General features: G+C 69.0%; 47 protein-coding genes (1 of these 47 cut by a window edge). 22 read left to right on the top strand and 25 right to left on the bottom strand.

All coding sequences use genetic code 11. The annotated features are described in order from the left end of the window. Window positions 1–1,707 carry the 5' portion of a potassium transporter Kup gene (locus ABT313_RS37315; RefSeq protein ID WP_350863985.1) on the bottom strand. 234 nt of this gene lie to the left of the window's left edge, so only the first 1,707 of its 1,941 coding nucleotides appear in the window; it begins with the start codon at window positions 1,705–1,707; its stop codon lies beyond the left edge, outside the window. A gap of 97 nt (window positions 1,708–1,804) precedes the next feature. On the opposite strand from ABT313_RS37315, the gene ABT313_RS37310 reads away from it, so the two are divergent. Then, window positions 1,805–3,052 carry an MFS transporter gene (locus tag ABT313_RS37310; protein ID WP_350863982.1) on the top strand — a complete coding sequence of 416 codons (1,248 nt, stop codon included), beginning with the start codon at window positions 1,805–1,807 and terminating at the stop codon, window positions 3,050–3,052. Beyond that, window positions 3,049–3,585 carry a chloramphenicol phosphotransferase CPT gene (cpt, locus tag ABT313_RS37305; RefSeq protein WP_350863979.1) on the top strand — a complete coding sequence of 179 codons (537 nt, stop codon included), beginning with the start codon at window positions 3,049–3,051 and terminating at the stop codon, window positions 3,583–3,585. The genes ABT313_RS37310 and cpt overlap by 4 nt, the downstream gene beginning before the upstream one ends. Here the strand turns inward: cpt and ABT313_RS37300 are convergent. After that, a complete protein-coding gene (locus tag ABT313_RS37300) occupies window positions 3,570–4,175 on the bottom strand; it encodes a TetR/AcrR family transcriptional regulator (RefSeq protein ID WP_350863976.1) in 606 nt (201 codons plus the stop codon). The genes cpt and ABT313_RS37300 overlap by 16 nt on opposite strands. 46 nt (window positions 4,176–4,221) lie before the next feature. Between ABT313_RS37300 and ABT313_RS37295 the strand changes: the two genes are divergently transcribed. Beyond that, window positions 4,222–5,232: a glycoside hydrolase family 113 protein gene (locus tag ABT313_RS37295; protein WP_350863973.1), complete on the top strand. Its 1,011-nt coding sequence runs from the start codon at window positions 4,222–4,224 to the stop codon at window positions 5,230–5,232. Window positions 5,233–5,257: 25 nt separating this feature from the next. Next, the gene (locus ABT313_RS37290; protein ID WP_350863970.1) at window positions 5,258–5,854 is read left to right on the top strand and encodes a TetR/AcrR family transcriptional regulator; all 597 of its coding nucleotides are present in this window, start codon (window positions 5,258–5,260) and stop codon (window positions 5,852–5,854) included. Here ABT313_RS37290 and ABT313_RS37285 read toward each other — a convergent pair. Further along, entirely contained in the window at window positions 5,824–6,921 is a 1,098-nt protein-coding gene (locus ABT313_RS37285; RefSeq protein WP_350863967.1) for an aldo/keto reductase, read from the bottom strand. The two genes, ABT313_RS37290 and ABT313_RS37285, sit on opposite strands and share 31 nt — an antisense overlap. Before the next feature lie 79 nt (window positions 6,922–7,000). Here ABT313_RS37285 and ABT313_RS37280 point away from each other — a divergent pair, with 79 nt between their 5' ends. After that, entirely contained in the window at window positions 7,001–8,971 is a 1,971-nt protein-coding gene (locus ABT313_RS37280) for a GMC family oxidoreductase (protein ID WP_350863964.1), read from the top strand. Between the two features lie 124 nt (window positions 8,972–9,095). Here the strand turns inward: ABT313_RS37280 and ABT313_RS37275 are convergent, their stop codons facing one another. Together ABT313_RS37275 and ABT313_RS37270 are read right to left on the bottom strand one after the other, a co-directional pair. After that, complete coding sequence (locus ABT313_RS37275; RefSeq protein WP_350863961.1) at window positions 9,096–9,614, bottom strand: VOC family protein; 519 nt, start codon at window positions 9,612–9,614, stop codon at window positions 9,096–9,098. Between the two features lie 33 nt (window positions 9,615–9,647). Next, window positions 9,648–10,352, bottom strand: a complete 705-nt coding sequence (locus tag ABT313_RS37270; protein WP_350863958.1) for a LysR family substrate-binding domain-containing protein — start codon at window positions 10,350–10,352, stop codon at window positions 9,648–9,650. Between the two features lie 33 nt (window positions 10,353–10,385). Here ABT313_RS37270 and ABT313_RS37265 point away from each other — a divergent pair, with 33 nt between their 5' ends. Beyond that, window positions 10,386–10,769, top strand: a complete 384-nt coding sequence (locus ABT313_RS37265) for a DUF5997 family protein (protein WP_350863955.1) — start codon at window positions 10,386–10,388, stop codon at window positions 10,767–10,769. A gap of 137 nt (window positions 10,770–10,906) precedes the next feature. Here the strand turns inward: ABT313_RS37265 and ABT313_RS37260 are convergent, their stop codons facing one another. From ABT313_RS37260 to ABT313_RS37250, 3 genes are all read right to left on the bottom strand, one after another. Next, window positions 10,907–12,832 carry a hypothetical protein gene (locus ABT313_RS37260; protein WP_350863952.1) on the bottom strand — a complete coding sequence of 642 codons (1,926 nt, stop codon included), beginning with the start codon at window positions 12,830–12,832 and terminating at the stop codon, window positions 10,907–10,909. Window positions 12,833–13,281: 449 nt separating this feature from the next. Beyond that, entirely contained in the window at window positions 13,282–14,022 is a 741-nt protein-coding gene (locus ABT313_RS37255) for an alanyl-tRNA editing protein (RefSeq protein ID WP_350863949.1), read from the bottom strand. Between the two features lie 46 nt (window positions 14,023–14,068). Beyond that, entirely contained in the window at window positions 14,069–15,226 is a 1,158-nt protein-coding gene (locus ABT313_RS37250) for an ROK family transcriptional regulator (protein WP_350863946.1), read from the bottom strand. Between the two features lie 85 nt (window positions 15,227–15,311). On the opposite strand from ABT313_RS37250, the gene ABT313_RS37245 reads away from it, so the two are divergent. From ABT313_RS37245 to ABT313_RS37235, 3 genes are read left to right on the top strand one after another with little or no spacing between them, the layout of a single operon-like run. Further along, the gene (locus tag ABT313_RS37245) at window positions 15,312–16,331 is read left to right on the top strand and encodes a Gfo/Idh/MocA family protein (RefSeq protein WP_350863943.1); all 1,020 of its coding nucleotides are present in this window, start codon (window positions 15,312–15,314) and stop codon (window positions 16,329–16,331) included. After that, the gene (locus ABT313_RS37240) at window positions 16,328–17,449 is read left to right on the top strand and encodes a Gfo/Idh/MocA family protein (protein ID WP_350863941.1); all 1,122 of its coding nucleotides are present in this window, start codon (window positions 16,328–16,330) and stop codon (window positions 17,447–17,449) included. Before ABT313_RS37245 ends, ABT313_RS37240 begins: the two co-directional genes overlap by 4 nt. After that, window positions 17,446–18,174, top strand: coding sequence for a sugar phosphate isomerase/epimerase family protein (locus ABT313_RS37235; RefSeq protein WP_350863938.1), 729 nt, complete (start codon window positions 17,446–17,448; stop codon window positions 18,172–18,174). Before ABT313_RS37240 ends, ABT313_RS37235 begins: the two co-directional genes overlap by 4 nt. Here the strand turns inward: ABT313_RS37235 and ABT313_RS37230 are convergent. Continuing rightward, window positions 18,161–19,324, bottom strand: coding sequence for a pyridoxal phosphate-dependent aminotransferase (locus tag ABT313_RS37230; protein ID WP_350863935.1), 1,164 nt, complete (start codon window positions 19,322–19,324; stop codon window positions 18,161–18,163). The two genes, ABT313_RS37235 and ABT313_RS37230, sit on opposite strands and share 14 nt — an antisense overlap. A 23-nt stretch (window positions 19,325–19,347) precedes the next feature. Between ABT313_RS37230 and ABT313_RS37225 the strand changes: the two genes are divergently transcribed. Beyond that, a complete protein-coding gene (locus ABT313_RS37225) occupies window positions 19,348–20,232 on the top strand; it encodes an NAD-dependent epimerase/dehydratase family protein (RefSeq protein WP_350863932.1) in 885 nt (294 codons plus the stop codon). Here ABT313_RS37225 and ABT313_RS37220 read toward each other — a convergent pair. Next, a complete protein-coding gene (locus ABT313_RS37220) occupies window positions 20,184–21,551 on the bottom strand; it encodes an FAD-binding oxidoreductase (RefSeq protein ID WP_350863930.1) in 1,368 nt (455 codons plus the stop codon). The two genes, ABT313_RS37225 and ABT313_RS37220, sit on opposite strands and share 49 nt — an antisense overlap. Before the next feature lie 189 nt (window positions 21,552–21,740). Here ABT313_RS37220 and ABT313_RS37215 point away from each other — a divergent pair, with 189 nt between their 5' ends. Then, window positions 21,741–27,251 (top strand): ATP-binding protein, encoded by a 5,511-nt coding sequence (locus tag ABT313_RS37215; protein WP_350863927.1) that lies wholly within the window; start codon window positions 21,741–21,743, stop codon window positions 27,249–27,251. Window positions 27,252–27,272: 21 nt separating this feature from the next. Next, the gene (locus ABT313_RS37210; RefSeq protein ID WP_350863925.1) at window positions 27,273–29,423 is read left to right on the top strand and encodes a transglycosylase domain-containing protein; all 2,151 of its coding nucleotides are present in this window, start codon (window positions 27,273–27,275) and stop codon (window positions 29,421–29,423) included. Window positions 29,424–29,426: 3 nt separating this feature from the next. Here ABT313_RS37210 and ABT313_RS37205 read toward each other — a convergent pair whose 3' ends face one another. Continuing rightward, the gene (locus ABT313_RS37205; RefSeq protein WP_350863922.1) at window positions 29,427–31,349 is read right to left on the bottom strand and encodes a primary-amine oxidase; all 1,923 of its coding nucleotides are present in this window, start codon (window positions 31,347–31,349) and stop codon (window positions 29,427–29,429) included. A gap of 76 nt (window positions 31,350–31,425) precedes the next feature. Here ABT313_RS37205 and ABT313_RS37200 point away from each other — a divergent pair, with 76 nt between their 5' ends. Further along, window positions 31,426–32,871 (top strand): gamma-aminobutyraldehyde dehydrogenase, encoded by a 1,446-nt coding sequence (locus ABT313_RS37200; RefSeq protein WP_350863919.1) that lies wholly within the window; start codon window positions 31,426–31,428, stop codon window positions 32,869–32,871. On the opposite strand, the gene lysA is transcribed toward ABT313_RS37200, so the two are convergent. From lysA to ABT313_RS37170, 6 genes are all read right to left on the bottom strand, one after another. After that, window positions 32,868–34,115: a diaminopimelate decarboxylase gene (lysA, locus tag ABT313_RS37195; protein WP_350863916.1), complete on the bottom strand. Its 1,248-nt coding sequence runs from the start codon at window positions 34,113–34,115 to the stop codon at window positions 32,868–32,870. The genes ABT313_RS37200 and lysA overlap by 4 nt on opposite strands. Beyond that, the gene (locus ABT313_RS37190) at window positions 34,112–35,467 is read right to left on the bottom strand and encodes a pyridoxal phosphate-dependent decarboxylase family protein (protein ID WP_350863913.1); all 1,356 of its coding nucleotides are present in this window, start codon (window positions 35,465–35,467) and stop codon (window positions 34,112–34,114) included. Before ABT313_RS37190 ends, lysA begins: the two co-directional genes overlap by 4 nt. A gap of 3 nt (window positions 35,468–35,470) precedes the next feature. After that, a complete protein-coding gene (locus ABT313_RS37185) occupies window positions 35,471–36,391 on the bottom strand; it encodes a universal stress protein (RefSeq protein WP_350863910.1) in 921 nt (306 codons plus the stop codon). Beyond that, the gene (locus tag ABT313_RS37180) at window positions 36,388–37,842 is read right to left on the bottom strand and encodes an amino acid permease (protein WP_350863908.1); all 1,455 of its coding nucleotides are present in this window, start codon (window positions 37,840–37,842) and stop codon (window positions 36,388–36,390) included. The genes ABT313_RS37185 and ABT313_RS37180 overlap by 4 nt, the downstream gene beginning before the upstream one ends. Before the next feature lie 91 nt (window positions 37,843–37,933). Further along, entirely contained in the window at window positions 37,934–38,959 is a 1,026-nt protein-coding gene (gene speB / locus ABT313_RS37175; RefSeq protein WP_350863906.1) for an agmatinase, read from the bottom strand. Window positions 38,960–38,983: 24 nt separating this feature from the next. Continuing rightward, a complete protein-coding gene (locus ABT313_RS37170) occupies window positions 38,984–40,171 on the bottom strand; it encodes a serine hydrolase domain-containing protein (protein WP_350863903.1) in 1,188 nt (395 codons plus the stop codon). 17 nt (window positions 40,172–40,188) lie between these two features. Here ABT313_RS37170 and ABT313_RS37165 point away from each other — a divergent pair, with 17 nt between their 5' ends. Together ABT313_RS37165 and ABT313_RS37160 are read left to right on the top strand one after the other, a co-directional pair. Beyond that, window positions 40,189–41,190, top strand: a complete 1,002-nt coding sequence (locus tag ABT313_RS37165; protein ID WP_350863900.1) for a serine hydrolase domain-containing protein — start codon at window positions 40,189–40,191, stop codon at window positions 41,188–41,190. Between the two features lie 55 nt (window positions 41,191–41,245). Continuing rightward, window positions 41,246–42,685 (top strand): biotin carboxylase, encoded by a 1,440-nt coding sequence (locus tag ABT313_RS37160; RefSeq protein WP_350863897.1) that lies wholly within the window; start codon window positions 41,246–41,248, stop codon window positions 42,683–42,685. Between the two features lie 4 nt (window positions 42,686–42,689). Here the strand turns inward: ABT313_RS37160 and ABT313_RS37155 are convergent, their stop codons facing one another. Further along, entirely contained in the window at window positions 42,690–43,025 is a 336-nt protein-coding gene (locus ABT313_RS37155; protein WP_350863893.1) for a hypothetical protein, read from the bottom strand. A gap of 143 nt (window positions 43,026–43,168) precedes the next feature. Between ABT313_RS37155 and ABT313_RS37150 the strand changes: the two genes are divergently transcribed. Beyond that, complete coding sequence (locus ABT313_RS37150; RefSeq protein WP_350863890.1) at window positions 43,169–43,765, top strand: TolB family protein; 597 nt, start codon at window positions 43,169–43,171, stop codon at window positions 43,763–43,765. A 54-nt stretch (window positions 43,766–43,819) separates the two neighbouring features. On the opposite strand, the gene infA is transcribed toward ABT313_RS37150, so the two are convergent. Both infA and ABT313_RS37140 read right to left on the bottom strand, forming a co-directional pair. Continuing rightward, window positions 43,820–44,044, bottom strand: coding sequence for a translation initiation factor IF-1 (gene infA, locus ABT313_RS37145; protein WP_350863887.1), 225 nt, complete (start codon window positions 44,042–44,044; stop codon window positions 43,820–43,822). 2 nt (window positions 44,045–44,046) lie between these two features. After that, window positions 44,047–44,793 carry a GNAT family N-acetyltransferase gene (locus tag ABT313_RS37140; RefSeq protein WP_350863884.1) on the bottom strand — a complete coding sequence of 249 codons (747 nt, stop codon included), beginning with the start codon at window positions 44,791–44,793 and terminating at the stop codon, window positions 44,047–44,049. Window positions 44,794–45,029: 236 nt separating this feature from the next. Between ABT313_RS37140 and ABT313_RS37135 the strand changes: the two genes are divergently transcribed. Further along, window positions 45,030–48,455 carry an error-prone DNA polymerase gene (locus ABT313_RS37135; protein WP_350863881.1) on the top strand — a complete coding sequence of 1,142 codons (3,426 nt, stop codon included), beginning with the start codon at window positions 45,030–45,032 and terminating at the stop codon, window positions 48,453–48,455. Between the two features lie 260 nt (window positions 48,456–48,715). Then, entirely contained in the window at window positions 48,716–49,486 is a 771-nt protein-coding gene (locus ABT313_RS37130; RefSeq protein WP_350863878.1) for a class I SAM-dependent methyltransferase, read from the top strand. A gap of 15 nt (window positions 49,487–49,501) precedes the next feature. Here the strand turns inward: ABT313_RS37130 and ABT313_RS37125 are convergent, their stop codons facing one another. From ABT313_RS37125 to ABT313_RS37115, 3 genes are all read right to left on the bottom strand, one after another. Further along, a complete protein-coding gene (locus ABT313_RS37125) occupies window positions 49,502–50,044 on the bottom strand; it encodes a hypothetical protein (RefSeq protein WP_350863875.1) in 543 nt (180 codons plus the stop codon). Between the two features lie 66 nt (window positions 50,045–50,110). Continuing rightward, window positions 50,111–50,890, bottom strand: coding sequence for an inositol monophosphatase family protein (locus tag ABT313_RS37120; protein ID WP_350863872.1), 780 nt, complete (start codon window positions 50,888–50,890; stop codon window positions 50,111–50,113). 37 nt (window positions 50,891–50,927) lie between these two features. Then, window positions 50,928–51,410, bottom strand: coding sequence for a MarR family winged helix-turn-helix transcriptional regulator (locus ABT313_RS37115; RefSeq protein ID WP_350863869.1), 483 nt, complete (start codon window positions 51,408–51,410; stop codon window positions 50,928–50,930). Between the two features lie 80 nt (window positions 51,411–51,490). Here ABT313_RS37115 and ABT313_RS37110 point away from each other — a divergent pair, with 80 nt between their 5' ends. Then, on the top strand, window positions 51,491–52,063 hold the full coding sequence (locus ABT313_RS37110; protein WP_350863866.1) for an NADPH-dependent F420 reductase: 573 nt from the start codon (window positions 51,491–51,493) through the stop codon (window positions 52,061–52,063). A 91-nt stretch (window positions 52,064–52,154) separates the two neighbouring features. Here ABT313_RS37110 and ABT313_RS37105 read toward each other — a convergent pair whose 3' ends face one another. After that, window positions 52,155–52,793, bottom strand: a complete 639-nt coding sequence (locus ABT313_RS37105) for a LysE family translocator (RefSeq protein ID WP_350863863.1) — start codon at window positions 52,791–52,793, stop codon at window positions 52,155–52,157. A 91-nt stretch (window positions 52,794–52,884) separates the two neighbouring features. Between ABT313_RS37105 and ABT313_RS37100 the strand changes: the two genes are divergently transcribed. Then, window positions 52,885–54,180, top strand: coding sequence for a BNR-4 repeat-containing protein (locus tag ABT313_RS37100; protein ID WP_350863860.1), 1,296 nt, complete (start codon window positions 52,885–52,887; stop codon window positions 54,178–54,180). Between the two features lie 23 nt (window positions 54,181–54,203). Continuing rightward, complete coding sequence (locus ABT313_RS37095; protein ID WP_350863857.1) at window positions 54,204–55,319, top strand: MFS transporter; 1,116 nt, start codon at window positions 54,204–54,206, stop codon at window positions 55,317–55,319. Here the strand turns inward: ABT313_RS37095 and ABT313_RS37090 are convergent. Beyond that, the gene (locus ABT313_RS37090) at window positions 55,285–55,869 is read right to left on the bottom strand and encodes a TetR/AcrR family transcriptional regulator (protein ID WP_350863854.1); all 585 of its coding nucleotides are present in this window, start codon (window positions 55,867–55,869) and stop codon (window positions 55,285–55,287) included. The genes ABT313_RS37095 and ABT313_RS37090 overlap by 35 nt on opposite strands. A 69-nt stretch (window positions 55,870–55,938) precedes the next feature. Between ABT313_RS37090 and ABT313_RS37085 the strand changes: the two genes are divergently transcribed. Then, complete coding sequence (locus ABT313_RS37085; protein ID WP_350863851.1) at window positions 55,939–56,925, top strand: serine hydrolase domain-containing protein; 987 nt, start codon at window positions 55,939–55,941, stop codon at window positions 56,923–56,925. Window positions 56,926–56,956: the final 31 nt, after the last annotated feature.

Genomic DNA, 56,956 nt, shown 5'->3' with positions numbered 1-56,956 from the left:
GTCCGACGACTCCATGTATCCGAACTTGATCGTGACGTGTGTGATCCCGTCGTTGCCGTACCCGAGATCGTTGACCATCACCCGCTGGTCCTCGGGGACGCGCGGGATCTCCTCGGTCACGATCGCGACGATCACCACGTGCTCGTGGCGCACCTGGTTGTGCTCGACGTTCGCCCGCAGCGCGAGCGGGGTGCTGACACCGCCGCGGTTCAGGAAGATCGCCGTACCGGGCACCGTCCGGACGGGCATGTCGCCGGAGCCGAGCTGGTCGATGAACTCCTGCAGCGGTCCCTCGGCCTTCTCCCGCTCGGCCGTGACGACCTGCCGGCCGCGCTGCCAGGTCGTCATGATCGTGAACGCGGTCAGCGCGATCAGCAGCGGCAGCCACGCGCCGTGGACGATCTTGGTCAGGTTGGCCGCGACGAACAGCAGGTCGATGGAGAGCAGCACGGCTGCGCCGACGCCGATCAGCCATTTCGGGATGTTCCAGCGGTAGTGCGCGACGTACAAGAACAGCGTCGTGGTGACGGTGATCGTGCCGGTGACGGCCATTCCGTACGCGTAGGCCAGCCCGGCCGAGCTGCGGAACGCGAACACCAGCGTCAGCACCGAGACCAGCAGCAGCCAGTTGATCCAGGGCACGTAGATCTGACCGACCGTGGTCGCCGAGGTGTGGGCGATCCGCAGGCGCGGCAGGTAGCCGAGCTTCGCGGCCTGCGACGCGACCGAGTACGCGCCGGTGATCACTGCCTGCGACGCGATCACGGTCGCCGCGGTCGCGAGCACGACCAGCAGTGGCCGGGCCCAGTCCGGGACCAGGAGGAAGAACGGACCGCTCAGGTTGGCCTCGTCCTTCAGCACCAGTGCGCCCTGACCCAGGTAGCTCAGCACCAGGGCGGGCAGGACGAGGAAGAACCAGCCGCGGGAGATCGGCTTCCGGCCGAAATGCCCCATGTCGGCATAGATCGCCTCCGCGCCGGTGATGGAGAGCACGACCGCGGCCAGCGCGAAGAACGCGATATGGAAGTGCCCGGCGAGGAACCCGATCGCATACGTCGGCGAGAGCGCCTTCAGGATGGCCGGGTGCTCGACGATCCCGCCGATCCCGCAGGCCCCGATCACCACGAACCAGACGATCATGACCGGTCCGAACACCCGGCCCACGGCCTCGGTGCCGCGCCGCTGGACGGCGAACAGCAAGATGATGATGACCGCGGTGATCGGTACGACGTACTCGCCCAGCGAGGGCTCGACGAGCTTCAGGCCCTCGACCGCGGAGAGTACCGAGATGGCCGGCGTGATCATACTGTCGCCGAAGAACAGCGACGCTCCGAACAGGCCGAGCCCGGCCAGCACGATCGCACCCTTGCGTTCAGGCTGCCGGCGGCCCCACCGGCGCAGCACCGTGATCAGTGCCATCAGGCCGCCCTCGCCGTCGTTGTCGGCGCGCAGCGCGAGCAGGATGTAGGTAACAGTGACCACGATCATCACCGACCAGAAGATCAGCGAGACGACGCCGAAGACGTTGTTGGCGCTGACCGGCACCGGATGCGGGTCCTCGGGGTTGAAGACGGTCTGGATCGTGTAGATCGGGCTGGTCCCGATATCACCGAACACCACGCCGAGTGCCCCGACGACCACCGCGAGTTTGACGGTGTCGTGGGCGTTCGGCGTATGGCTCGTCGCGCCGTCCTGCTGAATCGTCACGGCCCGGACGATACCCGCCGCGAGAGCTACCTGGGTGGATGTCGAGACCGTTGCGACGACTCCGACGTACCCGGTGACTACGGAGGAGGGACACACCATGACGCCGGAGCGGGTACTGCGGACCTACGTCACGCTGGTCGCGGTGTCGACAGGTGCATCGTCGATGATCTGGGGGATCAACACGTTGTTCCTGCTCGACGCCGGTTTGAGCATCGGGAAGGCCTTCGCGGCCAACGCGTTCTTCACCGCGGGCATGGTGCTGTTCGAGGTCCCGACCGGGGTGGTCGCGGACACGGTCGGCCGGCGTACGTCGTACCTACTGGGCACGGCCACTCTGTTCGGCTCCACGCTGCTCTACCTGCTGCTGTGGCAGACCCATGCGCCGTTCGTGCTGTGGGCGGTGGTGTCGGTGCTGCTCGGGCTCGGGTTCACGTTCTTCAGCGGCGCGACCGAGGCCTGGCTGGTCGACGGCCTGCACGCGACGGGGTACGACGGGTCGCTCGACGCGGCGTTCGCGAAGGGGCAGGTGGCGAGCGGGATCGCGATGATGGGCGGCTCGATCGGCGGCGGCTTCCTCGCCCAGGTGACGAATCTCGGCGTACCGTACGCCGCCCGTGCGTTGTTGCTCGCGGCCACCTTCGCGGTGGCGTGCCGGGCGATGCGCGACCTCGGATTCACGCCGAAGCCGCGGGTCCCGGTCCGCGGCGAGATGGTCGGGATCGTCCGGGCGTCGCTGCGGCACGGCCTGCTGAATCCGCCGGTGCGCTGGGTGATGCTGGCCGGTCCGTTCACCGCCGGGGTCAGTGTGTACGGCTTCTACGCCGCGCAGCCCTACCTTCTGCGGTTGTACGGGCACGCCGATTCGTACTGGATCGCGGGTCTGTCGGCCGGGATCGTGGCCGGTGCGCAGATCGCCGGCGGCGCGTCGGCGTCGTACGTCGCGCGCATCGTCCGGGACCGGATCATGATCCTGATCGCGGCGATCGCCACGTCCGCGGCTGTGATCGCGCTGATCGGTCTGGTGACGTCGTTCTGGGCCGCGCTCGGTCTGTTGATGGTGTGGGGCACGATGTTCGCCGCGATGACGCCGGTGCGGCAGGCGTACCTGAACAGCCACATCCCGTCGGCGCAGCGGGCGACGGTGCTGTCGTTCGACAACCTGCTCGGTTCAGCCGGCGGCGTCGTGATCCAGCCGGGGCTCGGCCGGTCGGCTGATCTGTGGGGATACGGGCAGGCCTACCTGCTGTCGGCCGGTCTGCAGGTGCTTGCGCTGCCGTTCCTCGGGCTGGCTCGCCGAAAAGCCGTCGAGGTAACGCCGGACCAGCCCCTAGCCTTGCAGGCGTGACGGTTCGACTGATCATCCTCAACGGCGGTTCCAGCTCCGGGAAGACCGCGATCGTGCGGGCTCTGCAGGAGGTGCTGGACGAGCCGTGGCTCGGGTTCAGCGTGGACGACTTCGTCGACGCGCTGCCGGCCAAACTGGAGGGTTCGCCGGACGGGATCGTGATCGGTGCTGACGGCGACGTGTCGGTCGGGCCGGCGTTCCGCGAACTGGAAGCGGCCTGGACCGCTGGGATCGTCGCGATGTGCCGGGCCGGCGGCCGGGTCGTGATGGACGACGTCTTCCTCGGCGGCCCGTCCTCGCAGCAGCGCTGGTGGAACGCGATCGGCGATCTCGAGACGCTGTGGGTCGGCGTTCACTGCGACCCGACGATCGCGGCGCAGCGAGAGGCCGCCCGCGGTGATCGTCCGGCCGGCATGGCCGAAGGGCAGGCGCTGATCGTGCATCAAGGCATCACGTACGACGTCGAGGTGGACACGTCGCACACGGCCTCGATCGACTGCGCCCGGACGATCGCCTCCTACGTGAAGGCCTGATCGACCACAGCGAGGGCGCTGACGATGCGCTCCCGGTGCTCCGCAGCCACGACATCAGGATCGTCGCCGGCAAAGATCCGGCGCACCGACTCGAGGTGGACGACGCGGTACGCAGCGACCGTCAGCGCGGCGGTCAGCTGCGGATCGGGTACGCCGGTCTGTGCCATCGCCGCGGCCATCGCCTGCTCGATCTGCTGGAGCAACTCGCGGGCGCGATTCTGCAGGGCCCGGGACTCGGCAACGACCTCCCAGAAGCGGCGGAACGTGCCGCGGATCGTCGACAGCGGGTGGCCCTCGTCGGCCAGCGCGACCAGCAGATCTGACAGTGCTCGGACCGCGGACATCCCGGCCGGGCGGTCGTTGATCGCGGCAACGACCAGGGCCTCCGCCTCGGGGTAGCGGTCGAAGAGCAGGTCCTCCTTGCGGGCGAAGTGCGCGAACACCGTCGGCCGCGCGACATCTGCCGCCTCGGCGACCTCTGTCACCGACACCGCGTCGAAGCCGCGCTCGAGGAAGAGCGTGGTCGCGACCTCCGAGATCCGGGTCCGGAACTCGGCCTTCTTCCGCTCCCGGCGGCCCAGGTGGTTCATAATTAAAAGATATACCGAGTATGAGTTTGTTGCTAGGCTGAAGGTCATGCGATCAATCGGGGTGAACTACGACACCGGCCTGCGGTACGACGGCCGTAGTACGCGCAGCCGTTTCGAAGCCGACGAGGTGCGCCGTGAGCTGGCGGTGATCGCGGACGAGCTTCATGCGCCCGCGGTGCGGGTGGTGGGGACCGAGCTCGACCGGCTGGTGGTGGCGGGAGAGGCGGCGCTGGCGGCCGGGCTGGACCTGTGGTTCTCGCCGATGCCGATGAACCTCGAGCCCGCCGAGTTCATCGCCTTCCTCGCCGACTGCGCCGCACAGGCCGAGGTGCTGCGGCAGTCCGCGCGCGGCGACGTCGTGCTCGTGCTGGGCTGCGAGCTGTCCGTGTTCTGCAAGGGCTTCGTGCCGGGCGAGACCTCGGGGGAGCGGCTCGCGCTGATGGGCGACCCGGCGACGTGGACCGACCCGGCCAAGCTGACCGAACTGCAGGCGGGCCTCGAGCGCTGGGGTTCGGTGCAGGAGGAGCTGGCGAGTGCTGCTCGGAGCGTCTTCGGCGGCCGGATCACGTACGCCGCCGGCCTGTGGGAGGACGTCAACTGGGACCTGTTCGACATTGTCAGCGTCGACGCGTACCGGGACGCGGCCAACGCGGCGACCTTCGCCGACGAGCTGGCGTCGCGCTCGAAATGGGGCAAGCCGGTCGTCGCCACCGAGTTCGGCTGCTGCGCGTACCGCGGCGCGGCCGCGCGCGGCGGGACCGGCTGGATGATCGTGGACCGCAGCGTCGACCCGCCGGTCCTCAACGGATCGTACGAGCGGGACGAGGAGGAACAAGTGGAGTACCTGTTCGAGCTCGTCGAGGAGTTCGACCGCATCGAGCTGGCGGCGGCGTTCTGGTTCAGTTTCGCGGGCTTCGAGCTGCCGCACCGCGAGAACGATCCGCGGCACGATCTCGACCTCTCGTCGTACGGGCTGGTGGCGGTCGGGGACGACGGGCAGTGGCGGCCGAAGCAGGTGTTCGGCAAGCTCGCGGAGCTCAACGCCGGCCGGAGCTGATGGACCGGCGGGTACATTTGACCGCGTGTTGACAGCAAAGGGTGCGGCGACTCGAGACCGGATCGTGGCAGCGGCCGCCGCCGAGATCCGCGAGCGTGGGATCAGCGCGGTGAAGCTGGACGACATCGGCCGGCGCAGCCGGACCGGGAAGAGCCAGATGTTCCACTACTTCCCCGAGGGCAAGGAGCAGTTGCTGCTCGCGGTCGCCGAGCGCGAGGCCGAGCAGGTGCTCGACGACCAGGAGCCGCACCTCGGGCAGCTGACCAGCTGGGGTGCCTGGGCCGAGTGGCGTGACGTCGTCGTCGAGCGGTACCGACGCCAGGGTGTGCATTGCCCGCTCGGCGTCCTGATCACCGAGATCGGGCGGCACACCCCGGCGGCGCAGGCCGTGACCGGGAAGCTGCTCGCGCAATGGCAGCACCGGCTGGAGCGCGGAATCGAGGAGATGAAGGCTGCGGGCGAGATCCGTGCCGACGTGGATCCCGCCCGCGCCGCGGGTGCGTTGATCGCCGCGATCCAGGGCGGCGTCGTGATCCTGATGTCCTCAGGTTCGTCGACGCATCTGGAGTACGCGCTCGATCTCTGCCTGGACTACCTCCAGTTGACGACCGGCGGCCGGTAGCCGGCCGGCTTGTCCGCGACCTTCGTTCCGGGGTTGATCTGCCAGCTCTGGTACTCCGGCGTGAACATCCGGTAGACCGACTCCGGCGGTACGGCGCTGGCCTCGTCGAGCGCGGACCGCAACTCGGCCGGCAGCTCGAAGCTGAGCGCGTCGATACTCGAGGCGAGCTGCTTCGGATTGCTCGCGCCGACGATCGCGGAGGCGATGCCAGGCTGCGTGGCCGCCCAGTTCACCGCGACCTGAGCCATCGTCACGCCCAGCTTGTCCGCGACCTCCCGGACTGTCGGCAGGATCTCCCACTGCCGGTCCGACCACGACTGTCCGGCCGCGCCGGCACCGGTGAGACGGCCTTCGCCCGCCATCTGCTTGGCGTCGTCGCGCTGGTACTTCCCGGTCAGGAAGCCCGCGGCGAGCGGGCTCCACGCGGTGATGCCGAGCCCCAGTTGCTGGGCCATCGGGACATGCTCGGTCTCGATCGTGCGCTCGGCCAGTGAGTACGGCAGCTGCAGGCTGACCATCGGGGTCAGCGAGTGCGCGTCGGCCAGCGTCTGTGCGCGAGCGGCGTACCAGGACGGTACGTCGGACAGACCGGCGTAGCGGATCTTGCCGGCCCGGGCGAGGTCGTCGAGAGTCCGCAGTACCTCGTCGATCGGGGTGATGCGGTCCCAGGTGTGCAGCAGGAACAGGTCGACGTAGTCGGTGCCGAGCCGTCGCAGGGACTCGTCGAGCGCGCGGATGAGGTGCTTGCGGCTGTTGCCGCCGGCGTTGGGGTCGCCGGAGTCCAGGCTGTTGGTCGCCTTGGTGGTGAGGACCATCCGCTCCCGGACGCCCGCCTCGGCGATCAGCCGCCCGAGGATCCGTTCGCTCTCCCCGGCGGTGTAGAAGTCGGCGGTGTCGATGAAGTTGCCGCCGGCATCGATATAGGTACGGAAGATCTCCCGCGCGTCGTCCTCGCTCTTGCCGTACGGCGCGTGGAAGCCCGCCTGCCCGAAGTTCATCGTGCCCAGTGCCAGCCGGCTGACCCGCAGTCCCGACCGCCCGAGCAAGTAGTAGTCGTCAAGTGCCATGCCCACAGCGTTGCTCGCCAAATTTGGACCGGCAAGTACAAACGATGCGAGCGTGCATGCTGCGTGAAAGGATTTGGTCGTGGCCCTTTCTGAACAGCAACGAATCGTGCTCGAGCGGCTCGCAGCGGTCGCCGTACCTGCGGACGAGTACCCCGCGGCGGTGGGAGCGGTGGGATTTGTGGAGCAGGTGCTGGCCGAGGATCGCCCGGACTGGCAACCGCGGGTCGAGCGAGCCTTGGAGATTGCCGGGCCGGCGCCGGACCTCGATGCGGTGCTGGCGGATGCGGATGGGGCCTGGCTGGTCCGTCTGGTGGCGCAGGGGTACTACGCGGACCCGGCGGCGTGGGGGATGGTCGGCTGGCAGACCGGCGACTTCTCGCCTGTGCAGACTTCGTTGACGATCACGCCGCGGTCGGAGTTGGCGGATCGGTACGACGCGATCGTGATCGGCTCCGGCGCCGGCGGGGGAGCGGCAGCGCAGGTGCTGGCGGAGTCGGGGCGGTCGGTGCTCGTCGTCGAGCTGGGGCGCTATCCGACGACGGAATCGCTCGCGCACGACCATCTGCGCAACCCGCGATCGGTGGCAGGGCTGCCGGCGCTGACGGATCCGGATCCGGCGGGACGGCCGCGGATCTCGGTCGTGGACGGGGTGCGGAGCCAGGTGCTGCCGCCCGACGGCGGGTGGGGAAACAACGCGTTCACAGTCGGCGGCGGGACGCGCGTGTACGGCGCGCAGGCGTGGCGGTTCGTCCCGCGGGACTTCCGGATGGCCACGACGTACGGCGTGCCGGAGGGGAGCGCGCTGGCCGACTGGCCGATCTCGTACGACGACCTCGAGCCGTACTACTCGCTGGCCGAGCAGCGGTTCGGGGTGAGCGGTGGCGGCGCGGATCCGTGGCACGAGCCGCGGTCGATCCCGCTGCCGATGCCGCCGATGCCGCGGACCGGGCCGGCCGAGCTGTTGGCCGCGGCTGCGGACCGGCTGGGGTGGGGGATTCTCGACGTACCGCTGCTGATCAACTCGGTCGACTACCAGGGACGCTCCGGCTGTGTCCGCTGCGGGCAGTGCGTCGGCTTCGCCTGCCCGGTCGACGCGAAGGGCGGGACGCACAACACCGCGCTCCCGGCCGCGCTCGCGACCGGCAACTGCACGCTGGTCACCGAGACGACTGCCGAGCGGCTGGTCACCTCAGGTGGCCGAGTGACCGGCGTCGCGCTGGTTGCCGACGACGGATGGCGGCGGACCATCTCCTGCAGCGAGGTGGTCGTCTCCGCGGGGGCATCGGAGACGCCGCGGCTGTTGCTGAACAGCGCGCATGACGGCGAGCCGCACGGGATCGGCAACAACCAGGACCAGGTCGGGCGGCATCTGCAGGCCCACGTGTACGCCGGTGCGGTCGGCCTGTTCGAGGACGAGGTGGTCGATCTGGTCGGGCCGGGCGCGTCGATCGCGACCTGCGACTTCCGGCATGGGAACGACGGGATCATCGGCGGCGGCATGCTCGCGAACGAGTTCGTGCCGACGCCTGCGGCGACGTACGACTATCTGACCGGGGCCGGACTCATCCCGCGCGGCGGTCTGGCGAGCAAGCAGGCGATGCGCCACGAGGTACGGCGGATGCTGCGCGTCGTCGGGCCGATCCAAGAGGTGTCGTCGGCCGAGTCGCGGGTCCGCGTGGATCCGTCGGTGGTCGACCGGTTCGGCAATCCGGTCGTGGTGACGAGCGGATCGATCCATCCGGAGGACGTACGTGCGCACGGCTTCATGAGCGCCAAGGCCAAGGCGTGGCTGGAGGAAGCCGGCGCTCTCCGTACGGCGATCGGCACCGTCAGCCTGGGCCACGCGAGCACCGGACAGCACCAGGCCGGCTCCTGTCGTATGGGCGACGACCCGGCCCGATCGGTCACGGACCCTCATGGCCGCGTCTGGGGTCACGACAACCTCTGGATCGCCGACGCCTCACTCCACGTCACCAACGGCGGCGTGAACCCCGTCCTCACCGTCCTGGCCAACGCGCTCCGCATCGCGACCGAGATAGCCCGCACTTGAGCCCCGTCCGCGGGTTCCGCGCAGTACGACGGCTGCCTCGCCCGCGGCGACCGCGCACATGCTGCGAGCCGCCAGCAGCGCGGCTACCCCGCGGGGACTCCAACCACCCTCCGCGTCGTGGGCGTTAGCCCAGGACGCGGGAGATGCCGACGCCGCTGCGGGCGTCGCGGCCGTACTTCTCGATCTCGGCGGCCAGGTTGAGGCGCGCGATGCCGGTCTTGTTCCGGTCGTCGTCGGTGAGCAGGTCGGCCGGGATGATCCAGACGATCTCGAACTCGAGCCCGTCGGGGTCCTTGCCGTACAGCGACTTCGTCGTCCCGTGGTCCGAGGCGCCGACGAGCGCGTCGTGCTCGCTCAGCTTGCCGGCCAGGTCCTCGAGGTCGCCGAGCGTGTCGACCTCCCAGGCCAGGTGGTACAGCCCGACCGTGGTCCGGCCGGCGCCGGACGAACCCGCCTGCGACCCGATCTGGAACAGCCCGAGGTCGTGGTCGTTGCTCGACCCCGGTGCCCGGAGGAACGCCGCGCCCGGGATCGAGTCACCGCTCTCGGTGTACCCGAAGCCGAGGACGTCTCGGTAGAACGCGACGCTCGCCGCGACGTCGCGCACGTACAGGACCGCGTGGTTCAACCGGAAGATCGCCATACTCCCGATGGTAGTTGAGAACTCAACTTGAGACTAGCGACGGCGCCGCGGCTTCTGCCGGCTTCTGTCCGGCTGCTTCTTCGCGGTCCTGCTCTGCTTGGCGGGCTTGGAGGTTTTGGGGGTCTTCGGGATCTTGGTGGCGGCTGGCCCGCGGGTGCTGTTGGTCGTCCGGCCGCGGACGATGCCGATGAAGTGCTCGACCAGCTCACTGGTCTCGTCCGCTTCCGGCCAGCTCAGCGCGACCTGCGACTCCGGCACGCCGGTCAGCGGCCGGTACGTCAGGTCCTTGCGATGGTGCAACCGCGCCAACGACTGCGGTACGACGAGCACGCCCGTGCCCATGGCAACCAACTCGATCGCGTCCCCGGTCCGCACCGGCCGCTCCTCGATCAGCCGGCCCGGCGGCCGGTCCCAGTCGAGTACGTCGTCCTGGGCGTGCAGCACGAGCTCGTCGGCGAGGTCGTCGACGGTCATCTCATCGGCAGCCGTGATCACGTGGTCCTTGGGCACCACCACGACCGTCTGCTCGACGTACAGCGGGATGGCGTGCAGGCCGGTGCGGTCGATCGGCAGGCGCAGGAGCGCGGCGTCGGCCTCGCCACGGCGTACCAGATCGGGTGCGTCGGCGGCGGCGACCTGGATCAGCTCGAGCGGGACGCGGGGGAGGCGCTCGGCCCAGATCCGGACCCACTTGGCTGGGGTCACGCCGGGAACATAGCCCAGCCGGAATCCGGTCACGGCTCACAGGTTACCGGGCGTTACGCTGCTGTCATGACAGCGCGCAAGGCATCCCAGAAGACTTCGCAGACAATGAAGCCCTCGACGGCGGCGAAGAAACTGGATGTGTACCTGCCGGCCACCCCGGCGGAGTTCCAGGACGGCGTCGTGTCACGCGACGAGCTGAACGCGCTGCAGACCGACCCGCCCGAGTGGCTCCGGGAGCTCCGCCGCACCGGACCCCACCCACGCTCCGTGGTCGCCGCCAGGCTAGGCGTCTCAATCAGCGGCCTGGCCCGGGCAGGCATCACCGAGGCCCTCACCACAGCCGACATCGAGGCCATCCGCGCCGACAACCCCGACTGGCTAGAACACGAACGCACCACCCAAGCCGAAGTCCGCCGCCAGACCGCCGAACAGAAACAGAAGAAGCCCTAGGCGTCTGCAGGAAGAGATCTGAAGAAGAGAAGAAGGATTTAGAGTGCTGGCTGGCTTGGGCGGCCAGCCGAAGGTTGCCCGGGCGGGCTCGATCGCGACGACATCATTGAGGTGTCCGGTCGGGTCTTCCGGGTAGCTTAGGGCCGGTTGTCGGGTGTGGGGTTGGGCAGGCGGTGCGTCCCGGTGGGGCCGACCTCGAACCTGAACCCGTGGGGTGTGGTCCATTCCAGCGTCTTGTAGTCGACGCGCCGGACGCTCCAGCCGCGGGCGTGGGTCTTCACCCGATGGCCGAAGCGGCTCAGCGGTGCGAGATTGCGGGTGCTGGTCTGGCCGGGCGGGCCGTACGGGTCGTATGGCTCGATGTGATCCAGGTCGATGGTCCGGTGGGTTTCGCGGGTGCCGTACGGGAACAACTCGACCGGATAGGTCAGCCGTACCCGTTCACGGATCCGGTCCGGGATCTCGTACGCGTCGACGCTGACCGCGTCGTTGAGGTCGATGACGGGTTTGACGGTGTACGGGGCGTGGCCGACGAGTTCGGTGAGCTGGTCGGCGAGCAGCGGTCCGATCCCCTCGGCGCGAAGTACTCCGGTGCCGGTGGCCAGTGTGAGGTCGGTGAGGTGCACGAAGACCTCGGTCTGCCCAGGACGCACCTGTCCGCCGCCGCGACTCGTGGGGTTGGCGTGGGCGTCCCGTTTGATCTGCGCGAGGCGTGCGTCCAGGGCCCGTTGGGCGGCCGTGTCCATTGGCACGCCGTCGTCGGGTTCGCTGCGCGGTCCGGGAATGTATCCCGACGGCCGGCTGTCGAACGGATCACTCGGCGGGTCAGGATCGTACGGACCCGCGCCATCGTCCAGCGGTGGCTCCCGCAGCTCGACCGGCTCAGCCATCGGGTCAGCGGTGAGGTCGGCCAGGTGGGCGTCACCGGCCTCTCGGTGTTCGTGCGACGGGCTCGCCGCGCGCACCGTGTCACCACCGCGAGCCGGGTCCGCCGACACACCCGGTGCGTCGCTCGTGCGGTCGAGCGGACCGAACGCGCCACTGCCTGCAGCCGCCGACCGCGCGCCGACGCCCGACTGCGAGCCCGCTGCCGCGGAGCGCGCACCGACACCTGCCTGCGGGCCTGCTACTGCGGGTCGCGTACCGCCGGGCGCTTGCGGGTCCGCTGCTGCGGGTCGCGAGCCGGAGGCTGCTTCGGAGCGCGCTTTCGCCGAGTGCCGACCAGGGGTAGAGGTGGCGGTGTCTGTGGCGATGTCTGTGGTTGTGGGGGTGGTTGGGGCGGTGGGGTGGTTGCGGGCTTGGGCGAGGAGTTCTTGGGTGAATTGGGGGTCGGCGATGATGTCGATGGCGTCGGCGCGGCGGTGTTGGAGGTGGCGGGTGTCGCCGAAGGTTTTGAGGGCTTCGGCGATGGCGGCGATCTTGGCGTCGAAGCGGGTGACCGCGCCTGCCGGGGCCTTGGCGTAGATGGTCTTGTTGCCATGGTCGTCGCTGCGCCCGACGAACACACCGCGTTCATTCGCTGCTTCGGCGGCTTCGGCGCGGGCTTGTTCGGGAGCGGCGTGGGTTTTGGCGGCGCGGATGATCTTGTCCAGCCGGTACGGCGTGATCGAGTCGATCAGCGGCGCGACACGCTTATCGACGTACCGGGCGGCGTCCTCGGACAGCTTCGCGCAGTAGGTGGCCAGTTGGCGGGCTTTCCAGGGAGTGGCGTCATCGGACTGGACGCGGGCCCAGGTGAACGGGAACCGGTGCCGCAACGCCAACGCCTCACCGATCAACTGGCGCGCCACCATCGGCGAGATCGCGAGCATCACACCGAACTCCGCGATCGCGAACTCCGCGATCTCCGGACAGCCCTCACCGCCCAAAACCACGGCCCGCTCGCGGCCGTCGGCGGAGCGGCGGCCGGGTCGGAGGCCGCAGACTGAGGGGTGGAAGCGGTCGGCGTAGATCTGGGCGTGCTGCAGCAGCCGCGCGTCGGCCCGGTTGGCCATCGCGCGGTGCTCGGCGGCCGACTCCAGCAGGTCGGCCGTGGAGAGCTCACTCAGATCATTCTCGAACATGTGTTCGATTCTACTTGGTGAATGCTCGTCGGCCAAATCGGTGGAACCGCTGGAACCCCTTACTTACAAGACGAACGAGCGTGCGATCCCGCCGCCACGGCCACGGCCACGGGCACGGCCACGGTCAGCGGCTGCGGCCAAGGAGGACTCCGTCAGGACCGGGTTGGTCGCGGTGGGATCCCGTGCTGGACGCAGGCCGGCGTCTTGCAGGGCGCCGCGCAGCCTCCGCGAATTGGGCCATTTCGTGAACTGACGACAGGGATGGACTTCCGTGTGTTACCCGGATCGTCGTTGCTCTGCCTCGCGACTCCAACTCCTCAGCCACGACGGGTCGATGTCGGGCCCTGGGGGCTGCGCAACCCGGCGAACTTACAGGCGACCAGCGAACCTGACCACTGTTCGAACTCTCTTCTTTCCTTATCTCTTCCTTGCACTTCCTTCTCGTGTGTTCAGGTGATGCGGATTCGGAGGCGGCGGAAGCCTTTGCCTTTGCTTTCCATTTTGAGGACTTCCAGGTGGCCGATCATGGCGGTGGAGGCTACGTGGGTGCCGCCGTCGGCCTGGGTGTCGAGGCCGGCGATGTCGACGATGCGGACGATCTCGATGTCGGGTGGGAGCAGGTTCGTCGCGGTGCGGATGATGTCGGGGATCGCGAACGCCTCCTCGCGCGGCAGGTTGCTGACCGTGATCCGGCGGTCGGTGCGGATCTCCGCGTTCACGGCCTCCGCGACGCGCTCCTTGAAGTCCGGCGGTACTTCGGCCAGGTCGAAGTCCATCCGCGCCGACAGCGGCTCCATGTTCCCGCCCGTCACCAGCGCCCCGAAGTCACGAAACACGACCCCGGTCAGCACGTGCAGCCCGGAGTGGGTCCGCATCAGCTGAGTACGCCGTTCGTCGTCGAGCGCGCCGCGCACCGCCGTACCGACCGGCGGCACCGGGTCGCCGTCGTGCGGCACCAGGTACAGGTCGTCGCCGCGGACCGTCCCGACGATCCGTGTCCGTACGCCGCCCCACAGCAGCACGCCCTCGTCCGGCGGCTGCCCGCCGCCACCGGGATAGAACGCGGACCGGTCGAGCACGATCCCGCGCTCCGGATCCACCCCGACGACCGTCGCATCCCACTCCCGCACCGACGCATCGTCCAGATCCAGCCGATGCGTGTGCCCGTGCTGATTCCCCTCGCCGCTCATACCTCCCGAATCTAGCAACACCCCAACTGTTGTTAACCTGCCGAACTCAGGTGAGCCGGTCCAGCACCCGGGTGATGGCGATGTGGACCGCGCCCAGAACGGTCGCGTGCTCGCCCAAGGCCCCGACGGTGATCTCGGTGTCCCAGGCCAGCGCAGTCGTCGCCCGCCGTACGCCGGGGAGGAGCAACTGGTTCTGACCGACGCCGCCGCCGAGTACGACGAGGCCGGGGTCGAGGACGCTCATCACGCCGACGGCCAGCCTGCCGATGTCCGCGGCGTGCTCGTCGACCAGTCGACGCGCCGTCGAGTGACCGCGTGCCGCGGCCCGGAACAACGCCTCGGGGTCCTTCGGCGCGGGAGCGTTCGCGGCGGTCCAGGCTCGCGCGCACCGCGCCATCAGCGCCTCGGACCCGAGGTACTCCTCGAGTCCGGCGCGAGCGGGCTCCGCATCGGGCGTCCAGGGGAACGGCATCATCGCGACCTCGCCGGAGGCGCCGTGCGCGCCGTGCATCAGCTTCCCGTCGATCACGATGCCGAGACCGATCTTCACGCCAACCTGCAGGTACACGAAGGTGTCCTGGTGCTGCGCCGCACCGAGACGATGTTCGGCGATCGCGGCGCAGTTGACGTTGTTCTCCACGATGACAGGCACGCTGTCGGGCACCGGCAGGGCGACAGCGAGCTGATCGACGCCGTCGGGCTGCAGACTGCCGGCGACCGGCTCGATGCTCGGCCTGGTCGACGTGGCCACGACGACGTCGCGCAGCGGGCCATGGGCGTCGCCCACCTCGGCCAGGACCTTCTCGCAGAGTTCCGCGGTGGTGGAGACCGCTGCCGCGGTCACGTTGCGCCGACGCGCCGAGACTCGTTGCTCGCGAGCCGCGAGCTGCTCGCCGTCGAGCGAATGGGCTACCACCCGCGCCCGCGTCGCGCCGATCTCGATGCCGAGGACATGACCGGCGCCGGCGGCCAGCGAGTACAGCACGGCGCTGCGACCGGTGGCGCCGCGCGAGGAGCCGCCGCCGGCAACGAGTTCGAGGTCGATCAGCTCGGGCATGACCGCCGACATGGTGGGCCGGGACAGCCCGAGGGCCTTGGCCAGCTGCGGCCGGGTCGCCGGGCCGTGCGTCGCCAATCTCCGCAGCACTCCACGCGAGCTTTCCGGCAGATCCAGCCGGCTCGAGGACGTCGGCGCTGGGCTCACAACAGCCATGGTAAGCGCAGGATCACCCGGTTGCTGTCACAATCAAGTTAGTTAATCTGCCGAACACTGAGGCATCGGAGGATTGATGACGGAACTGCGGGTCGCCCTGGTGGGTGTCGACCATTGGTACTCGGCGCTTCCACTCGCGGAAGGAGCACGGTCGCGGACCGGGCTGAGTCTGGCCGGCGTCTGGGACGCCGATCCGGTCCGCGCCGCGTACGTCGGCGACCGGTACGACGTCGGCCGCGTCGAGGCGGACTGGCGCACGCTGGTCGACGATCCGGGGATCGACGCGGTGCTGAGCTTCGTCAGCCCGGACCTCAACCACGAGGTGTGCGTCGCCGCCGCGAAGGCGGGCAAGCACATCATCGCCAACAAGCCGCTGGCGCTCCGGCTGGAGGATGCCTCGCGCGTGGTCGAGGCTGTTCGCGGCTCGGGAGTGACGTTCTTGCCGGCCGAGTCCCGGCAGCGGCTGGGGCCGAACGCGCAGTGGCTGCGGCAGTGGGTGAAGGACGGCCGGATCGGTCGGCTCACCAGCGCGGCGATGACGACCTGGGCCGGGCTGCCGGCGCAGTGGCCGGACGACCGTACGCCGGGATGGTTCGTCGACCCGGCGCGGACGGTCGGCGGCGGGTGGGTCGACCACTCGATCTACCAGATCGACCTGCTGCGCTGGCTCCTCGGCGAGGAGGTCGTCGCGATCAGCGGACAGACGGCCGAACACGCCCATCCCGAGCTCGAGGTCGAGGACTACGGGGTGGCGACGGCGACGTTCGCCGGGGGAGCGGTGGCGACACTGGAGAACACGTGGACGGCACCGGACGGCGGTTTCCAGTCGAGCTACACCATCGTCGGCAGCGGCGGCGCCGTACGGATGGACGGCATTCAGGGGCGGCTTCTGGTGATTGACGACACCGGGCCGACCGAGCTTGATCCCCCTGGCAGACATGACCAGGCGGCGGACCTCGATCACTGGGCCGCTGTCATCAACGGCGAGGCGGAGCCGGTCGCAACCGTCGACGACGCGTGGCACAACTTGGCGGCGTGCCTCGCCTTCTACGAGTCCGTCGCTGCCGGGCGGACAGTGCGGGAGGGGTTGGCATGAGCCCGTTGCGGATCGGCGTACTCGGTGCGGGGATGATCGCCACCGGCGGCGGGGGAGTGCTGCCCAACCTGGGTTCGATCCGGGACAAGGCCGAGGTCGTCGCGATCGCGGACGTCGTCCCTGATCTGGCCAAGACCGTCGCCGGGACGTTCGACATCCCGCACGCCTTCACGAGTCTGGAGGCGATGCTGGAGGGCGTCGAGCTGGACGCGGTGGTCAACCTGACGCCGATTCCCGTGCACGGCCAGACCTGTGCGCAGATCCTTGCTGCGGGCAAGCATCTCGCGACCGAGAAGCCGCTCGCGACGAGTATGGCGGACGCCGACCGGATCTGTGAGCTCGCAGCCGAACGCGACCTCACTGTGGTCTGCGCGCCGTTCAACATGCTCTACCCGGACCGGGCCGAGGCTCGCCGATTGGTCCGGGAAGGTGCCATCGGCAAGGTTGCGTTCGCCCGGGTGCGGTCGTCGCACGGCGGACCGGCCTCCGGGGCGTGGCCTGCGGACCCGACGTGGTTCTACCAGAAGGGTTCCGGGCCGTTGTTCGACATGGGCGTGTACGGCATCCACGAGATCACCGGCATCCTCGGGCCGGCTCGCCGGGTGGTCGCGTTCGCGGGGATCACCGAGCCGACGCGCACGGTGCGCGGCGGGCCGTTCCAGGGGAAGACGATCGACGTCACCGCGGACGACAACGTGCTGATGCTGCTCGACTTCGGCGAGTCGACGTTCGCGGTCGTCGACGGGACGTTCAACGTGAATGCCGCCCGCGGGCCGAAGCTGGAGATCTACGGCCGGGAAGGGACCATCAACCTCAGCGGACGACCCTTCGGCGGCGACGGACCGCCGCTGGAGATCTTCCGGCTGGACGCGGTCGGCGGACTGCGGGGCTGGATCGCACCCGACATGCCGGACGGCGATGCGCCGATGCGGCGGTTGGTGGGGCTCCATCGCGCGGTTCTCGTCGATCACCTCGCGGACTGTGTCGCCTCTGGGACCCGGCCGCTGCTGAATCTCGAGCACGCCCGGCACGTCCTCGAGATCATGCTGAAGGCCGACGAAGCCGCGCGCACCGGTCAAGCGCAGGAGCTGACGACGACCTTCTCCTTGCCCGAATGAGGCGCCCGATCGGAGTGCAGCTCTGGTCGGTCTACACGCTCGACGACTTCCCCGGAGTACTGCGGCAGCTCAGCGAGATGGGGTACGCCGGGGTCGAGGCGTTCGGGCTGCACGGTCTGTCGCCGTACGTCGTCCGGCACCTGCTCGACGACCTCGGGCTCGAGCTGTTCAGCTCGCACGCGCCGTTCCCGGCCGGATCGGACGCGCGGCGCATCCTCGACGAGCAGAGCGAGTTGGGCGCACCGGTGCTCGCGTGGAGCCTCGAAGCGGACGAGTTCGCCACCGAGGAGAGCATCGCGCGCGGGGTGGAGCGGGTGAACGAGGGCGTCGCGAACGCGAACGCGTACGGGATGCAGCTCGCGTACCACAACCACTCGTCAGAGTTCTCCCGGTTAGCTGACGGGCGACGCGCGTACGACGTACTGCTGGAGAAGCTCAGCCCCGATGTGCTGCTGGAGCTCGACGTCTACTGGGCCGCGGTGGCGGGCGCGGATCCGGCCGCGGTCGTGCGCGAGTACGGCGACAGGGTCCGGTTCCTGCACCTCAGGGACGGGCCGGCGAAGACGGCTGACGACACGATGGTCGCACTCGGGCAGGGCAGTCTGGACATCCCGGCAATCCTCGACGCGAATCCGTCGGTCGCCTGGCACATCGTCGAACTCGACCGTTGCGCCGACGTGATGACTGCCCTGCGCGAAAGTTTCGACTATCTCAACGCGCTGTGACGAGCTCCGTGAACGCATCCAGGGCCCGGCGGATGTTCTCCACCGAGTTCGCGTACGAGAAGCGCAGGTGGTTCTCGCCGTACGCACCGAACGACGTGCCCGGGAGACATGCGACCCCGGCCTCGTCGAGCAGGCGGTCGGCCAGGTCCGACGCCGACAGCCCGAGTTCGCTGATGTTCGGGAACGCGTAGAACGCGCCCGCGGGCTCGACACAGGACACACCCGGTACGGCGTTCAGCCCGGACACGATCACCTCGCGCCGTTCGCGGAACGCGTCCAGCATCCGGTCGACGTCGTCCCACGGACCTTCGAGCGCGGCGATCGCGGCGTGCTGGCTGAAGGCCGACGTACACGAGACCGAGTTGATCATCAGCCGCGTCACCGGCTCGACCAGCGGCTCCGGGAACACGCCGAAGCCCAGCCGCCAGCCGGTCATCGCGAATGTCTTCGACCAGCCGTCGAGCAGGATCGTCCGATCCCGCATGCCGTCGACGTCCAGCACGCTGTGATGATCGCCACTGTAGCGCAGGGCCCAGTAGACCTCGTCGCTGAGTACGACGAGATCGTGCTCGATCGCGATCTCGGCGATCGCCTGTAGCTGCTCCGGCGTGGACGCGCTGCCGCAGGGGTTGTGCGGGGAGTTGAGGATGAGCAGCTTGGTCCGATCGGTGATCAGCGAGCGCAGTTCCTCGGGGTCGATGACGAACCCGTTCTCCTCCCGCAGCGGCACCGGCACCGGCTTCGCGCCGGCGAACGAGGCGATCGACGCGTACATCGGGAAGCCGGGGTCGGGGTAGAGGACCTCGTCGCCCTCCTCGCACAGAGCGAGGATCGTGAAGAACATGATCGGTTTGGCGCCGGGAGTGATCAGCACCCGGTCGGGCGAGGTCTGCAGCCGGCCGGTCCGCTCGAGGAACTCCGTGACCGCGGTCCGCAGCTCCGGGATCCCGGGCGCCGGCACGTAGTGCGTGAAGCCCTTGTCCAGGGCCTGCTGGGCGGCGGCGATCACGTGTGCCGGGGTGTCGAAGTCGGGTTCACCGATCTCCAGGTGCACGATCTCGCGCCCCTGAGCCTCCAAGGCCTTCGCCTTGGCCAGTACCTCGAAGGCCGATTCGGTCCCCAGTCGTCCCATCCGCTGAGCAAGCTTCACACCCCGAATCCTAATCTGCAACGATGAAGAACATGGCACGGGTAGCGGTGACAGGAAGCAGCGGCAAGCTCGGCCGCGCCGTGGTCGATCACCTCGCGGACAACGGCTGGGACGTGGTCGCCCTCGACCAGGCTCCGCCGGCGCGCGCCGACGTGACCTCGACCCGGCTGGATCTGACCGATTTCGGGCAGACGTACGAGGCGATCGCGGGGATCGACGACCGGCACGACGGCGTCGACGCGGTCGTGCACCTGGCCGCGATCCCGGCACCGGGGCTGCGGCCGAACGCGGCGACGTTCCAGAACAACATGACCGCGACGTACAACGTGTTCTCGGCGGCGCTGCGGGCCGGCGTCCGGAACATCGTGTGGGCGTCGAGCGAGACCGTGCTCGGGCTCCCGTTCGACGAGTTCCCGCCGTACGTCCCGGTGGACGAGGACTACCCGCCGCGGCCGAACAGCACCTACTCGCTGGTGAAGACGCTCGAGGAGGAGCTGGCCCGGCAGCTGTGCCGGTGGCACCCGGACCTCAAGCTGATCGGGCTGCGGTTCTCCAACGTGATGTACCCCGAGGACTACGCCCGGTTCCCGTCGTTCGACGCCGACGCCCGGGCCCGGAAGTGGAACCTCTGGGGCTACATCGACGCCCGCGACGGCGCGCAGGCGGTCCGCAAGGCCCTCGAGTACGGCGTGACCGGGACCGATGTCTTCATCGTCGCGAACGCCGACACCGTGATGTCCCGGCCGAACGAGGAGCTCCTCGCCGAGGTGTTCCCCGGCGTGGAGGTCAAACGCCCGTTCGGGCCGAACGAGACGCTGCTGTCGATCGACAAGGCGCGGCGTCTGCTCGGCTACGAACCTCAGTTCTCCTGGCGCGGACCGAACGGGAAGAGCGAGTCCGGGTCGTAGGCGGCGCGGACCTGGCCCAGCCGCGTGAACGTGTCCGCGGGCCAGGACGCTTCGTACGATCCCGGTAACGCGAACCCGCCGGCGAAGTTCACGGTGGTCTCAGCACTGATCCACGGCCGCAGCTTGGTCAGCAGTCCGTCGACCGTTGCCGGAAGCACCTTTTCGAACAGGCTCGGATCCGGTACGCCGATCAGCGTCAGCGTGCAGGCCCCGCCGCGGCCGCCGACCGCGCTGCCCTCGGGTACGTCGCGTTCGGTGGCGCCGCCGAGGTGCCGGATCTCGATCGCGATCAGCGGGATCTGCTGCTCCGGACCGGCCGCCTCGAGGAAGGCCGCGACGAAGCCGGCGTCGAGCTCGTCGAGCATCAGGCCGCGGTCCCACGACGGCGTCGGGTCCTTCGGGTCGTTGTGGATCAGCGGGATGTCGGCGGCCGGCATCTCGCCGACCGCGTCGATCAGCGTCGTACCGGCGTCGCGGATCGGCTGGAACAATTGCTTGCCCTCGGCCACATCACCGACGGACGCGAACCGCACGCTGAGCACGGTCTTGCCACGCAGCGGTTCCGGGATGAACTCGAGCGGCGGGAGGCGCAGCATCACGACCGACGAGTTCGCGCTCTCCGGCAGCGTCTTGGTCCACTCGGTCCAGGTGCTCAGCACGGGCGCGATGTACTCCGCATCGAAGAACACCGATCCGCCGTACAGCGTGCTGAGCTCGGCCAGCTCGAAGTCCATCGACGTGACGATGCCGAAGCCGCCCTTGCCGCCGCGCAACGCCCAGAACAGATCCGGGTTCTCGGTCGCGTTGGCCGTCACCGGACCACCAGCGGTGACCACGCGGAAACTGCGAGCCCAGTCGGACGAGAAGCCGTAGGTCCGCGCCAGCGGCCCGAGTCCGCCGCCGAGCGTGTACCCGATGCAGCCGACGACCTCGGACGCGCCGGCGATCGGCGCCAGTCCGTGCGGCGCGGCGACGCTGATCACGTCGGCCCACACGGATCCGGCGTTGATGTGCGCGATCTTGGTGTCCGGATCGATGGTCACACCCTTGAACCGGGACGTCGTCACGACGATCCCGTCCTCGATCGGGTTCGGTACGCCGTGCCCGGTCGCCAGCACGCGAACCGGCGTACCGGTCTCTGCCGCGGCCCGGACCACGGCCACGGCGTCGTCCTCCGACGTCAGGCCGACAACCACATCAGGACTGTGTGTAACCGCCAGGTTGAACCCCGACAACTCTTCCGCGAAGCCGTCGTCCCCGCGAGCCAGCACGGGCCCGGCGACCGTTCCCCGCAGCCGGCCGATCAATTCATCCGACACGATGCTTCCCCTCCGTCGACTGCCCGGAAGTCTTTCACCGGACCAGGGTCAGGCTCGGTCAGGCTCGAAAACGGGCTCGAACACGCCTGAAAGGGGGGCCGACTCGACGGTAACGGCCCTGGGCTGAAAACCTGTGCCAGCAGAGGGCGATCCCTTCTGTACAAGCAGGGTGAGACACGGAGGCGGTCGATGTTCAAGCGTATCGCGATAGTGAACCGGGGCGAGGCCGCCATGCGGCTGATCAATGCGGTCCGGGAAGTCAACGCCGAAGGCGGTGACCCCATCGAGACCGTGGCCTTGTTCACCGACGGCGAGCGGACCGCGACCTTCGTACGCGCGGCGGACATCACCTACCCGCTCGGCCCGGCCTCGGCCCGGCCGTACTTGGATCTGGCCGTCCTCGAGCGGGCGCTGCGCGAGACCGGCGCCGACGCGGCCTGGGTCGGCTGGGGTTTCGTTGCCGAGGACCCCGCATTCGCGGAGTTGTGCGACCGGATCGGCGTCACGTTCATCGGTCCGTCGGCCGAGGCGATGCGCAAGCTCGGCGACAAGATCGGGTCGAAGCTGATCGCCGAGGAGGTCGGCGTACCGGTCGCGCCGTGGAGCCGCGGTGCGGTCGAGTCGCTCGACGCTGCGCTGGAAGCGGCCGAGCGGATCGGCTACCCGTTGATGCTCAAGGCAACGGCCGGTGGCGGTGGCCGCGGCATCCGGGTGGTCCGCTCAGCAGACGAGTTGTCCGACGCGTACGCGCGGACCAGTGACGAGGCTGCCCGTGCGTTCGGTAGCGGCATCGTGTTCCTGGAGCGGCTCGTCACCGGCGCGCGGCACGTCGAGGTGCAGGTCATCGCGGACGGTCAGGGCACGGCGTGGGCGCTCGGTGTCCGCGACTGCTCGGTGCAGCGCCGCAACCAGAAGGTGATCGAGGAGTCGGCGTCCCCGCTGCTGTCGGCGTCGCAGGTCGACGACCTGAAGGCTTCGGCCGAGCGGCTGGCGCTCGCGGTCGGGTACAAGGGCGCCGCGACGGTCGAGTTCCTGTACCACCCGGGCGAGAAGTCGTTCGCGTTCCTCGAGGTGAACACCCGGCTCCAGGTCGAGCACCCGATCACCGAGCTGACCACCGGGTTCGACCTGGTGAAGGCCCAGCTGCACGTCGCCTCCGGCGGCCGGCTCGAGGGCGTCAAGCCGGTCGAGAGCGGTCACGCCGTCGAGGCCCGGTTGAACGCCGAGGACCCGGACCGCGACTTCGCGCCGTCGCCCGGGCGCATCGCCGTACTCGATCTGCCGGCTGGTCCCGGGATCCGGGTCGACACCGGGGTGAGCGCGGGCGACAGCATCCCGGCCGACTTCGACTCGATGATCGCGAAGATCATCGGGTACGGGCGGACCCGCGAGGAGGCGCTGGCCCGGCTGCGGCGCGCGATGCAGGCGACGACCGTGCTGATCGAGGGCGGCGCGACCAACAAGAGCTTCATCCTCGAGCTGCTCGACCAGCCCGAGGTGATCGACGGCAGCGCCGACACGGGCTGGATCGACCGGGTCCGCGGCGAGGGGCGGCTGATCTCGCACCGGCACTCCGGGATCGCGCTGGTCGCGGCGGCGATCGAGGGGTACGAGGACTCCGAGCGGGTCGAGCGGACCCGGCTGCTGGAGACCGCGCACGGCGGCCGTCCGCAGGTGCAGCACGAGGTCGGCCGCGCGATCGACCTCAAGCTGCGCGGTGCGAGCTATCAGGTGACCGTGGCACGGATCGGGCCCGAGCGGTTCCGGGTCGGTGTCGGGAACGGGCAGCTGAAGATCGTGGACGCGGAGCTGGAGCGGCTGGACGACTACACGAGCCGGCTCGTCGTCGGCGGGCAGCGGTTCCGCCTGGTGACCGCGACGCACGGCCCGGTGCACCTGGTCGAGGTCGACGGCGTGACCCACCGCGTCAGCCGCGACGAGGGCGGCGTACTGCGTTCGCCCGCGCCGGCGCTCGTGGTCGCGACGCCGGTGCAGACGGGCGCCGAGATCGAGGCCGGTGCGCCGGTCCTCGTGCTCGAGAGCATGAAGATGGAGACGGTGCTGTACGCGCCGTTCAAGGCGACTGTGAAGGAGCTGCTGGTATCGACCGGCAGCCAGGTGGAGACCGGTGCGCCGCTGCTCCGGCTGGAGCCGGTGGCGGACGAGGGTGCGTCGGCCGAGGCTGCTCCGGTGCACAACGGCGTCGAGCTGGATCTGCCGAACGGGACCGGTGAGAAGTCCGCGGCCGAGCGGGTGGAGCGCGGGCTGGACGACCTGCGGAGCATGCTGCTCGGGTTCGACATCGACCCGCAGGACGAGGGCGGCATGCTGGCCGACTACCTCGCCGCGCGGTCCGAGCTCGCCCATCAGCAGGCCGGCCCGCCGGTCGGGCCCGAGATCGAGCTGCTCAGCGTGTTCGCGGACTTCGCCGAGCTGAGCCGGAACCGTCCGGCCGGCACGGACACCAGCATCGAGAACCGCGTGCACAGCCCGCGCGAGTACTTCTACACGTACCTGCAGAGCCTGGACCCGGACCGCGGCGGATTGCCCGCCGAGTTCCAGGCCCGGTTGACGCGGGTGCTCAGCAACTACGGCGTGACCGGGCTGGAGCGGAGTCCTGAGCTGGAGGAGGCGGTCTTCCGGATCTTCCTGGCACAGCAGCGCTCGAATCCCGACGTCGTGCTCGTGACGTCCGTGCTGCAGCGGTGGATCGCTGAGCCGCTGCCGGAGTCGCCGCTCGACGAGTCCGTGCACGAGCTGCTCGACCGATTGGTGCCGGCGACCCAGCTGCGGTTCCCGGTCGTCGGTGACCTGGCCCGCAGCGTCCGGTTCCGCTGGTTCGACCAGCCGCAGGTCGACGCCGAGCGGGCCTCGATCATCGCCGGTGTCAGCGACGAGGTCGCCGACCTGGCCGCGCACCCGGATGCGCCGGACCGGCAGCAGCGGATCGACGCGCTGGCCGCGATTCCGGAGCCGATCGTCCGGTTCCTCGCCCAGCGGCTGGCCGGCGGCTGGGGCGACCGCGAGCCGATGCTCGAGGTGCTCGTCCGCCGGCACTACCGCGAGTACGAACTGCACGACCTGCGTGAGTTCGCCGTCGACGGGCGGCCGGTCGCCACCGCCGACTACTCGATCGACGACCGCCCGAGCCACCTCGTCACCACGGTCGGGACGGTGGCCGAGCTCGCGGACCGCGACAGCGCCCTGTCCCGCGCGCTGACCGCGCAGGTCGACGCCCGCACGCCCGGTCACGAGGCCGTCGTCGAGCTGTACCTGTACGGCCCTGACCTGCCCGAGTCGCAGCAGGAGGCCTCCGACCTGTACCGCCGGATGGTCGCGGACCTCCCGGTCGCCCAGCGCGTACGCCGGATCTCGGTCGCGGTCGCACCGGGACAGGACCGCCCGGTCTCGTACTTCACCTACCGCCCGGCCGGCGGGTCGATGGCCGAGGACGACAACGTCCGCGGCGTGCACCCGATGGTCGGCCGCCGCCTGAACCTGTGGCGGCTGCGCGACTTCCGCATCACCCGCCTCGATGCGCCCGAGGACGTGCTGCTCTACTACTGCGTCGCGCGGGACAACCCGGCCGACCGCCGGCTCGTCGCGCTGGCCCAGGTCCGCCAGTTCGCGGTGGTCCGGGACGAAGACGGCCAGGTCACGTCGCTGCCGCACGCCGAGCGCGCGATCGCGAACTGCCTGGAGGCGATCCGCCGGGCTCGTTCCGCCCGCGGTGCGGCGGGCGCCAAGCTCGACATGAACCACGTGTGGGTGCAGATCTGGCCTGTGGTCGAGGCACAGGTCGACGAGGTGACCGCGCTGCAGCGCAACATCGCCCCGATGACCGCGGGCGCCGGGATCGAGGAGGTCCTGGTCCAGGGCCAGGTCCCCGGCCCGGACGGTACGACGAACCCGGTCGCGGCCCGGTTCTACTACCAGCACGGCTCGGGTGTCGTCACCTCGATCGAGCAGCCGCCGACCGGTCGGCTGATGCCGCTCGACGACTACGCCCAGAAGGTGCAGCGGTCCCGGCGGCGCAACACGATCTACCCGTACGAGGTCAGCGGGATGGTCGCCGGCCAGGGCGGTTCGTTCGTCGAGCACGACCTCGACGACACCGGCAACCTGGTCCCGGTCGAGCGGCCGAAGGGCCTGAACAAGGCCGGCATCATCGTCGGCATCGTCACCACGCCCAGCGAGCGGTACCCCGAGGGCGTCACCCGGGTCGCAATGAGCGGCGACCCGACGATGGCCCTCGGCGCGGTCGCCGAGGCGGAGTGCGCGCGGATCATCGCGGCGCTCGACCTCGCCGAGCGGATGCAGGTCCCAGTCGAGTGGTACTCGCTGTCGGCCGGCGCCCGGATCTCGATGGACTCCGGCACCGAGAACATGGACTGGGTCGCGAAGGCGCTGAAGCGGATCGTCGAGTTCACCCAGGACGGCGGCGAGATCAACGTCGTGGTCGCCGGGATCAACGTCGGCGCGCAGCCGTACTGGAACGCCGAGGCGACGATGCTGATGCACACCAAGGGCATCCTGGTGATGACGCCGGACAGCGCGATGGTGCTGACCGGCAAGCAGACGCTGGACTTCTCCGGCAGCGTGTCGGCCGAGGACAACTTCGGCATCGGCGGCTACGACCGGGTGATGGGCCCGAACGGCCAGGCGCAGTACTGGGCGCCTGACCTGAAGGCGGCCCGGGACGTGCTGATGACGCACTACGACCACACCTACGTCGTGCCGGGGGAGAGCGGTCCGCGGCGGGCGCCGACATCGGACCCGGTCGATCGCGATGTCACGCCGTACCCGCACGAGGTGGCCGGCAGCGACTTCAAGACGATCGGTGAGATTTTCTCGACTGCGACGAACCCGGACCGGAAGAAGGCGTTCGACATCCGCACGCTGATGCGGGCGGTCAGCGACCAGGACCACCCGGTGCTGGAGCGCTGGGCGGGGATGGCCGACGCCGACACGGCGGTCGTGCAGGACGCGCGGCTCGGCGGGTTCCCGGTGTGTCTGGTCGGGATCGAGTCGAAGTCCGTACCGCGCCGGGGCTTCCCGCCCACCGACGGCCCCGACACCTACACCGCGGGCACGCTGTTCCCGCGGTCGTCGAAGAAGGTGGCCCGGGCGATCAACTCGGCCAGCGGCAACCGCCCGCTGGTGGTGCTCGCGAACCTGTCCGGCTTCGACGGATCACCGGACTCGATGCGGAACCTGCAGCTCGAGTACGGCGCCGAGATCGGCCGCGCGATCGTGAACTTCCGGGGACCGATCGTTTTCTGCGTCGTCTCGCGGTACCACGGCGGCGCGTTCGTGGTGTTCTCGAAATCGCTGAATCCGGCCATGACGGTGCTCGCGGTCGAGGGCTCGTTCGCGTCCGTGCTCGGTGGTGCGCCGGCCGCCGCGGTGGTCTTCGCGGGCGAGGTCGACGCGCGGACCGCCGCCGATCCGCGGGTCGCGACGCTGGCCGAGCGGGTCGGCGAGGCGACCGGGGCGGAGCGGGCCGCGCTGGCCACGGAGCTCGCCGAGGTGCGGATCGTCGTCCGGGCCGAGAAGCTGGGCGAGGTCGCGACCGAGTTCGACCGCGTGCACAGTATCGAGCGGGCGCGCGAGGTCGGGTCGGTCGATGCGGTCATCCGGGCAAGGGAATTGCGGCCAAAGTTGATCGAGGCAATCAATTCCGGGCTACCCGGAAGTTGATCACTCGTCTAGCCTGGAGTTATGCGTGCCGGCAGGGGCGGTCGCAATTGGGCTCGGTCGTTGATCACGTTCATCGGCGTGAGCGTGCTGTCGGGCGCGCTGGCGGCGGGCCTCGCGGTGCCGTTCGCCGGGTTCGCCGGGCGCGGATCGGCTGAGGTCGCGGCATCTGTCGAGAACCTGCCCAAGGAGCTCACGATCGATCCGGTGGCCGTCCGCAGCCGCATCCTGGCCGCGGACGGCACGCTGATCGCCACGCTGTACGAGCAGAACCGGGTCCCGGTCCCGCTCAGCTCGGTCAGTCCGATCATGCGCAAGGCGATCGTCGCGATCGAGGACTCGCGGTTCTACGACCACGGCGCGCTCGACCTGAAGGGCACGCTGCGCGCGATGCTGCGCAACCAGACCGAGGGCGAGGTGCAGCAGGGCGGGTCGAGCATCACCCAGCAGTACGTGAAGATGAGCCTGGTCGAGAAGGCCCGGACCGCGGCCGAGCGGACGGCGGCGACCGCGGTCACGTACGAGCGCAAGCTGACCGAGTTGCGGTACGCGATCGCGGTCGAGGACCAGCTGTCCAAGGACGAGATCCTCGAGCGGTACCTGAACCTGGCGAACTTCGGCGACGGCTCGTACGGCGTCCAGGCGGCCGCCCAGCACTACTTCCGGACCACGGCCGACAAACTCACGCTCGCGCAGGCGGCGCTGCTGGCCGGCCTGGTGAAGAACCCGACCGGGTACGACCCGACCAACGACCTGACCCGTTCGAAGGCGCGCCGCGACGTGGTGATCAAGCGCATGCTCGAACTCGGCGTGATCACGGTCCACCAGGCCAACCAGGCGCTGCGGACGCCGGTGATCGACCTCGCCACGGTCGAGCCGGTGCCGAACGGCTGCGCCAACTCGCGGTACCCGTTCTACTGCGACTACGTGGTCGCGAAGCTGCTGACCAACCCGGCGCTCGGCGCGACCCCCAAGGACCGCGACCACTACCTGAAGACCGGCGGCCTGCTGATCCGGACCTCGATCGACCCGCGGATCCAGGCGGCCGCGCAGGCCTCGATCGACAAGCACAGCAAGTACACCGACTCCTCGGCCGCGGCGATCACGATCGTGGAGCCGGGAACCGGGCTGGTCAAGGCGATGGTGCAGAGCAAGCCGTACGGCAACGGCCGCAACCACACGAACTACAACTACAACGTCGAGAAGTCGTACGCCGGCGGGTTCGGCGGGTTCCAGAACGGCTCGACGATGAAGGCGTTCACGATCGCGGCGGCCCTGTCCAAGGGCATCCCGATGGACTACCGGATCAACTCGCCCGAGCAGATCGACCTGCGGAACAAGAAGTTCAAGACGTGTACCGGGTTCACCCGCGACCCGACGTACCAGCCGAAGAACTCGACGCACAGCGGCGACCTGACCATGGTCGAGGCGGCCCGGTTCTCCACCAACACCTACTTCCTGCAGTTGTCGCAGCGGACCGGCCTGTGCCCGATCGCGAAGATCGCGGCCAAGCTCGGGATGTACAACGGCCAGACCGGCCAGCCGCTCGACCAGGTGGCGTCGATGACACTGGGCGTGGGGTACGTGACGCCGCTGATGCTGTCGAACGCGTACGCGACGTTCGCAGCCCGCGGGAAGTACTGCAAGCCGCTGGTCGTCACCTCGATCCGGGACAACTCCGGGAAGCTGATCCCCGGGCCGGCCTTCGAGTGCAAGCAGGTGCTGCCGCGCGCGGTGGCGGACGGGGTCAACCGGGTCCTCAGCCAGGTGATGATGCCGGGCGGCACCGGCGGCCGCCTGCGCTTCGGCACCCGCGACATGGCTGGCAAGACCGGCACGATCCAGCAGAACCTGGCCGTCTGGTTCGCCGGCTACACGCCGAACCTGGCCGCTGCGGCGGTCGTCGCGGACGCGAGCCTGCCGTACACGAACCTGATGTTCCACCACACGCTGAACGGCGAGGACATCGCCGACCCGACCGGCTCCGGGACGGCGGGCCCGCTCTGGGAGAGCGCCATGCAGAGCGCGATCCGCGGCCTCCCGGTGGAGCGCTTCGTGAACCCGCCGAAGAAGATGATCGGCGATCCGAACCCGAAGCCGCCCGACGCGGGCAAGAAGCCCGGCGACAAGCCGCCCAAGCCGACTCCCCGGCCGAACACGCAGGCGCCCGGCTGACCCTCACTCGTGCCGGCAGACCTCCCCGTCCGCGGTCATCGACGGCGGTACGTCGATCGACGGGTTCTGGTCGAAGAAACCGAACGGTTTGAGCCAGAACGCGATCGTGTCGGCGGGCATCACCGGCCAGTCCTCGACCCGGGTGATGTGGTGGATGCCGAAGACGTACCAGAGCACCAGGTCTGTGTTCTCCAGCGATTCGTCGTCGGCGATCCACCGGCTCATGCCGTCGTCGGTGGTGGACTGGGTCGGGTAGTCGCCGGCCGGCCAGCGCTCCTCCTCGTGATGCCTGGTCACCCACAGCGTGTGGCCGATCACCGGCGCGCGCAGGAACTGCGGCGTACCCGGATCCATCAGCGGCGGGATCGACGCGCTCGGGACGAGTTTGTACGCCGGGTGCGTGCCGAGCGCGTTCACCCGGTTCGGGTTCATGACCTTCCAGGATCGTTGGGTGGACCAATTGAAGTCGCGGGCGGCCTCGGACTCGGAGCGGATCGGCGTCGCCTCGGTGACCACGGCCAGCCCGTACGGGTTGCTGTCCGACACCGGCAGCGCGCGCGAGTCGACCTCGTACGCCGTGTTCCCGTCGCCGTCCACGTCGAGGTCGAGCCGCGCGACCAGGAAGTGCTGGTGGAACGGCGCGTACGTCTGCTTGTCGACCACGGTCCCCGTCGGCGGCGGCGCACCGTCCGCGGCGAACGGCGTGGTCACCATCAGCCCGGTGGCCCGGACCTCGCACTCGATGTTGCCGTCCTGGTAGAAGCGCCAGTACACGAGGTACTCGTAGTTCGCGACCGTCACGTGGCACGACACGACCAGGCGGCGCATCCGGCGGACCTCGGCGCCGTTGGTGTGGTCGACGTGCTTCCACAGGACGGCGTTGTCCTCCTCGTGCAGGCAGATCGCGTTCTTGATCGTGTACGGCTCGCCGCGGGTGTCGTGCAGTACGGCGTCCAGGTAGCGGATCTCGCCCAAGCAGTCGCACCCGAGCTCGAGCGACGTGGTCATGAACCCGAGGCCCCATTCGCCGATGTCGAAGGCGGTCCGCCGGTAGTGGTCGAACGAGGCGTCGCGGTACGGGACCATCAGCTCGGCGAACGACATCCGGTAGGCGATGTCGCGCCCGCCGTACCCGACCTGGTAGATCACCGGGCCCTCACGGTGGTTGAACCCGAGCCGCAGGTTCCAGTTCTGCCAGCGCAGCTCGGTGCCGTCGAGCGTGAACGAGACGCCTTCGGGCTGGGTGATGTGCAGCGGCTTGAGGTCGGTACGCAGCGTCCCGGTCCACGGCCCGGGGGCGTACTCCGCGTTCACCTCGGGCTGGCCGTGATCGTGGTCGTTCTCCAGTTCGAGCAGCTCGAGCGTGTTCATGTCGACGACGACCTTGAGCCCGGAGACCGGGTGTGCGTAGGCGTTGCTCTCGGGTGTGTCGCGGTACCAGATGTCGCACCACCCGAGCCGGCGGTCGCGGTACTTGTCCGGCATCAGCGCCTTCCCGTACGTCCAGACCTCGATCAGCACCAGCGACAGGTCGGTGATGCCGCGCGCGGCGAGCGCGGCGACGACCTCCGGGTGGGCCCGCATCGCCTCGTCGACGTCGTGGTACTCGTCGGTGGTGAAGTTCGGCGTCACGTCGGGAACGTGCGTCCAGGACACCACCCGGTCGCCGGTCAGGTCGACGACCGCCTCCCAGGTCTGGTTGTCGGCCCGGTTCCACAGCACGGCGAACGCGGCCCGCGGTACGGCGTCACCCGGCTGCCAGGCCTTTACGGCGGCCTTGTCCGGCTCGAGCAGCTCGATCCCGGCGAACCGCCAGGACCCGCCGAGCTCCTCGTCGCGGCGCAGGATCGCCGCCGTCTGCCGGAACTCGTGCTCGGCCAGCGGCTCGAGCGGATGCGTCGCCTGATGAGTCGCCTGATGAGTCATGGCCTTCTCCTCGTCAGTGGGTGAGCCTAGATTGAGGGAACGGGGACCGGTCGTCTGCTGCAAAGGGGTGGGGTTCATGCCGGACAAGAAGGTCTTCCACAACGTCATTGACGGCAAGGTGCAGGCCGCCGCCTCGGGGGCGATGATGGACATCGTCAACCCGTCGACCGGCGAGGTGTATGCCTCGGCGCCGAACTCCGACGAGCACGACGTCGACCAGGCCTTCACGGCCGCTGCGACCGCGTTCGAGAGCTGGCGCTGGTCGACGCCGAGCGAGCGGCAGCACGCGTTGCTCAAGCTCGCCGACGTGATCGAGGCCGGCGCCGAGGAGCTGATCGCGATCGAGACCGAGAACACCGGCAAGCCGGTGGGGCTGACCCGGTCCGAGGAGATCCCGCCGATGGTCGACCAGATCCGGTTCTTCGCCGGCGCCGCCCGGGTGCTGGAGGGCAAGTCGGCCGGCGAGTACATGCGCGGGTTCACCTCGTCGATCCGCCGCGAACCGGTCGGACCGGTCGCGCAGGTCGCGCCCTGGAACTACCCGATGATGATGTCGGTCTGGAAGTTCGCCCCTGCTTTGGCGGCCGGCAACACGGTGGTCCTGAAGCCGTCCGACACGACGCCCGCTTCGTCGTACTGGATGGTCGAGAAGATGCAGGAGATCTTTCCGCCGGGCGTCTGCAACCTGGTCTGCGGCGATCGTGACACCGGTGCCGCGCTGACCAAACACAAGGTTCCGCAGCTGGTCTCGATCACCGGCTCCACCCGTGCCGGCATGGCCGTCGCGATGGCGGCCGCGGCCGACGTCAAGCGGGCCCACCTCGAGCTCGGCGGCAAGGCCCCGGTCGTCGTGTTCGACGACGCCGACGTAGCGGCCGCGATCGAAGGCATCTCGGTCGGCGGCCTGTTCAACGGCGGCCAGGACTGTACGGCGGCCACCCGGGTGCTCGTGCAGCAAGGGATCTACGACGAGTTCGTCAGTGCTTTGACCGAGGCGGCGCAGGCGACGCGGACCGGGTACGACCCCGACGACGAGGACATCCTGTACGGGCCGATCAACAACGCCAACCAGCTCGGGCACGTGGCCGGCCTGGTCGACCGGGCGCCGGACCACGCGCGGGTGACCACCGGCGGCCACCGCGTCGGCGACCGCGGGTACTTCTACGAGCCGACGATCGTCGCCGACCTGCAGCAGGACGACGAGCTGATCCGGACCGAGATCTTCGGACCGGTGCTGACCGTGCAGAAGTTCGCCGACGAGGACGAAGGGCTGCGGCTGGCGAACGACAGCGAGTACGGCCTGGCTTCCTCGGTCTGGACGACCAACGTCACCACCGCGGCCCGGATGTCGGCCCGGCTCGACTTCGGCTGCGTGTGGATCAACACCCACATCCCGCTGATCGCCGAGATGCCGCACGGCGGGTTCAAGCACTCCGGTTACGGCAAGGACCTGTCGATGTACGGTCTCGAGGACTACACGCGGATCAAGCACGTCATGCTCCATCACGGCTTCGAGGGTTAGTCCACATCTCGTGCCATGAGGTCGTCCCACGTCTCCCGCCGTACGACGAGACGTGGGACGCCGTCGTTCGCGAAGACGACCGGGATCCGGCGGTTGCCGTTGTAGTTGTTCGCCATCGTGTAGCAGTACGCCCCGGTCGCGGGGATCGCGAGCAGGTCGCCGACCTTGGGGTCCGCCAGCGGTACGCCGTCGACCAGGACGTCGCCGCTCTCGCAGTGCCGGCCGACCACGGTCACCTGCTCGGCCGCGCCGTCGAACCGGCCCACGATGCCCGCCTCGAACCGCTGGTCGAACAAGGCGACCTCCAGGTTGTCGCCCATCCCGCCGTCGACCGCGACGAACGTGATCGCGCCGCGTTTCACCGTGGTGACGCGGTAGATCGTGGTCGCCGCCGTACAGACCATGCTGCGTCCGGGTTCGATGATCAGCTGGGCGGCGGCGGGCAGGTGCTGCTTCGCCGCGCCGATCAGCGCGTCGAGGTACGCCGCCACGCTCGGCGGCTGGTCCGCCCAGGTGTACCGCGCGCCCAGGCCGCCGCCGAGGTCGTAGATCTCGAACTCGCCGAGCCGGGCCACCGGCGCGACGGATTCCGCGAACGGCTCGGCGTCGAGGATCTGGGAACCGACGTGGACGTGCAGACCGCGCATCCGCAGCCGAGGGCTGTGCTCGATCCGCTGGATCAGCTTCGCCGCGTCCGCCGGGGCGAGGCCGAACTTCGAGCCCTCGTGTCCGGTCAGCACATGCGCGTGCGTGTCCGCGGTGACGCCCGGGATGATCCGTACGAGTACGTCCTGCGGGCGGCCGGTCGCCTCCAGCCGGTCCACGTCGTCGGCGTTGTCCACCACGACCAGGCCGATACCGTGCTCGACCGCGAGCGCGATCTCCTCGTCGCTCTTGGCGTTGCCGTGCAGCACGATCAGGGCCGGATCGACGCCGGCCTTGAGCGCGGTCAGGATCTCGCCGCCGCCCGCGACGTCCAGCCCGAGTCCTTCCTCGACCATCACGCGCTGGATCGCCGTACAGGGAAAGGCCTTGGACGCGAAGACGACCCGCGAGTTCGGCCAGCGGGCGACGAGCTCGTCGCGGTACTCGCGGGCGCGGGCCCGCAGTGCCTGCTCGGCGACGACGAGGACCGGCGTACCGAACTCGGCCGCGAGGTCGTCCGCGCGGCAGCCGCCGACGACAACGCTGCCGTCGGCATCGAGCCGGCTACCGGCCGGGAAGAGCTCGAGCAGGTCGCTCATGGCTTCGTCCGGGCCAGCACGTCGCGGACCAGGTCCAAGGTGGTGTCGGGATGCAGGAACGCGAACCGGCCGATGGTCTCGCCCTCCCACTTGCTGGGCGGGATGAACGCGACCTCGTCCTCGTGCAGCTGCCGCGCCCACTCGTCGTAGTCCTTGCCCGTCCAGCCGATCCGGCGGAACAGGACGACACCGAGGTCGGGCTCGCGGATCAGTTCCAGGTGCTCCGTCGACCTGATCAGCGCGGCCGTCTCCCGCGCCAGCGCCGCCGCCTTCTCGATCGCCTCCCGGTACGCGTCCACGCCGTACACCGCGAGTGAGAACCACAGCGGCAGACCGCGCGCGCGGCGGGTCAGGTGGTAGGCGTAGTCGGTCGGGTTCCATTCACCGTCGGACACATGGATGACATCCAGGTACGACGCGTCCTGGGTATGCGTGGCGCGCGCGAGCTCGGGCTCGCGATAGATCACCGCACAGCAGTCGAACGGCGTGAAGAGCCACTTGTGCGGGTCCAGGATGAACGAGTCGGCCTGCTCGATGCCGTCGTACTTCGGGCGGAGCGAGCGGGCGAAGATGCCGGACCCGCCGTACGCGCCGTCGACGTGGAACCACCAGCCGCGCTCGTGGGCGAACGCGCCGCAGCCGGCCAGGTCGTCGATGATGCCGGCGTTGGTGGTGCCCGACGTACACACCAGCGCGGCGACGTCCGACGTGTCGGGGTCGGCCTCGACGGCGGCCCGGACCGTCTCGGCGGTCAGTCGGTGGTCCGGTGTGTCGACGACGAGTGCGTCCATCTCCAGCAGACGAAGGGTGTTGACGATCGACGAGTGTGCGTCGGTGCCGACGACGACACGCAGCCTGCGATCGCTGCCCAGCCGTTTCTTCGCGGTTTCGCGGGCGACCGCGAGCGAGGAGAGGTTGCCGGCCGATCCGCCGGAGACGAAACAGCCGCCTGCGCCCGCGGGCAGTCCGGCCTCGTCGGCGATCAGTCGCAGGACGGTGTTCTCGGCCGCGATCGCGCCCGACGCCTCGAGCCAGGAGATGCCCTGGATCGAGGCGCAGGAGACGAGCATGTCGAACAGCAGGCTGGCCTTGGTCGGCGCGGCCGGAATGAACCCGAGGAAGCGCGGGCTGTCGGCCGAGATCACGCTCGGCGCGATCACCGACGAGTAGACGCCGAGTACCTCGTCCGGCTGCCGCGGCGCGTCCCGGATCAGCCCGTCGAGCCGTTCGTACAGCTCGTGCGCGGGCATCGTCGACCTGTCCAGCGGGACCGGGTTCATCCGCAGCCGGTTCTCGGCGTACGCGAGGACGCTGCGCACCATCTGCTCGGTGGTTTGGTCGACCTCGTGCATGGTTCAGTCCTCTGCAGCTTGTTCGGCCAGTTCCTCTGCGCGGCGGCGGGGGATCACCAGCACCGGGACAGGGGAGTGCCGCAGGATCTTCGTGGCCCGCGACCCCAGGAAGACCCGGGCGACCGGTCCGAGCTCGCTCGATCCGACCACCAGGACGTCGCCTGCCTCCCAACCGATCTCGTCGATCGCCTCCGACCATGTCGTACCGGACCCGATCACGGTCTCGACGGTGCGTGGATGCTCGGGCAGGTCCTGCACCTGCGCGAGCGTGGCGTTCACCGTCTTGTCGAGCTCGGACCGCCACTCCTGCATCACCAGGTCCTCGGAGTCGGTGCCCAGCCTGGTCGTGTAGGCCGGCCGGGCCCAGACCGCGAACGTTGCTATCCGCAACGATGCGTTGACGTCGGCGCTGACGGAGGCGGCCGCCAGGACCAGGTCCTCGGCGGTCTCGGTGCCGCCGAAGGCCGCCGTCACCCGGGACACCTTGCGGTCCCCGGGGCAGCGGAAGCCGCGGGTGGCCAGCGCGAGCGAGACGTGCGAACTGTGCAGCAGCCGGTCGGTGACGCTGCCCAGCGCGATATGCCCGAACACGCCGGCCGACGACGAGCCGAGCACGATCAGCCGGGCGTCGTTCTGCTCGGCCATCTCTAGCAGTCCGGCCGGCGCCGACCGGGCGCTGTGCCGGACGTACGTCGCGGGGACGTCGGCCGGCAGGAAGCTCCGGGCCCGCTCCAGCGCCTGGTCCGCGCTCTGCGTCAGGAAGTCCTGGTACTCCGCGTCCACCCGCGCCATCCCAGGCACCCACGGCGCGGGCACGACGCTGCACACGATCAGGTCGTCGCCTGCCGACCGGGCCAGCATGCCCGCGAGGTGCAGGGCCGCCTTCCCGCGCTCGTCCGAGGCGTAGCCGACGATCATCGTCATGGCTGCGGTCCGTCCTCGTCGTGGATCAGTCCGACGTGCTCGTGCCTGCCGAGATGCGAGTGTTTGAAGCCGTATGCGAAGTACCAGATCAACGCCACCGCGAGCCAGATCAGGAAGACCAGGATCGTCACCACCCGCAGGTCCTTGATGATCCAGAGACAGCCCGCGATCGACAGGATCGGCGTGACCGGATAGCCCGGAACCTTGAAGCCACGTGGCAGTTCGGGGTGCGTGCGGCGCAGGACCATCACGCCGATCGAGACCACCAGGAAGGCGACCAGCGTGCCGATGCTGGTCATCTCGGCGAGGAAGTTGATCGGGATCAGCCCGGCCAGCAGCGCGATCAGCACGGCGACGATCAGCGTGTTCGGCACCGGGGTGTGCGTACGCGGGTTCACCCGGTGGAACAGCTCCGGGATCATGCCGTCGCGGGCCATCGCGAACAGGATGCGGGTCTGCCCGTAGATCACGATCAGCGTGACGCTGAAGATCGAGATCACCGCGCCCGCGGCCAGGACTGTGGCCGGCCAGGACGATCCGGTCACCTTCTCCAGGATCGCCGACAGCCCGGCCTCCTGGTCCTGGAACTGGTCCGCCGGCTGGGCCGCGACCGCGACCAGCGTGACCAGGATGTAGAGTCCGGTGACCGTGACGAGCGCGATCAAGATTGCCAGCGGCATCGTTCGCCGCGGGTTCTTGACTTCCTCACCGGCGGTCGACACGGCGTCCAGTCCGATGTAGGAGAAGAAGATGATGCCGGCCGCCGAGGTGATTCCGGTGATACCGAACGGCGCGAAGTCCGACAGGTTGTTGGAGTTCCAGCCCTTCAGCCCGAGCACGACGAACAGCAGCAGGACGCCGATCTTGATACACACCATGACGGCGTTGGTCTTGGCCGACTCGCTCGCGCCGCGGATCAGCAGCAGCGTGCACAGCCCGACCAGGATGATCGCGGGCAGGTTGAATATCCCGCCCTGCTCGGGCGCCTGCGAGATCTTGTCCGGAATCGTGAAGCCGAAGATGTTGTCGAACAACTCGTTCAGGTACTGCGACCAGCCGACCGCGACCGCGGCGGCCGACACGCCGTACTCCAGCAGCAGACACGCGGCCACGCCGATCGCGGGCAGCTCACCCAGCGTCGCGTAGGCGTAGGAGTACGACGAACCCGACACCGGGACCGCACTGGCCAGCTCGGCGTAGCAGATCGCGGTCAGTCCGGCGACCACACCCGCGATCACGAACGACCAGATCACTGCCGGCCCGGCGACCGGCACCGCCTGTGCGAGAACGAAGAAGATACCGGTGCCGATGGTGGCGCCGATACCGAACATGGACAGCTGGAACAGCCCGATCGTCCGGACCAGCTCGCTCTTGCCGGTGTCGGAACCGGTCTCCTGCGACATCTCCGGAACCGGTTTGCGACGGAACAGTTGCTGCACGGTCATCGCCATGATGCCTCCCCTCGATGGAGGTGCCCGCCCGTCCCCGCCACCTGCCATCCTCTTCGGAGTGTGGCACTCGGCTACCGGTGCTGGGAACAGGTCAGACCGACTTTGGTCGGTCACCTAACAAAGGCTGCGCGGGATCCCACCGGGTCCCGTCCCGTTCGTCCTGGCGCTTGCGGGCGATCGCCGACACCGCCTCCAGGACGACGCGATTGGCCAGCGCGGCGGTGATGTCGGCGTGGTCGTACGGCGGGCTGACCTCGACCACGTCCATCCCGGCAACGGGCAGTTCGAGGCAGATCCGCCGGACGGCGTCGAGCAACTGCCGCGCGGACAGACCGCCGGGCTCCGGGGTGCCGGTGCCGGGCGCGTGGCCGGGGTCGCAGACGTCGATGTCGACCGACAGGAACACGCCGTCGCACTCGTCGGTGGCGATCGTGAACGCCTCGGTCAGGCACTCGTCCAGCCCGCGGTGCACGATCTCGGTCATCTCGTAGGAGCGCATGTTCTGCTGCGCCATCCAGTCGAGCGTGTCCGGTGGCGGCCAGTAACCGCGCAGGCCGATCTGCAGGAACCTGTCGCCGCGCAGCGCGCCGGACTCGATCAGCCGGCGCATCGGTTGCCCATGGCCCCACAACGAGCCGAACTCGATGTCGCCGGTGTCGGCGTGTGCGTCGAAGTGCAGCATCGACACCCGGCCGTGGCCGAGCACGTTCGCGACGCCCTTCGCGTCCGGGAACGCGATCGAGTGGTCGCCGCCGAGCACGATCGGGATCGCGCCCGAGCGGGTCACCTTCTCGACGGCCGCCTCGAGCGCGGGCAGCGCGACCTCGATGTCACCGGAGTACATCTCCACGTCGCCGGCGTCGACCACGTTCAGGTCGACCAGGCCGTCGGTACGCAACGCCAGGCTCGGCCGGGAGCCGTCGTGGCCGAGGTAGTCGCGCATCCGGATCGCCATCGGGCCGAAGCGGGCCCCTGGGCGGTGCGACGTACCGCCGTCGAAGGGCGCGCCGAGGATCACCACCTGGGCGTCCGCGTACGACGCCGGGTCGTCGAGATCGCAGACCGGGACGCCGAGGAACGTGAAGTCCGGGCCGAACTGCTGACCGTAGCGGCTCATCTTCGGAGTTTCGCACCCGAACAATCAGCCGTCCAGGGCCGCGCCGATCGCTCCGAACGTGCGCAGCGTGTCGATCAGGTACGACGTGTTCTGCGGGTCCGGCCAGCTCGACAGCTTCACGCCGACGGTCCGGGTCTCGCGGTGGACGTAGACCATCTGACCGTGAATCCCCAAGCAGACAAGGGCTGTGCCACGATGGTTGGGCACGAACCAGAACTGGTTGCGGTACCAGCCGCCCGGGAGGACGGGCTCGTTGTCCGTGCCCGCGAACGCGCCGCGTACGTCGGCGGGCGGGTGCCACGCGTCGTCGAGCCAGCCGGGCGGGACGATGTGCCCGTCGAGGAGCAGCTGCCCGAAGCGGGCGACGTCCCGTGCGACCGCGGAGATGCCGCCATCGTGGACCGCCGTACCGACCGGGTCACAGGTGATGTCCGCGGAGCTCTCGGCGCCCATCGGGATCCAGACCAGCCGCGAGACCAGGTCGGCCATCCGTGTCCCGGTCGCGCGCTCGCACACCCAGCCGAGCAGGTCGGTGTCGGCGGACCGGTACGTGAACTGGCCGCCGTGTTCGGACGCCGTACCCAGAGTGGTCAGGTAGTTGTACGTGCCGACCGGATCGCCTTCCTGCGGAGGCCGCCAGCCCATCGAGCGCTCCATCACGCGTACCTCGGCGTCGGCGGCCTGGTAGGTCTCCCGGAAGGCCACGCCGGTCCGCATGTCCAGCACGTTCCGGACGGTCGCACCGCCGTACCCGGTGCCCTCCACCTCGGGCACGTACTTCGCCACCGGAGCCTCTGGGTCGATGACGCCGCGCTGTACGAGGATGCCCGCGACGCAGCCGACGATCGACTTGCTCACCGACATCAGCAGGTGCGGAGTGTGCGGTGTCATGCCGGACAGGTACTGCTCGTCGACGATGGTGCCGTTGTGCAGGACGAGGAGGGCGTCGGTCCAGGTGTCGGCCCAGACGTCGTCGGCGGTCGCCGTACTGCCGTCGAGACGGTTGACGGGTGTCGTGCAGACGGACGGGTCGAGTGCGGACAGGAGCGGACGCACGTACTCCGGGTCACCAGGGATCACGTGTGTCGGCATCAGTTCGCGCATGTGCCGGAAGGCCCAGCGGACGTTCGGTGCATCCTGCCAGCCGGACAGATCGACGAGTGTCTCGTCCGACGGCGGGAAGCCGGTCATCCGGTCGTCGGTGGTCGCCATGCGACTACGATCGCACCATGCTCTGGCCGGGCACACTGCCGACCCAGCGTGTCTCCCGCGGGGACGGTCCGGTGCGGGTGCTTCCGGCACGTCCGACTGAGGGGTTGCCGGCGCTCGCGGACACGCATACCGATGCCTTCGTCATCGCCCACGACGGAGTGGTGCTGGCCTCGGGCGGGGTGCTCGACCAGCCGCAGGCGCTGTTCTCGATCGCCAAGTCGGTCGTCGGCTGTGTGGCGGCGATCCTGGTCTCACACGGCCGGCTTTCGTTGGACGCCTTGGTCACGTCGTACGTCCCGGAGTTGGCCGGCAGCGGATACGCCGGTGCGACGGTGCGGCATGTGCTGGACATGCGTAGCGGCGTACGGTTCGTGGAGGACTACAGCGACCCGGAGTCCGACGTACGGCGGCTGGATCAGTGGCTGGCGGACAAGCATCCGCTGTACGAGTTCCTGACCGAGCTGGAGGCGGAGGCGCCACACGGCAGCCGGTTTCTGTACCGGTCGGCGGAGTCCGACGTACTCGGATGGGTCTGTGAGCGCGCAGGTGAGACATCGATGGCTCAGCTGGTGTCGGAGCTGGTGTGGGCGCCGATGGGTGCGGAGCATGATGCGGAGTTCCTGACCGACGCGCGGGGCACAGCTGTGCATGACGGCGGGCTGGCGGCGACAGCTCTGGATGTGGCGCGTTTCGGGTTGTTCCTGCTGGACGCGCCGAAGTGGTTGCGTCGGGCGTGGGCGGTGGACGCAGCCACGCGCACCGACTTCCTGGCGTCACCGGCGGCGTCGTCGTTCCCCGGCGGGTGGTACCGCAACCAGTTCTGGTTCCGGGCCGGGCCGTCCGGAAATGTCCTGCTCTGCTTGGGGATCCACGGTCAGATGCTGTACGTCGGTCGGCGGACCCGGACCGTGTGCGTGAAGCTGTCGAGCTGGCCCGACGCCCAGCATCCGGCGTACCTGCAGGACACGCTGCGCACGTTCGACGCGATCGCACCGCGGCCGCGCAGCTCGATCCTCTGACGCAATGACAGCGCGCGGTTTGTCGCCTTTACTGATCTCAGGGGAGGTGGGGGCGATGAACCAGAAGCTGAACGGTATCGCCGAGATCCGCACGTTCTTCCGGACCAACACCCAGCCGATCTACTTCTTCGGGCCGACCGCGTTCAACCTGCTCGGCATCGACCGCTGGGTGCGGAACTTCCAGTACGTCGTCTACTACGACTCCTGGGACGGCGCGCATCCGCGGGTGTTCGCGCCGAAGGAGCGGCCGTACGTCGAGTTCGAGTCCGGCGAGGAGATCAACAACTACCTGCTCCGCGATCCCGAGGTGCAGGCGTACCTGCGCAAACGCGGCGGGACGCCGATGATCGTGATGGTGTTCTTCGACGAAGAGACCGAGGAGATCTGCCGCGAGCTCGGCTACCGGCTGATCCTGCCGTCGGACGAACTGCGGCGCCGGCTCGACTCGAAGATCGTCACCACCCAGCTCGGCAACGAGGCCGGCGCGCCGTCGGTGCCGAACGTGATCGGCACCGCGTCGTCGTGGAAATCGTTGAAGGAGCTGGCGGCCTCGGCCGGGCTCGGGCGTGACCTCGTCGTGCAGACGCCGTACGGCGACTCCGGCAAGACGACGTTCTTCCTGGCCCGCAAGAAGGACTGGGAGAAACATGCCGCCGACATCATCGGCGAGCAGTTGAAGGTGATGAAGCGGATCGACAACAAGGCGGCCGCGGTCGAGGCCTGCATCACCCGGCACGGCACGATCGTCGGGCCGTTCATGACCGACCTCACCGGCTACCCGGAGCTCACGCCGTACAAGGGCGGCTGGTGCGGGAACGACCTGTTCCCGGAGGCGCTGACCCTGGAGCAGCGGGCGCTGGCGATCGAGCACGTCCGGCGGCTGGGGGACCGGCTCGCGGTCGAGGGGTACCTCGGCTTCCTCGAGATCGACGTATTGGTGGATCTGGCCACCGACGAGGTCTACCTCGGGGAGCTGAACCCGCGGATCTCCGGCGCATCGTCGATGACGAATGTGACCGCCGGCGCGTACGCCGACGTACCGCTGTTCCTGTTCCACCTGCTCGAGTTCATGGAGGCCGACTACACGATCGACGTCGCGGAGATCAACGAGCGCTGGCGCGACCTGGCCGCGGTGGACGTGTGGGCGCAGTTGATCATGAAGGAGCCGACCGACCGGGTCGAGCGGATCATCGAGGCGCCCCGCACCGGCACCTGGCACCTGACCGAGGACGGCGCCCTGGTGTTCGCGGGTGCGGCCAACGACTGGCACGACGTCACGCACGAGGACGAGGCGTTCTTCCTGCGCGTCTACGGACCGGGCGACTACCGGTTCAAGGGCGCGGACCTGGGCATTCTGGTGACCAAGGGCCGGATGCAGACGCCGGACGGCCTGACGAACCGCAGCCGGCACTACATCAACGGGATCCGCGGGCACTACCTGTCCGAGCCGCTGCCGGAGGCGCCGGCGGTGACGCCGATCAGCTACGTGAAGTAGCTCGTCAGAGCGGTCTCAGGTCCTTGCCCGGGACCCAGGTGACATGGCCGTCCTTGTCCCGGACGCGGCCGAGCCACTCGCCGTTGTCGTTGATCCACACGTCCAGCTCACCGGTCGCCCAGGCGGCCCGCTGAACCGGCTGCGCCGGGTCCACGCGCCGGACCTTGTCGGCCGCACGTGGACCGTGCGCGTCGTACTGGACGTCGAGATCGGAGGCCAGTTCGTGGGCACTCTCCTCGTCGTCGATTCCTGTCGCACGCCACCCGTTGACCGCACCGTCCCAGACGCCGAACCTGTCAGATCCGTCGTCGGACGGGCGAACCGTGAACCGACCAAGCATGTTTTCAGATTATCCCGGACTCGAACACATGTTCTAGTCTTGGCGACACGGAACCTCTGTGATACATCCCGCTCCAGCCTTGACGGGTCTAGTCCACACCGCACGGGACCCATCAGAAGCGGTTTACATGGATCCCCAGCTTCATGTCGGACTGGTCGCCCGACGGCCGGCGGATCGCGTTCGACTTCGTCGACGACACCGGCGTACACATCGCCACGATGGATCCCGACGGTCGCCACGTCCGTCAGCTCACCTCCGGCCGGGGGATCCAGGGCGACCCGAAGTGGTCGCCGGACGGCCGCTGGATCGCGTTCGGGCGGATCACCGGAGTGGACGCGCAGGGCGCGCAGTTGGAAGCGGTGTACGTCGTGAGAACGGACGGGTCCGGGGTTCGCCGGGTCGTGCCGCCGACCGCCGGCTTGGAGCATCCCGACTGGTCTCCCGACGGCCGGTGGATCAGCTACAACATCGATCCGCTCGCCCCGAGCCCCGCCGTACTGAAGGTCCACCCGGACGGGACAGGTCTGCGGGTGATCCGGCGTCAGGACGAGCACTTCGAGTTGTTCAAGCCGAGATGGTCGCCGGACGGCCGTAAGTTCCTGGTCGGCTGTTACGAAGTAGCAGCCGCGATCGACCGGATCTGCGTCATGGACGCCGACGGCCGCAACCTGCATATCGTGGTCGCGACCGATGACCCGCTGAACTACCCGGCGTGGGGGAGTCTCGCGCCCTCACGGTGACCCCACGGCACTCTGCGCCCGGCGGCTCGGGGATGCCGAGCGCAGAGTGCTCCGTCAGTTGCGGTAGCGGAAGATGATGCGGCCCCGGTCGAGGTCGTACGGGCTGAGTTCGACCAGGACGCGATCCTCGGGGAGGATCTTGATGTAGTTCTTGCGGATCTTGCCGCTGATGTGCGCCAGCACCTTGTGGCCGTTGGTGAGTTCGACCCGGAAGTTGGCGTTGCGGAGGCACTCGACGACAGTGCCCTCGATCTCGATGCCGCCTGTTGCTCTAGGCATGATCAGGCCCTCTCGTTGATCAGTTCGACACTGCCGCCGGTGCGTTCGGCGCCGAGCCCTTCGAACAACGCCAGTGCGGCCGCATTGGTCTCGTCGACCTCCGCCGTGGCCGCTTCGAAGCCGGCGTGATGCAGCCCGCTGAGGGTTTGCGTCAGCAAGGCGCGGGCAATGCCGTGCCGCCGCTCAGCGGTCAGTACGGCGACCAGCCCGATCCGCGGTCGCCGGGTCCTGGTCGCGACCCGGACCATACCGACGTACCGACCGTCCTTGGTCGCGATCGTGCACGTCGACGGGTCGAGCGGTCTCGCACCGCCCTGCCAGGGCAGCACCTCCGCGGGCATCGTCTGCCAGCCGACGGTCGCCTCCACCTCCGCACGGATCGCGCGGTCGAGCTCACGCAGCGGAGCCTCGGACGCCGTCGTGATGATCACTCCGGCCGGCGCCTCCACCGGCGTGACCTCAGTGGGTACGACGAACTCCGACTCGCGCCGCGCACGGGCGAATCCGGCACGTTCCCAGTTGGCCGTGAGCTCGCGATCGGTCTCGTCGACCACGGTGTACTGCGGTGCCGACTGATCGGCCAGCATCGCGGCGGCGAGCCGGTCGAAGACCGCGTCGCGCCAGGTGTCGATACTCAGAAACGTCCTGCCGTCGAGCCGCCGTGCGGCATGCCCGCGGCCGACGACCAGATCGTTCTCGATGGCGTGCCACTGATTATCCGCGACACGCGAGAGCGTCACAGTGTTCATAGGTGTTTCCCTTCGGGAGCCTGTCGTGGCGCTCCCGGCTGACACCTGTGTCAGTCGCCCGCCCGTGACCACGACAGGGGGAGCACCCATTGCTGTGCAGCGTTCATGGGGGCATCACCTCCGGGCGTTGTGTCACGGACCAGAGCAAGTTACCAAGCCCCTTGTCCTGGCGGCCACTCATTTTGCGTCCTGTCGAACATATGTTCTAGTCTTGATCCTGATGGGAGGTGGGAGCGATGGGTTACAACAACCCGCCGATCAAGTGGTCGGAGTTGGAGCGCAAGCTGTCGGACCGCTCTCGCCCGGGCAGCCACGGCGGCCGGCCGGTGACGGGCGACGGCGGCGACAGCCCGGCGTGGTCACAACATCGCGGGCCGTATGTCGCGGATGCCGTGCGCCGCCCCGAGCACGCCGTGCCGTATGCCGAGCTCCACGCCCACTCGAACTTCTCCTTCCTGGACGGCGCTTCCCAGCCGGAGGACCTGGTCGAGGCCGCGGTCCGTCAGGGGCTGCATGCGCTGGCGCTGACCGATCACGACGGGTTCTACGGCGCGGCCCGGTTCGCCGAGGCCGCGGCGGCGTACTCGATGCCGACTGTTTTCGGAGCTGAGTTGTCGCTGGGGCTGACCGGCCCGCAGAACGGCGTGGCCGACCCCGAGGGCAGTCACCTGCTGGTGCTGGCGGAGGGACAGGACGGATACCACAAGCTGGCCGGGGCGATCACCGAGGCGCAGCTCGCCGGCGGCGAGAAGGGGAAGCCGGTCTACGACCTGGAGGAGCTGGCTGCCGCGGGCCAGGACGAGTGGCTGATCCTGACCGGCTGCCGCAAGGGCCTGGTCCGGCAGGCGCTGGAGCTCGGCGGGCACGCCGACGGCCCGGCCGCCGCGGGCCGCGAGCTCGACCGGCTGACCGCGTTGTTCGGCAGGGACCGCGTCGTCGTCGAGCTGATCGACCATCACCTGCCCGCAGACACCACGCGGAACCGGATCCTCGCCGATCTCGCCGCCGACCGCGGTCTGCCGGTCGTTGCCACAAACAACGTTCACTACGCGACGCCCGCGCAGCACAAGCTCGCCGGGGCGTTGGCAGCAGTGCGGGCCCGGCGCGACCTGGACTCGATGGACGGCTGGCTGCCGCCGAGCGGGATGGCGTTCCTGCGTTCGGGTGAGGAGATGGCCGCCCGCTTCCGGCGGTACGACGGGGCCGTGGCGCGCTCGGTGACGCTGGCCGACCAGCTCGCGTTCGACCTCGCGCGGGCGAAGCCGAAGTTGCCGCTGCGCGACGTACCCGATGGTCATGATCCGATGTCGTGGCTGCGGGAGCTGACGTTCGCCGGCGCCGCCCGGCGGTACGGGACCCGTGCGCAGCGGCCCGATGCCTACGAGCGGCTGGAGCGGGAGCTCGACGTCATCGAGGAGAAGGGCTTCCCGGGGTACTTCCTGATCGTCGAGGACATCGTCCGGTTCGCGCACGACAACGGGATCCTCTGCCAGGGCCGCGGCTCGGCGGCGAACTCGGCGGTCTGCTACGCGCTCGGCATCACCGCGGTGGACAGCATCCTCTACAACCTGCCGTTCGAGCGGTTCCTGGCCACCACCCGGGCCGAGGAGCCGGACATCGACGTCGACTTCGACTCCGGCCGGCGGGAGGAGGTGATCCAGCACGTCTATTCCAAGTACGGCCGGCACAACGCCGCCCAGGTGGCGAACGTGATCTCCTACCGCCCGAAGTCCGCCGTCCGCGACATGGCGAAGGCCCTGGGGTACTCCGTCGGTCAGCAGGACGCCTGGTCGAAACAGGTGGACGGCTGGAGCCCGGAGATCACCTCGACCGAGCACGACATCCCGCCGCAGGTGGTGGCGATGGCGACGGAGCTGCTGAAGTTCCCGCGGCATCTCGGGATCCACTCCGGCGGGATGGTGCTGACCGAGCGCCCGGTCGGCGAGGTGGTGCCGATCGAGCACGCCCGGATGGAGAAACGGACCGTCCTGCAATGGGACAAGGACGACTGCGCGTGGATGGGGCTGGTGAAGTTCGACCTGCTCGGGCTCGGCATGCTCGCCGCACTGCAGTACTGCCTGGACACGGTCCGCGAGCAGATCGGCGAATCGTGGGAGCTGCACACGATCCCGCGGGAGGAGGCCGGCGTCTACGACCAGCTGTGCCGGGCGGACTCGGTCGGCGTGTTCCAGGTCGAGTCCCGCGCACAGATGGCGACGCTGCCGCGGCTGAAACCGCGACGGTTCTACGACCTCGTCACCGAGATCGCGCTGATCCGCCCCGGCCCGATCCAGGGCGGCGCCGTCCACCCGTACATCCGCCGCCGGACCGGGGAGGAGCCGATCACCTACCTGCACCCGAAGCTGCGACCGGTGCTGGAGCGGACGATGGGCGTGCCGCTGTTCCAGGAGCAGCTGATGCAGATGGCGATGGCGGTCGGCGAGATCGACGGCGACGAGGCCGACCTGCTCCGCCGGGCGATGGGTTCCAAACGCGGCATCGAGAAGATCTCGTCCCTGAAGGACAAGCTGTACGCCGGGATGGCGGGCAATGGGATCACCGGCGACCTGGCCGACGAGATCTACGAGAAGATCGAAGCGTTCGCGAACTTCGGTTTCGCCGAATCGCACTCGATCAGCTTCGCCCTGCTCGTCTACTCCAGCACCTGGCTGCGGCTGCACTACCCGGCCGCGTTCCTGGCCGCGCTGCTCCGGGCCCAGCCGATGGGCTTCTACTCACCACAGTCCCTGGTCGCCGACGCCCGCCGCCACGGCGTCGAAGTACGCCGCCCGCACCTGCACCTCTCGGGCGTCGACGCAGGGCTCGAGCTGCTGGTCGACGGGCAGGAGCTGGACGGGCCGACGGGTTCCCCGGGCTGTCTGGCGGATCCGCAGCCGTTGGTGGGTCCGTTCGATCCGAAGGCGCCGTTCGACACGACTGTGCATCGGCGCGACGGGGCCTTCGCGGTCCGGCTCGGGCTGGCCGAAGTGCGCACGGTGGGGGAGAAGGGCGCAAAGCTGATCGTCGAGGAGCGGGACCGGGGCGGGCCGTTCACGGAGATGGCCGACCTGGTCCGGCGTACCGGGATCACCGCGGCCCAGGTCGAGGCGCTCGCGACCGCCGGCGCGTTCGACTGCTTCGGGCTCGACCGGCGACAGGCATTGTGGGAGGCCGGCCGCGCAGCCGAAGAGCGCCCCGGCCAACTCGCCGGCATCACCGCCGCCGGTCCGCCGCCCACGCTTCCCGGGATGAGCGACATCGAAGCCGACATGGCCGACCTGTGGTCCACCTCGATCACCACCACCAGCCACCCGATGGAACGCGTCCGCGAACGACTCCGCGCCGAAGGCATCCTGTCCGCCGCCCAACTCCGCGAAGCCCCCAACGGCACCCGCGTCCGCGTAGCCGGCGTCGTCACCCACCGCCAACGTCCGGCCACCGCCTCCGGCGTCACCTTCATGAACCTCGAGGACGAGACCGGCATGGCCAACATCGTCATCACCGTAGGCTGCTGGCACCACCACGCCGCCATAGCCCGCAACGCCGCCGCCCTCATCATCCGAGGCCGAGTAGAACGAGCCGGCGAAGTAACCAACCTCTCCGCCGAACACCTGGAACGCCTCCCCCTAGCCGCCAAAACCAAATCCCGAGACTTCCGCTAACCCCCACCCACCGCCCACCACGAAATCGAGCAGCCGTCGAAGTCGATCGGCCGGGTGTCGTCCGTCGTTCGGCGAGTCGTGGTGAATGGTTCGGGGGCGAAACCTCGAGTCGTGGATAGGGGTTGCTGAAATCAGCCGGAATCCACGACTCGGCGAGCGTGCGGGCGACGTACCTGGTGCCACCATCGCAAGGAGCTGGGATGTCGGTTGACCGCGGGTCACGACGTCGGAGGAGTGTGTGGGGTGGGTAACGTCGGGGGATGGATGAGGGTGGGCGGTTGGGGGCGGGGTTTGGGGTGGTGGCTCGGGCTTATGCGGAGCATCGGCCGGGTTATACGGGGGACGCGGTGGGGTGGGTGTTGGAGGGGGCGCCTGGGAGGCGGGTGCTTGATCTGGGGGCTGGGACGGGGAAGTTGACGGCGGCGTTGGTCGAACTCGGGGTCGACGTTGTTGCGGTTGAGCCTGATGCGGCGATGTTGGGGGAGTTGCGGCGCGGGCTGCCGGGAGTACGGGCGTTCGTGGGTGGGGCTGAGGAGATACCGCTGCCGGATGGGTCGGTTGATGTCGTAGTGGCTGGGAATGCCATGCACTGGTTCGACATGGCTGTTGCTGGGCCGGAGATTGCCAGGGTGCTTGCGCCAGGTGGTGTGCTCGCCGGGTTGTGGAATGTCGTGGACGACAGCGTCGATTGGGTTGACGGGCTGGCTCAGGTGAGTGGGAGTGCGGCGATCGGTCCGCGTGATACGCCTGCGAGTTGGCGGGTGGAGGCGGCCGGTCTGCAGTTTCCGGGGTTCGGCGAGCCGGAGCAGGCCGAGTTCCCGCACGGACAGCGTCGTACGGCGGGTTCGCTTGTTGCGACTCTCGCCACCCGCGCGGGCATGTTGGCGATGCCGGACCACGAACGAGACGCCACGCTCAACCGCATCCGCGCATACCTCGCGAGCCGACCTGAGACCGCCGACGGCGAGTTCACCCTCCCGATGCTGACCGCCGTACTGCGTGTCACGCGCCGCAGGGTTGGTGGTTGCTGACCGCGGTACTGCGGGTCATGCGCCTGCGCGGGGTTGGCGGTTGAAGATTCGGCGGAGGCGGTTCAGGGCCTGGTCGGTGAAGAGGCCGGTTAGGGCGCCGGTGAGGACCAGGACGGCTACGCCGGCGCTGGAGGTGGATTCGTCGCCGATGCTGATCAGGCCGGTGTTGACGGCGATCACCGAGACCGAGGCGAGCAGCGCGGACCAGAGCGGACGCATGATGTACCACGCGACCTGGTGATTCGCACCGGTCGTGCGCGCGAACGTCATGCTCTGCTGGATGACACTGCCGACCGCGCCCGCCGCGGCGCCGACGATGAGCAGGCTCATGTTCAGCGTGATCGCGAAGTCGACCGGCCAATGGACCGAGCGGCTCGCGACCTGGTGCGGTCCGACGGCCTCTTGGGCTGCGACGAGATGCTCGGCCAGCCCGTACGCCGCGACGAGACACGGCAGCGCGATGACGGCCTGGGCGATGTTGATCGAGACGATCAGCCGACGGTGCGAGCGCCGTACGGTCCTGGCCCGCCTCCGATGTGGTCCGAGTGTGTTGCTCATGACAAGTTCCTCCCCCTCAAACAGACGGAGGCACCGGCAGCCCGCCGCGATACATGGGAAGAGTGCTCAGCCTGCGTGCGACTCGGACAGGTGTGGGGCGAGGAGCGTGAGTAGTTGGGTGTGGGTTTCGGGGGAGGCGGCGGCAAGTAGGCCGGGGGTGGTGTGGAGGGGGTCGCCGTGGAAGTTGGTGATGGGGAGGCCGGCGGCTTGGCAGAGGATGGTGCCGGCGGTGAAGTGGACGCTGGTCGGGCTGACGTTGTCGGCGATGTACGCGGCTTGACGGCCGACCGCTACCCAAGCCAGAGCGAGGGTGGTGGAGAAGACGCGGAGGGCGAACGCGGCGCGGAGCTTCTCGTCGGTCAGGAGTTGGGCGCCGAGGAACTGTCCGGTGCCGTCGATGTCGATGTCCACAAGGCGGGAGGACGCGCACGGTACGGCGGGACGGTCGGCGCCGTCGTGGCGGATGAAGACCGTCGTGCCGTCGGTCCAGAAGATCTCGTGGGTGAGGGGCTGGGCCACCGCGGCGACGTCGCCGGTCGGGCTGCGGAGTGCGACGTTCACGGAGAACAGCGGGTTCTGGGCCGCGAAGTTGAGCGTTCCGCAGAGCGGGTCGACCAGCCAGGTACGGTCCGCTTCACCGCTGGCGCCGTACTCCTCGCCGACGACCGCGTCGTCCGGGCGGGCGCCCTGGATGACCGCCATGATCGCGCGCTCGGATTCGAGGTCGGCCTCGGTCGCGAAGTCGGTCCCCACCTTCGCGTACCGCTCCAACTGACCGCCGAACCGCTCCCGGATCACCGCAGCGCCGGCCTCCGCCGCCGCAACCGCCGCCTCTGCATCATTCATACCGGCATCCAACACGACACCGGGACCGGTCGGCAGCTCAGCGCCGGTACACGTCGCTGAGCTTGCCCTCCGGGTCGACCGACTCGAGGATCGCGCCGGTGATGTCGGCGAGCTGCGCGACCTGTTCAGGTGTGAGTACGTCGATGACGTGCTGACGGACTGTTGCGACGTGGCCGGGCGCAGTTGCGCGGATCTTCTTCCAGCCCTCGGCGGTCAACCGCGCATTCGTCGCCCGTGCGTCCTCCGGACAAGGGAACCGCTCGACGATGCCCCGGTCCTCCAGCCGCTTCACGACATGTGACAGGCGGGGGAGGGTCGCGTTGGTTCGCTGTGCCAGTGCGGTCATCCGGAGGGTGCGCTTCGGCGCCTCGGACAGCATCGCCATCACGTAGTACTCGAAGTGCGTCAGCTCCGCGTCGCGCCGGAGCTGGGAGTCGAGGACACCGGGCAGCAGCTCGAGTACGGCGGCCAGCCGCACCCATGCGGTCATCTCAGTGTCGTCCAGCCAGCGCGTGCTCACGACAACAGTCTAATGGTTGTAGCTACAACTATTCTGCGCTATCGTGATGGTTGAAGGTACAACCAAAAAGGAGCGAGAGTATGACGCACGTCAGCATCATCGGCAGCGGCAACATGGGGCAGGCGATCTCGTCGGTCGTCGCCAAGGGCGGCAACACCCTCGAGCTGTTCGACTCCACCGACAAGGACAAGCCGGTCACGGGCGACGTCGTGATCCTCGCGGTGCCGTACCCGGCGATCGACCAGGTCCTCGCCGATCGCGCCGACCAGTTGAGCGGCAAGGTCGTCGTCGACATCACCAACCCGCTGAACTTCGAGACGTTCGACTCGCTGGTCGTGCCGGCGGACGGGTCGGCGGCGGCCGAGCTGGCCGAGAAGTTGCCGGACGCCAAGGTTCTGAAGGCTTTCAACACCACGTTCGCGGCAACGGTCGCGTCGGGTCAGGTGGGTGAGGTCCCGACCACCGTTCTGATTGCCGGCGACGACGCCGACGCCAAGGCGCAGTTCGCGGGGATCGTGTCCGCAGGCGGCCTGAAGGCGGTCGACGCGGGCGCGCTGAAGCGTGCTCGTGAGCTCGAGGCGGTCGGCTTCCTGCAGCTGTCCCTCGCCATCGGCGAGAAGATCGCCTGGGCCGGCGGCTTCGGCCTGGTCTGATCGGGCTCGGCGTCAGAGGCGCCTCCTCAGAACAGGGGAGAGGAGGCGCCTGCTTGCGCCGGCGTGAGGTGAGCTGGTGCGGTGGGGCGGGTCAGCGGAGTAAGGCGAGGCGGATGCCGAGGCCGATGAAGATTCCGCCTGTTGCGGTGTCGATGCGGCGGCGGGCGATGTGGCGGGAGCGGAGCCAGCTGCCGATTCGTCCGGACAGTAGGCCGACTGTGCCGTCGACGAGGAACTCCAGCACGATCAGGATCGCGCCGAGTACTGCGAACTGGAGCCACACTTGGCCGTGCTCCGGCACGACGAACTGTGGCAGGAACGCGATCGTGAATGTCACCATCTTCGGGTTCAGCAGGTTCGTGGTCAGTCCGGTCAAGTAAGCCTTCCGGCCCGACATCGCCGCCCCGGTCGTGCCGGGCGGCTCGTCGGTGGTGGCGTCGTTCCGGTGCCGGATCATCTGCACCCCGAGATAGATCAGGTACGCCGCACCGACGATCCGGACCGCCGTGAACGCAACCGGCACGGCCGCGAAGAGCGCAGCCAACCCGGCCGCCGCCACCGCGACATGCACAGCCTCACTCGTCGCAACCCCGGCCGTCGCGAGCAACCCGGCCCGGGGGCCGCTGCGCATCCCGCACCCGAGGATGAACAGCATGTCCGGCCCAGGCGTGATCATCGCGATGGTCGTCGTCAGTAGGAACGCGAGCAGAAGATGCTGGTCGATCGGCATACGCCGATCGTCGCACGGTCAGCGGACACTTCTGACCGGATGTGGGCAAGCGCTTACCCAAACCGCTTCGACGATGGAACACTGGGTGGCCATGGATGCGCCTCGAGTGATCAATGACAACGGTGCTTGGTGCTGGTTCCAGGACGAGCGGGCCTTGGTCGACGCGGAGAGCGGCCTGCTGGTCGCCGGTTCGATTGCCGCGCCGGAGGGTCCCGGCGGAGACCGACGTGCCGGCAACGTCGAGCTGACCGTCGTCGAGCTGCAGTCAGGTGAGAGCGAGATCGTCGTACTGCATGAGCAGTTCGAAGCCGACGATCACGACGTACCGGCGTTGTGGCGGCGGCGCGACGGGCGTTGGCTGGCGGTGTACACGAAGCACAAGACCGATGACCTGACGCGCTGGCGGATCAGCGAGCCTGGTGATCCGCGCAAATGGGGACCGGAGCGGACGTTCGACTGGGGTGAGTTCACCGGTGGCCGCGGTGTCACGTACTCGAACCTGCATGAGCTCGACGGCCGCCTCTACTGCTTCGCCCGTGCGGTGAACGACGACCCGTGCGCACTGCTGTCAGACGACGAGGGCGACACCTGGGAGTACGCCGGCAAACTGTTCACCCGCCCGAAGGTCGGATACGTCAACGGCTACACCCGCTACGTCTCGACGCCGACGCGCGTCGACCTCATCACGACCGACCATCACCCGCGCGACTACAACAACTCGATCTACCACGGTTATCTCGAAGGCGGCGCCCTGCACCGAACGGACGGCACCGTGGTGGACGCCAAGGCGCTCGACGCCGACGCGCCGTCGCAGGTCGAGCTGACCAAGGTCCTCGCCGCCGACTCGGTCTGGGACGGCGAGCCGATGACGCACTGCTGGACCGTCGACATCCGCCGCGGCGACGACGGTTCGCTCGCTGCGGTGATGCTCGCTCGCCACGACGTACCCGAGAAGCCGGAGGATGCGTTCGCGCGACAGCATCCGGTGCCGGACCATCGCTTCTTCTATGCACGTCTGGCGCCCGGCGGAACGTGGCAGGTCCAGCAACTGGCGAAGGCCGGCCACGGCCTGCTGGTGCACGAGAACGACTACACCGGCCTGGTCGCGATCGACCCGTACGACCTCGACTCGCTCTACGTGTCGACGCCGATCGACCCGCGCGACGGCGCGGCGCTGAAGCATCACGAGATCTTCCATGCCCGGATGAACGACGCCGGGGCGACGTGGACGCCGGTGACCGAGAACTCCGTTGCCGACAATCTCCGGCCGATCGTCGCGCCGGGCGATCCGGCGCGGGTCCCGCTGCTCTGGTTCCGTGGCGAGATGACGGCCTCGCAGCACTATGCGTGTGAGGTCGTGCTCCTGGATCGCCCGCGACAGACATAATAACAAGCGGTACCATCTCACCCATGACTGTTCCGGTACGACGGTTGTGGGTGGCGGTGCTGTTCGGGTATCTCGCGTTCGGTGCCACGTTGCAGGCGCTGCCGTCGTACGTGCCGGAGAAGCTCGGCGGCGGCGCACTCTCCAGCGGCACTGCAGTCGGGATCGCGTTCCTGGCGACGGCGTGCGGGCGGCCGTTCGCGGGCCGGCTGGCGGATGCGGGCTGGTCGCGTCCGGTCGTCCTGACCGGGGGAGTGCTGGCGGCGATTGGGGGCCTCGGGCAACTGCTTGCGCCGGATCTGATCCTGCTGATGGTGGCGCGGCTGGTAATGGGTGCGGGTGAGGCGGCGCTGTTCTCCGCGGCGCTGCCGTGGGTGCTGTCGGGTGCGCGAGTAGCGCAGCGTGGGCGGTTGGCCGGCTGGTTCGGCCTGTCGATGTGGGGCGGGCTGGCCGCCGGACCGGTGATCGCGACGCTGGTCGGCGGCAAGGTCTGGTGGGTCGTCGTAGGACTGTCACTCGCGTCGGCCGCGGTCGTGCTCACCACCAGGTCGGTTGAAGTCGAGGTGCCGGGGGTGCGGGTTCGGGGGTTGTTGCCGGCGGGAGTGCGGTTGCCGGGGGCAACGATCGGACTGGCGGCCTACTGTTATGGGACGGTCGCGGCGTTGCTGGTGTTGTGGTTGCGGGATGCGGGCGTCGGGGTGGACGGCGTTGCGCTCGCGTTGTTTGCCGGTGGGTTCTTGGTGACGCGGTTCGCGGGCAGCCCGTTGGTCGATCGGTTCGGTGGGCGACCGGTGGTGGTGGCGACGGTGGGGCTCGAGATCGTTGCCCTGGCAGGGTTGGTCATCGTGCTAACACCGGCAACCGCGGTTGTCTTCACGGTGCTGGCGGGGGTCGGGTTGGCGTTGGTCTATCCGGCATGCGTTTCGATGACGCTGGATCGGGTGGACGGATCGAGGCCGGGGGGCTCGATGGGGGTGATGACGTCGTTCTGGGATCTCGGGGTGATGGTGGCGGGGCCGCTCGGCGGGCTGATCGCTGAGTGGGCCGGCTATCGCCAAGCGTTCCTCGTGGCCGCCGGAGCAGGAGTCGCCTGTGTGCTCGTGGCTCTCAGAGTGCCGAGTCGAGGAGTGTCTCCACGATGACCCGCGCCTCCGCGCCGAGCCCCGGATCCTGGTCGACGGCGCTGATCAGCGTCGCGCCTTCCAGTACGACGACCAGCTGCCGCGCCGTCCTTGCCGGATCATGAGCCCCCGCATTCGTCAGCAAGCGCTCGAAAAGCTCGCGATAGAAGGCGAGATGCTCTCGCGCCAACCGCCGCGGCGCGCCGTCCTGACCGCGGTCCTCGGTGGCGGCGTTCATCATCGCGCAGCCGCGGAACCCGGCTTCGGCGTACCAGCTTGCGACCAGGTCGAAGACGGCGAGGATCTGGTCGCGGCCGGGCGGCGCCTGCTCGACCGCCGCGTTGTGCCAGGCGCGGACCCGTTGGGTGCGGTCGGCAAGGACCGCCTCGACCAGGCCGTCCTTGGACCCGAAGTTCTTGTAGATGGTCAGCTTGGACGCGCCGGCGGCCTCGACGATCTCGTTGATCCCGGTCGCGTGGATCCCGCGCCGGCCGAACACGTCCGCCGCCGCCTTCAGGATCCGGGCCTTCGTCGCCTCGGGGTCCAACCGCTCTCCAGCCTTGACCGGCATCGTCCGACCACCTCCGGACCCCAGCCTACCGAGCTGGACCAAGATGAGAACGATCGGTACTATCAAGTCATGTGGACAGCAGCGGGATTCGAGCACGTGGCCGAGGCTTTCGACCGGAACTTCTCGGAGCGCGGTGAGCTCGGTGCGGCGTTCGCGGCGTACCACCGAGGTGAATTGGTCGTCGACCTGTGGGGCGGGACGGCCGACCCGGAGACGGGCCGGGCGTGGGAGCGCGACACGATCCACCTGATGTTCTCCGGCACCAAGGGCCTCACCACCGCCTGCGTCCTGTTGCTGGTGCAACGCGGCCAGATGTCGTTGGACGATCCGTTGAGCCGCTACTGGCCCGAGTTCGGTGCCGAGGGCAAGGATCGGATCACGATCGCCGAGGTGCTGTCCCATCAGGCCCGCCTGCCGTGGGTGGAGGCCGGGTACGCCGACCTGCTCGACCACGACGCGATGGCGGCACACCTCGCCGCGCAGGCGCCGGCGTCCGATCCGCGCGCCGCATTCATGTACCACGCGGTGACCTGGGGCTGGCTTCTCGACGAGCTGGTACGGCGGGTCGACGGCCGCACAGTCGGGCAGCTGTTCGCGGACGAGTTCGCCGTACCGCTGGAGCTCGAGGTGTGGATCGGGTTGCCCGAAGAGCTGCACTGGCGAGTGGCGACGATGGTGGCTCCGGAAGGAGTGCTCGTCGACGGCCCCTGGTCGGAGATCAACCGGCCCAACCCGCTGTGGATCCCAGGTTCGGAGAAGATCTGGAACAGCGAGGAGTATCGCAGCGCCGGGCTCGCCGCTGTCGGTGGCTACGCGACAGCGCGAGGCATGGCGAAGTTCTACGCCTCGCTCCTGGAGGACGGCGTCCTGGAGCCCGAGATCGTCAAGCTCGGGCGTCGGGAGATCCGGCGCGGCATCGAGCCGACGTGGGGCAGTCCAATGGTCTACGGCGCCGGGTTCGAGTTGCAGACCGATGCGTTCGGTCATGCGGGAGCCGGCGGGGGGGGGGGGGGGGCGGCGGGCGGGGGCGCGGCCCCCCCCCGGGAAAAAAAATAAAAGAGAGACGTGTGGAGCCCCCCCCACCCCC

This window comes from Kribbella sp. NPDC000426 (assembly GCF_040300265.1).
Taxonomy (GTDB): Bacteria; Actinomycetota; Actinomycetes; order Propionibacteriales; family Kribbellaceae; genus Kribbella.
This window is presented reverse-complemented; position numbering and strand designations above follow the sequence as displayed.

Excerpts from the sequence above, each read along its gene's own strand:
- ABT313_RS37310 (WP_350863982.1), top strand. The coding sequence starts at position 1,805 with ATGACGCCGGAGCGGGTACTGCGGACCTACGTCACGCTGGTCGCGGTG.
- ABT313_RS37300 (WP_350863976.1), bottom strand. The coding sequence starts at position 4,175 with ATGAACCACCTGGGCCGCCGGGAGCGGAAGAAGGCCGAGTTCCGGACC.
- ABT313_RS37295 (WP_350863973.1), top strand. The coding sequence starts at position 4,222 with ATGCGATCAATCGGGGTGAACTACGACACCGGCCTGCGGTACGACGGC.
- ABT313_RS37285 (WP_350863967.1), bottom strand. The coding sequence starts at position 6,921 with ATGGCACTTGACGACTACTACTTGCTCGGGCGGTCGGGACTGCGGGTC.
- ABT313_RS37275 (WP_350863961.1), bottom strand. The coding sequence starts at position 9,614 with ATGGCGATCTTCCGGTTGAACCACGCGGTCCTGTACGTGCGCGACGTC.
- ABT313_RS37265 (WP_350863955.1), top strand. The coding sequence starts at position 10,386 with ATGACAGCGCGCAAGGCATCCCAGAAGACTTCGCAGACAATGAAGCCC.
- ABT313_RS37260 (WP_350863952.1), bottom strand. The coding sequence starts at position 12,832 with ATGTTCGAGAATGATCTGAGTGAGCTCTCCACGGCCGACCTGCTGGAG.
- ABT313_RS37255 (WP_350863949.1), bottom strand. The coding sequence starts at position 14,022 with ATGAGCGGCGAGGGGAATCAGCACGGGCACACGCATCGGCTGGATCTG.
- ABT313_RS37245 (WP_350863943.1), top strand. The coding sequence starts at position 15,312 with ATGACGGAACTGCGGGTCGCCCTGGTGGGTGTCGACCATTGGTACTCG.
- ABT313_RS37240 (WP_350863941.1), top strand. The coding sequence starts at position 16,328 with ATGAGCCCGTTGCGGATCGGCGTACTCGGTGCGGGGATGATCGCCACC.
- ABT313_RS37235 (WP_350863938.1), top strand. The coding sequence starts at position 17,446 with ATGAGGCGCCCGATCGGAGTGCAGCTCTGGTCGGTCTACACGCTCGAC.
- ABT313_RS37225 (WP_350863932.1), top strand. The coding sequence starts at position 19,348 with ATGAAGAACATGGCACGGGTAGCGGTGACAGGAAGCAGCGGCAAGCTC.
- ABT313_RS37215 (WP_350863927.1), top strand. The coding sequence starts at position 21,741 with ATGTTCAAGCGTATCGCGATAGTGAACCGGGGCGAGGCCGCCATGCGG.
- ABT313_RS37210 (WP_350863925.1), top strand. The coding sequence starts at position 27,273 with ATGCGTGCCGGCAGGGGCGGTCGCAATTGGGCTCGGTCGTTGATCACG.
- ABT313_RS37205 (WP_350863922.1), bottom strand. The coding sequence starts at position 31,349 with ATGACTCATCAGGCGACTCATCAGGCGACGCATCCGCTCGAGCCGCTG.
- ABT313_RS37200 (WP_350863919.1), top strand. The coding sequence starts at position 31,426 with ATGCCGGACAAGAAGGTCTTCCACAACGTCATTGACGGCAAGGTGCAG.
- lysA (WP_350863916.1), bottom strand. The coding sequence starts at position 34,115 with ATGAGCGACCTGCTCGAGCTCTTCCCGGCCGGTAGCCGGCTCGATGCC.
- ABT313_RS37190 (WP_350863913.1), bottom strand. The coding sequence starts at position 35,467 with ATGCACGAGGTCGACCAAACCACCGAGCAGATGGTGCGCAGCGTCCTC.
- ABT313_RS37185 (WP_350863910.1), bottom strand. The coding sequence starts at position 36,391 with ATGACGATGATCGTCGGCTACGCCTCGGACGAGCGCGGGAAGGCGGCC.
- ABT313_RS37180 (WP_350863908.1), bottom strand. The coding sequence starts at position 37,842 with ATGGCGATGACCGTGCAGCAACTGTTCCGTCGCAAACCGGTTCCGGAG.
- speB (WP_350863906.1), bottom strand. The coding sequence starts at position 38,959 with ATGAGCCGCTACGGTCAGCAGTTCGGCCCGGACTTCACGTTCCTCGGC.
- ABT313_RS37170 (WP_350863903.1), bottom strand. The coding sequence starts at position 40,171 with ATGGCGACCACCGACGACCGGATGACCGGCTTCCCGCCGTCGGACGAG.
- ABT313_RS37165 (WP_350863900.1), top strand. The coding sequence starts at position 40,189 with ATGCTCTGGCCGGGCACACTGCCGACCCAGCGTGTCTCCCGCGGGGAC.
- ABT313_RS37160 (WP_350863897.1), top strand. The coding sequence starts at position 41,246 with ATGAACCAGAAGCTGAACGGTATCGCCGAGATCCGCACGTTCTTCCGG.
- ABT313_RS37155 (WP_350863893.1), bottom strand. The coding sequence starts at position 43,025 with ATGCTTGGTCGGTTCACGGTTCGCCCGTCCGACGACGGATCTGACAGG.
- ABT313_RS37150 (WP_350863890.1), top strand. The coding sequence starts at position 43,169 with ATGTCGGACTGGTCGCCCGACGGCCGGCGGATCGCGTTCGACTTCGTC.
- infA (WP_350863887.1), bottom strand. The coding sequence starts at position 44,044 with ATGCCTAGAGCAACAGGCGGCATCGAGATCGAGGGCACTGTCGTCGAG.
- ABT313_RS37140 (WP_350863884.1), bottom strand. The coding sequence starts at position 44,793 with ATGAACACTGTGACGCTCTCGCGTGTCGCGGATAATCAGTGGCACGCC.
- ABT313_RS37135 (WP_350863881.1), top strand. The coding sequence starts at position 45,030 with ATGGGTTACAACAACCCGCCGATCAAGTGGTCGGAGTTGGAGCGCAAG.
- ABT313_RS37130 (WP_350863878.1), top strand. The coding sequence starts at position 48,716 with ATGGATGAGGGTGGGCGGTTGGGGGCGGGGTTTGGGGTGGTGGCTCGG.
- ABT313_RS37125 (WP_350863875.1), bottom strand. The coding sequence starts at position 50,044 with ATGAGCAACACACTCGGACCACATCGGAGGCGGGCCAGGACCGTACGG.
- ABT313_RS37120 (WP_350863872.1), bottom strand. The coding sequence starts at position 50,890 with ATGAATGATGCAGAGGCGGCGGTTGCGGCGGCGGAGGCCGGCGCTGCG.
- ABT313_RS37110 (WP_350863866.1), top strand. The coding sequence starts at position 51,491 with ATGACGCACGTCAGCATCATCGGCAGCGGCAACATGGGGCAGGCGATC.
- ABT313_RS37105 (WP_350863863.1), bottom strand. The coding sequence starts at position 52,793 with ATGCCGATCGACCAGCATCTTCTGCTCGCGTTCCTACTGACGACGACC.
- ABT313_RS37100 (WP_350863860.1), top strand. The coding sequence starts at position 52,885 with ATGGATGCGCCTCGAGTGATCAATGACAACGGTGCTTGGTGCTGGTTC.
- ABT313_RS37095 (WP_350863857.1), top strand. The coding sequence starts at position 54,204 with ATGACTGTTCCGGTACGACGGTTGTGGGTGGCGGTGCTGTTCGGGTAT.
- ABT313_RS37090 (WP_350863854.1), bottom strand. The coding sequence starts at position 55,869 with ATGCCGGTCAAGGCTGGAGAGCGGTTGGACCCCGAGGCGACGAAGGCC.
- ABT313_RS37085 (WP_350863851.1), top strand. The coding sequence starts at position 55,939 with ATGTGGACAGCAGCGGGATTCGAGCACGTGGCCGAGGCTTTCGACCGG.